This window comes from Mycobacterium sp. 141 (assembly GCF_000382405.1).
GTDB lineage: Bacteria > Actinomycetota > Actinomycetes > Mycobacteriales > Mycobacteriaceae > Mycobacterium.
Window position 1 is genome coordinate 1 of the sequence record NZ_KB908270.1, and the last position, 57,671, is coordinate 57,671.

43 protein-coding genes, 3 tRNA genes, 7 pseudogenes and 1 other annotated feature (1 of these 54 running past the window's edge) are annotated in these 57,671 nt (G+C 64.2%); of the genes and pseudogenes, 26 read left to right on the forward strand and 27 right to left on the reverse strand.

The features are described from left to right. From H276_RS0117820 to H276_RS0117860, 8 genes and pseudogenes are all read left to right on the forward strand, one after another. Nucleotides 1-488: pseudogene (locus H276_RS0117820) on the forward strand (6-phosphogluconate dehydrogenase); the annotation flags it as partial. A gap of 64 nt (nucleotides 489-552) precedes the next feature. Continuing rightward, nucleotides 553-1,707, forward strand: coding sequence for a DNA replication/repair protein RecF (gene recF / locus H276_RS0117825; RefSeq protein ID WP_019972654.1), 1,155 nt, complete (start codon nucleotides 553-555; stop codon nucleotides 1,705-1,707). After that, entirely contained in the window at nucleotides 1,704-2,276 is a 573-nt protein-coding gene (locus H276_RS0117830) for a DUF721 family protein (RefSeq protein WP_019972655.1), read from the forward strand. Before recF ends, H276_RS0117830 begins: the two co-directional genes overlap by 4 nt. A 220-nt stretch (nucleotides 2,277-2,496) precedes the next feature. Further along, entirely contained in the window at nucleotides 2,497-4,509 is a 2,013-nt protein-coding gene (gyrB, locus tag H276_RS0117835) for a DNA topoisomerase (ATP-hydrolyzing) subunit B (protein ID WP_019972656.1), read from the forward strand. Nucleotides 4,510-4,689: 180 nt separating this feature from the next. After that, the gene (gene gyrA / locus H276_RS0117840; RefSeq protein WP_019972657.1) at nucleotides 4,690-8,466 is read left to right on the forward strand and encodes an intein-containing DNA gyrase subunit A; all 3,777 of its coding nucleotides are present in this window, start codon (nucleotides 4,690-4,692) and stop codon (nucleotides 8,464-8,466) included. Nucleotides 8,467-8,517: 51 nt separating this feature from the next. After that, nucleotides 8,518-9,411: a DUF3566 domain-containing protein gene (locus tag H276_RS0117845; protein WP_026357144.1), complete on the forward strand. Its 894-nt coding sequence runs from the start codon at nucleotides 8,518-8,520 to the stop codon at nucleotides 9,409-9,411. Between the two features lie 59 nt (nucleotides 9,412-9,470). Further along, nucleotides 9,471-9,544: transfer RNA gene (locus H276_RS0117850), tRNA-Ile, on the forward strand. Between the two features lie 161 nt (nucleotides 9,545-9,705). After that, nucleotides 9,706-9,778, forward strand: a tRNA-Ala gene (locus H276_RS0117860). 122 nt (nucleotides 9,779-9,900) lie between these two features. Here H276_RS0117860 and H276_RS0117865 read toward each other — a convergent pair. Then, nucleotides 9,901-10,812 carry a universal stress protein gene (locus H276_RS0117865; RefSeq protein WP_019972659.1) on the reverse strand — a complete coding sequence of 304 codons (912 nt, stop codon included), beginning with the start codon at nucleotides 10,810-10,812 and terminating at the stop codon, nucleotides 9,901-9,903. Between the two features lie 290 nt (nucleotides 10,813-11,102). Between H276_RS0117865 and H276_RS0117870 the strand changes: the two genes are divergently transcribed. After that, nucleotides 11,103-11,834, forward strand: coding sequence for a peroxiredoxin (locus tag H276_RS0117870; protein WP_026357145.1), 732 nt, complete (start codon nucleotides 11,103-11,105; stop codon nucleotides 11,832-11,834). 488 nt (nucleotides 11,835-12,322) lie between these two features. Further along, nucleotides 12,323-12,691 (forward strand): annotated as a pseudogene (locus tag H276_RS25715) (CocE/NonD family hydrolase); the annotation flags it as partial. 148 nt (nucleotides 12,692-12,839) lie between these two features. Here H276_RS25715 and H276_RS25380 read toward each other — a convergent pair. Both H276_RS25380 and H276_RS23225 read right to left on the reverse strand, forming a co-directional pair. Continuing rightward, nucleotides 12,840-14,093, reverse strand: coding sequence for a hypothetical protein (locus tag H276_RS25380; protein ID WP_231376711.1), 1,254 nt, complete (start codon nucleotides 14,091-14,093; stop codon nucleotides 12,840-12,842). A gap of 175 nt (nucleotides 14,094-14,268) precedes the next feature. Beyond that, a pseudogene (locus H276_RS23225) lies at nucleotides 14,269-14,886 on the reverse strand (zinc-binding dehydrogenase); the annotation flags it as partial. On the opposite strand from H276_RS23225, the gene H276_RS24825 reads away from it, so the two are divergent. Then, on the forward strand, nucleotides 14,854-15,171 hold the full coding sequence (locus H276_RS24825; RefSeq protein WP_155943150.1) for a hypothetical protein: 318 nt from the start codon (nucleotides 14,854-14,856) through the stop codon (nucleotides 15,169-15,171). The pseudogene H276_RS23225 and the gene H276_RS24825 sit on opposite strands and share 33 nt — an antisense overlap. Before the next feature lie 226 nt (nucleotides 15,172-15,397). Here the strand turns inward: H276_RS24825 and H276_RS24830 are convergent, their stop codons facing one another. Together H276_RS24830 and H276_RS24840 are read right to left on the reverse strand one after the other, a co-directional pair. Further along, a complete protein-coding gene (locus tag H276_RS24830; protein ID WP_196807947.1) occupies nucleotides 15,398-15,796 on the reverse strand; it encodes a transposase in 399 nt (132 codons plus the stop codon). 247 nt (nucleotides 15,797-16,043) lie between these two features. Then, complete coding sequence (locus H276_RS24840; RefSeq protein WP_155943152.1) at nucleotides 16,044-16,472, reverse strand: helix-turn-helix domain-containing protein; 429 nt, start codon at nucleotides 16,470-16,472, stop codon at nucleotides 16,044-16,046. Between the two features lie 109 nt (nucleotides 16,473-16,581). Here H276_RS24840 and H276_RS0117905 point away from each other — a divergent pair, with 109 nt between their 5' ends. Then, nucleotides 16,582-16,923, forward strand: coding sequence for a hypothetical protein (locus H276_RS0117905; protein WP_019972665.1), 342 nt, complete (start codon nucleotides 16,582-16,584; stop codon nucleotides 16,921-16,923). A gap of 33 nt (nucleotides 16,924-16,956) precedes the next feature. Further along, nucleotides 16,957-17,817 (forward strand): annotated as a pseudogene (locus H276_RS0117910) (protein kinase); the annotation flags it as partial. 99 nt (nucleotides 17,818-17,916) lie between these two features. Here H276_RS0117910 and H276_RS25055 read toward each other — a convergent pair. Continuing rightward, a complete protein-coding gene (locus tag H276_RS25055) occupies nucleotides 17,917-18,171 on the reverse strand; it encodes a hypothetical protein (RefSeq protein WP_196807948.1) in 255 nt (84 codons plus the stop codon). Nucleotides 18,172-18,467: 296 nt separating this feature from the next. Then, the gene (gene cwsA, locus H276_RS0117925; protein WP_026357149.1) at nucleotides 18,468-18,875 is read right to left on the reverse strand and encodes a cell wall synthesis protein CwsA; all 408 of its coding nucleotides are present in this window, start codon (nucleotides 18,873-18,875) and stop codon (nucleotides 18,468-18,470) included. A gap of 103 nt (nucleotides 18,876-18,978) precedes the next feature. Here cwsA and H276_RS0117930 point away from each other — a divergent pair, with 103 nt between their 5' ends. Then, nucleotides 18,979-19,524, forward strand: a complete 546-nt coding sequence (locus H276_RS0117930) for a peptidylprolyl isomerase (protein WP_018602965.1) — start codon at nucleotides 18,979-18,981, stop codon at nucleotides 19,522-19,524. Between the two features lie 70 nt (nucleotides 19,525-19,594). Here H276_RS0117930 and H276_RS0117935 read toward each other — a convergent pair whose 3' ends face one another. Both H276_RS0117935 and crgA read right to left on the reverse strand, forming a co-directional pair. After that, entirely contained in the window at nucleotides 19,595-20,002 is a 408-nt protein-coding gene (locus H276_RS0117935; RefSeq protein WP_026357150.1) for a PH domain-containing protein, read from the reverse strand. Nucleotides 20,003-20,157: 155 nt separating this feature from the next. Beyond that, nucleotides 20,158-20,442 carry a cell division protein CrgA gene (gene crgA / locus H276_RS0117940; protein WP_018602963.1) on the reverse strand — a complete coding sequence of 95 codons (285 nt, stop codon included), beginning with the start codon at nucleotides 20,440-20,442 and terminating at the stop codon, nucleotides 20,158-20,160. 95 nt (nucleotides 20,443-20,537) lie between these two features. Between crgA and H276_RS0117945 the strand changes: the two genes are divergently transcribed. Together H276_RS0117945 and H276_RS0117950 are read left to right on the forward strand one after the other, a co-directional pair. Beyond that, nucleotides 20,538-21,287 (forward strand): DUF881 domain-containing protein, encoded by a 750-nt coding sequence (locus H276_RS0117945; protein WP_026357151.1) that lies wholly within the window; start codon nucleotides 20,538-20,540, stop codon nucleotides 21,285-21,287. 17 nt (nucleotides 21,288-21,304) lie between these two features. Continuing rightward, nucleotides 21,305-21,979, forward strand: a complete 675-nt coding sequence (locus tag H276_RS0117950) for an aminodeoxychorismate/anthranilate synthase component II (protein WP_019972673.1) — start codon at nucleotides 21,305-21,307, stop codon at nucleotides 21,977-21,979. Here H276_RS0117950 and pknB read toward each other — a convergent pair. The 7 genes from pknB to H276_RS0117985 form a co-directional block, all read right to left on the reverse strand. Beyond that, nucleotides 21,957-23,837: a Stk1 family PASTA domain-containing Ser/Thr kinase gene (gene pknB / locus H276_RS0117955; protein ID WP_019972674.1), complete on the reverse strand. Its 1,881-nt coding sequence runs from the start codon at nucleotides 23,835-23,837 to the stop codon at nucleotides 21,957-21,959. The two genes, H276_RS0117950 and pknB, sit on opposite strands and share 23 nt — an antisense overlap. After that, on the reverse strand, nucleotides 23,834-25,189 hold the full coding sequence (locus H276_RS0117960) for a protein kinase domain-containing protein (protein ID WP_019972675.1): 1,356 nt from the start codon (nucleotides 25,187-25,189) through the stop codon (nucleotides 23,834-23,836). The genes pknB and H276_RS0117960 overlap by 4 nt, the downstream gene beginning before the upstream one ends. Before the next feature lie 82 nt (nucleotides 25,190-25,271). Next, nucleotides 25,272-26,750 carry a D,D-transpeptidase PbpA gene (gene pbpA, locus H276_RS0117965; RefSeq protein WP_019972676.1) on the reverse strand — a complete coding sequence of 493 codons (1,479 nt, stop codon included), beginning with the start codon at nucleotides 26,748-26,750 and terminating at the stop codon, nucleotides 25,272-25,274. Next, the gene (locus H276_RS0117970; RefSeq protein ID WP_019972677.1) at nucleotides 26,747-28,162 is read right to left on the reverse strand and encodes an FtsW/RodA/SpoVE family cell cycle protein; all 1,416 of its coding nucleotides are present in this window, start codon (nucleotides 28,160-28,162) and stop codon (nucleotides 26,747-26,749) included. The genes pbpA and H276_RS0117970 overlap by 4 nt, the downstream gene beginning before the upstream one ends. Then, nucleotides 28,159-29,685: a PP2C family serine/threonine-protein phosphatase gene (locus H276_RS0117975; protein ID WP_019972678.1), complete on the reverse strand. Its 1,527-nt coding sequence runs from the start codon at nucleotides 29,683-29,685 to the stop codon at nucleotides 28,159-28,161. Before H276_RS0117975 ends, H276_RS0117970 begins: the two co-directional genes overlap by 4 nt. 74 nt (nucleotides 29,686-29,759) lie before the next feature. Next, a complete protein-coding gene (locus tag H276_RS0117980; RefSeq protein ID WP_018602954.1) occupies nucleotides 29,760-30,227 on the reverse strand; it encodes an FHA domain-containing protein in 468 nt (155 codons plus the stop codon). Between the two features lie 130 nt (nucleotides 30,228-30,357). Then, the gene (locus H276_RS0117985) at nucleotides 30,358-31,872 is read right to left on the reverse strand and encodes a DUF3662 and FHA domain-containing protein (RefSeq protein ID WP_019972679.1); all 1,515 of its coding nucleotides are present in this window, start codon (nucleotides 31,870-31,872) and stop codon (nucleotides 30,358-30,360) included. Between the two features lie 261 nt (nucleotides 31,873-32,133). On the opposite strand from H276_RS0117985, the gene H276_RS0117990 reads away from it, so the two are divergent. Further along, nucleotides 32,134-32,216: transfer RNA gene (locus H276_RS0117990), tRNA-Leu, on the forward strand. Nucleotides 32,217-32,649: 433 nt separating this feature from the next. Continuing rightward, nucleotides 32,650-33,267, forward strand: coding sequence for a hypothetical protein (locus H276_RS0117995; RefSeq protein WP_155943153.1), 618 nt, complete (start codon nucleotides 32,650-32,652; stop codon nucleotides 33,265-33,267). A gap of 17 nt (nucleotides 33,268-33,284) precedes the next feature. On the opposite strand, the gene H276_RS0118000 is transcribed toward H276_RS0117995, so the two are convergent. The 3 genes from H276_RS0118000 to H276_RS23680 are packed head-to-tail and all read right to left on the reverse strand — an operon-like array spanning nucleotide 33,285 to nucleotide 37,042. Beyond that, nucleotides 33,285-33,803, reverse strand: a complete 519-nt coding sequence (locus H276_RS0118000) for a hypothetical protein (RefSeq protein WP_019972681.1) — start codon at nucleotides 33,801-33,803, stop codon at nucleotides 33,285-33,287. A 35-nt stretch (nucleotides 33,804-33,838) separates the two neighbouring features. Then, nucleotides 33,839-36,265, reverse strand: a complete 2,427-nt coding sequence (locus H276_RS0118005; protein WP_155943154.1) for an ATP-binding protein — start codon at nucleotides 36,263-36,265, stop codon at nucleotides 33,839-33,841. Nucleotides 36,266-36,286: 21 nt separating this feature from the next. Next, on the reverse strand, nucleotides 36,287-37,042 hold the full coding sequence (locus H276_RS23680; protein ID WP_019972683.1) for a MazG nucleotide pyrophosphohydrolase domain-containing protein: 756 nt from the start codon (nucleotides 37,040-37,042) through the stop codon (nucleotides 36,287-36,289). Between the two features lie 84 nt (nucleotides 37,043-37,126). Between H276_RS23680 and H276_RS0118015 the strand changes: the two genes are divergently transcribed. Next, on the forward strand, nucleotides 37,127-37,672 hold the full coding sequence (locus H276_RS0118015; protein ID WP_019972684.1) for a hypothetical protein: 546 nt from the start codon (nucleotides 37,127-37,129) through the stop codon (nucleotides 37,670-37,672). Between the two features lie 8 nt (nucleotides 37,673-37,680). On the opposite strand, the gene H276_RS0118020 is transcribed toward H276_RS0118015, so the two are convergent. The 4 genes from H276_RS0118020 to H276_RS23240 form a co-directional block, all read right to left on the reverse strand. Further along, nucleotides 37,681-38,427, reverse strand: a complete 747-nt coding sequence (locus tag H276_RS0118020; RefSeq protein ID WP_019972685.1) for a hypothetical protein — start codon at nucleotides 38,425-38,427, stop codon at nucleotides 37,681-37,683. A gap of 582 nt (nucleotides 38,428-39,009) precedes the next feature. Further along, nucleotides 39,010-40,008, reverse strand: coding sequence for a DUF3644 domain-containing protein (locus tag H276_RS0118025; protein WP_019972686.1), 999 nt, complete (start codon nucleotides 40,006-40,008; stop codon nucleotides 39,010-39,012). A 196-nt stretch (nucleotides 40,009-40,204) separates the two neighbouring features. Continuing rightward, entirely contained in the window at nucleotides 40,205-41,053 is an 849-nt protein-coding gene (locus H276_RS0118030) for a hypothetical protein (RefSeq protein WP_155943155.1), read from the reverse strand. Then, nucleotides 41,040-42,086, reverse strand: a complete 1,047-nt coding sequence (locus H276_RS23240; protein ID WP_155943156.1) for a hypothetical protein — start codon at nucleotides 42,084-42,086, stop codon at nucleotides 41,040-41,042. Before H276_RS23240 ends, H276_RS0118030 begins: the two co-directional genes overlap by 14 nt. A 150-nt stretch (nucleotides 42,087-42,236) precedes the next feature. Between H276_RS23240 and H276_RS0118040 the strand changes: the two genes are divergently transcribed. From H276_RS0118040 to H276_RS24845, 7 genes and pseudogenes are all read left to right on the forward strand, one after another. Continuing rightward, nucleotides 42,237-43,469 (forward strand): hypothetical protein, encoded by a 1,233-nt coding sequence (locus tag H276_RS0118040; RefSeq protein ID WP_231376712.1) that lies wholly within the window; start codon nucleotides 42,237-42,239, stop codon nucleotides 43,467-43,469. Between the two features lie 470 nt (nucleotides 43,470-43,939). Then, nucleotides 43,940-44,892 (forward strand): annotated as a pseudogene (locus tag H276_RS0118050) (IS3 family transposase); the annotation flags it as partial. After that, nucleotides 44,170-44,298 (forward strand) — a sequence feature (AL1L pseudoknot). (Overlaps the previous pseudogene by 129 nt.) 212 nt (nucleotides 44,893-45,104) lie before the next feature. Further along, nucleotides 45,105-46,303 (forward strand): annotated as a pseudogene (locus H276_RS23245) (IS30 family transposase). Between the two features lie 4 nt (nucleotides 46,304-46,307). Continuing rightward, nucleotides 46,308-46,621 (forward strand): annotated as a pseudogene (locus tag H276_RS24235) (integrase core domain-containing protein); the annotation flags it as partial. Between the two features lie 89 nt (nucleotides 46,622-46,710). Beyond that, nucleotides 46,711-46,911: a hypothetical protein gene (locus tag H276_RS0118065; protein ID WP_019972692.1), complete on the forward strand. Its 201-nt coding sequence runs from the start codon at nucleotides 46,711-46,713 to the stop codon at nucleotides 46,909-46,911. Then, complete coding sequence (locus H276_RS0118070; RefSeq protein WP_019972693.1) at nucleotides 46,908-47,288, forward strand: type II toxin-antitoxin system death-on-curing family toxin; 381 nt, start codon at nucleotides 46,908-46,910, stop codon at nucleotides 47,286-47,288. The genes H276_RS0118065 and H276_RS0118070 overlap by 4 nt, the downstream gene beginning before the upstream one ends. A gap of 160 nt (nucleotides 47,289-47,448) precedes the next feature. Further along, nucleotides 47,449-48,402, forward strand: coding sequence for a hypothetical protein (locus H276_RS24845; protein WP_196807950.1), 954 nt, complete (start codon nucleotides 47,449-47,451; stop codon nucleotides 48,400-48,402). A gap of 114 nt (nucleotides 48,403-48,516) precedes the next feature. On the opposite strand, the gene H276_RS0118080 is transcribed toward H276_RS24845, so the two are convergent. The 4 genes from H276_RS0118080 to H276_RS0118100 form a co-directional block, all read right to left on the reverse strand. After that, a complete protein-coding gene (locus H276_RS0118080; RefSeq protein ID WP_019972695.1) occupies nucleotides 48,517-49,128 on the reverse strand; it encodes a hypothetical protein in 612 nt (203 codons plus the stop codon). A gap of 797 nt (nucleotides 49,129-49,925) precedes the next feature. Next, nucleotides 49,926-51,662, reverse strand: coding sequence for a sulfite reductase flavoprotein subunit alpha (locus H276_RS0118090; protein ID WP_019972697.1), 1,737 nt, complete (start codon nucleotides 51,660-51,662; stop codon nucleotides 49,926-49,928). Continuing rightward, a complete protein-coding gene (locus tag H276_RS23255; RefSeq protein WP_019972698.1) occupies nucleotides 51,659-57,154 on the reverse strand; it encodes a glutamate synthase-related protein in 5,496 nt (1,831 codons plus the stop codon). The genes H276_RS0118090 and H276_RS23255 overlap by 4 nt, the downstream gene beginning before the upstream one ends. A 153-nt stretch (nucleotides 57,155-57,307) precedes the next feature. Continuing rightward, a protein-coding gene (locus tag H276_RS0118100; protein ID WP_019972699.1) for an amidase crosses the window boundary here: on the reverse strand, nucleotides 57,308-57,671 show its final stretch. The gene runs 1,136 nt beyond the window's last position; the window shows 364 of its 1,500 coding nt (coding positions 1,137-1,500); its start codon lies off the right edge, out of view; it ends in the stop codon at nucleotides 57,308-57,310.

The window sequence follows — 57,671 nt, forward strand, 5'->3', positions numbered from 1 at the left end:
CGATGCCGATCTTCGACACGTTGCGGCCGGCCGGTGAGATCGCCGACGGGTTCGTGCACGCCGGTCCGGTGGGCGCCGGGCATTACGCCAAGATGGTGCACAACGGTATCGAGTACGGGCTGATGCACGCCTACGCCGAAGGCTACGAACTGCTGGCCGCTGAGAAGCTCATCAAGAATCCACAGGCCGTGATCCAGGCGTGGAGCAATGGCACGGTGGTGCGGTCGTGGTTGCAGGAGCTGCTGGCCAAGGCGCTCAAGGAAGATCCCGGTTTCGACGACATCACCGGGTACACCGAGGATTCCGGTGAAGGCCGGTGGACGGTCGAGGAGGCCGTCTACCACCGGGTGCCGATGCCGGTGATCGCCGCAGCGTTGTTCGCCCGGTTCGCCTCGAGGCAGGAGGACTCCCCTACCATGAAAGCGGTGGCGGCCCTGCGTAACCAGTTCGGTGGACACGCGGTCCAGAGGATCAGCGAGTCCGGGTGATCCGGCCCGACGGGGCGCACGTCGTGCGTATCGGTGTGGGCGGAATGACACGGGGGGCATAGCCGTGTACGCCCGTCGTCTGGCCCTGACCGATTTCCGGTCATGGGCTCACGCCGATGTGGAGCTTGAGCCGGGCCGTACCGTGTTCGTCGGGCCGAATGGTTTTGGTAAGACGAACTTGATTGAGGCGCTGTGGTATTCGGCGACGCTCGGATCGCACCGCGTGGCCACCGATGCACCGTTGATCAGGTCGACCGCTGAGCGCGCTATCGTCTCGACCATTGTCGTCAATGATGGGCGAGAACTGGCGGTCGATCTCGAGATCACCACCGGACGGGCGAACAAGGCCCGGCTCAACCGGTCCCCGGTGCGCAGTCCGCGCGAAATCCTCGGTGTGCTGCGTGCCGTGTTGTTCAGTCCGGAGGATCTGGCGCTGGTTCGGGGCGATCCGGGCGAGCGGCGACGTTACCTCGATGAGCTTGCGACCATCTGTCGTCCGGCCATTGCCGGGGTGCGGGCTGACTACGACAAGGTGGTCCGGCAACGCACCGCATTGCTGAAAACCGCTGCGGCAGCACGTTATCGCGGTGACAGCAGTGTGCTGAGCACGCTCGAGGTCTGGGACGGACATTTGGCCGCGTACGGTGCGGCACTCATCACGGCGCGGGTGAAGCTCGTCGAGCAGCTACATCCCGAGGTGCAGAAGGCGTACCAACTGCTGGCCCCGGCGTCGCGCCCGGCGACCATCCGATATCGCAGTGCCGTCGAAGCCATCGAAAATGCGCCCGGCCCCGAGACCGAACAGTTTTACCAGGCCGCGCTGCTCGATGCGCTGGCCCGGCGTCGCGACGCCGAACTGGAGCGCGGGGTGTGCCTGGTGGGCCCGCACCGCGACGATCTCGAGTTACGGCTCGGCGATCAGCCCGCGAAAGGCTTTGCCAGCCACGGTGAATCGTGGTCGATGGCGTTGTCGCTACGACTCGGGGCCTACGAATTGTTGCGTGCTGACGGCACGGAGCCGGTGCTGCTGCTGGATGATGTCTTCGCTGAGTTGGACGCCGCCCGGCGGCGTGCGCTCGCCGGCGTCGCCGCCACTGCCGAACAGGTGCTCATCACCGCCGCGGTGGAGGAAGACATCCCCGAGGACGAGGATGTCCGCCGCATCGAGATCCGAATGGTCGACGGTGAGGACGGCCGGATTTCGGTGGTGCAGCAATGAGCGACGATGATGCGCCTGAGGACGGCGCCGCTTCCCCCCCAGAACACCTGGCCGGGCTGCGCGGGATGGACCTGGTTCGACGCACGCTCGAGGAGGCCCGCGGCGCGGCGCGCAGCCAAGGCAAGGATGTCGGCCGGGGCCGCACCGCGCCGGTACGCCGCGTGGCCGGTGGCGCACGGTCGCGGCGGAGCTGGTCGGGTCCCGGTCCGGACCGCCGGGATCCGCAGCTACTCGGAGTGGCATCGCAGGACCTCGCCAGGTCCCGTGGCTGGGGGACACGAGTGTCCGAAGGCGCCGTATTCGGCCGGTGGCGCGCGGTGGTCGGTGACCAGATCGCCGATCATGCGAATCCGACCGGCCTCAACGACGGGGTGTTGACGGTGTCGGCGGAGTCGACCGCGTGGGCAACCCAGCTGCGGATGGTGCAGGCTCAGTTGCTGGCCAAGATCGCTGCCGCGGTGGGCGACGGTGTGGTGAAGTCGCTGAAAATCGTCGGTCCGGTGGGTCCGTCCTGGCGTAAGGGTCCGCGTAGTGTCCCCGGCCGCGGCCCGAGGGACACGTATGGCTGACAGCCCTGCGGGTGTTCCGCTCAGAGCCCCGAGACGGTGCCCGACGAGTTTCTGCGGCGTCCCCACGCACCTGGAGTCGTGAAATTCCGTGCACGGCGCATACAGATAGGTGAAAACGGCGCTGTGGGACCGGTGCTGCCCTCGGTTGACGGTAGACTGTCTCAGGATCTGAGGTGGTGTATCCACCGCCTCCCGAGAACCCCAAGGAGACGCGTCCGACGTGGCTGCCCAAGATCAGTACGGTGCCGATTCGATCAAGGTGCTCGAGGGCCTCGAAGCGGTGCGCAAACGTCCCGGTATGTACATCGGCTCCACCGGTGAACGCGGCCTGCATCACCTGGTATGGGAGGTCGTCGACAACGCTGTTGACGAGGCGATGGCCGGCTTCGCCACCAAGGTTGACGTGCGGATTCTCGGCGACGGTGGGGTCCAGGTCACCGACGACGGGCGTGGTATCCCGGTTGCGATGCACGCCACGGGTGTGCCCACGGTGGACGTCGTGATGACCGTCCTGCACGCAGGCGGAAAGTTCGAAGAAGGCGCCTACCAGGTGTCCGGCGGCCTGCACGGTGTCGGCGTCTCCGTCGTCAACGCACTGTCCACGCGGCTGGAAGCCGATATCCAGCGCGACGGTTACGAGTGGTTCCAGACCTACGAGAACTCGATTCCCGGCACCCTCAAACAGGGTGACAAGACCAACAAGACGGGCACCACCATCCGCTTCTGGGCGGATCCGAACGTCTTCGAGACCACCGACTACGACTTCGAGACCATCGCCCGGCGGCTGCAGGAGATGGCGTTTCTGAACAAGGGTCTGACCATCGAGTTGACCGATGAGCGGGTCACCTCGGAGGAGGTCGTCGACGAGGTCGTCTCCGACATGGCCGCCGCTCCGAAAACCGCGGACGAGAAGGCAGCCGAGGCGATCGCACCGAACAAGGTCAAGCACCGCACATTCCACTACCCCGGCGGCCTGGTCGACTTCGTCAAGCACATCAACCGGACCAAGACCGCGATCCAGCCCAGCGTCATCGATTTCGACGGCAAGGGCGAAGGACACGAGGTCGAGATCGCGATGCAGTGGAACGCGGGTTATTCCGAATCGGTGCACACCTTCGCCAACACGATCAACACCCACGAGGGCGGCACGCACGAGGAAGGCTTCCGCTCGGCGTTGACGAGCGTGGTGAACAAGTACGCCAAGGACAAGAAGCTCCTCAAGGACAAGGATCCGAACCTCACCGGGGATGACATCCGTGAGGGCTTGGCCGCGGTGATCTCGGTCAAGGTGGCCCAGCCACAGTTCGAAGGACAGACCAAGACCAAGCTGGGCAACACCGAGGTCAAGTCGTTCGTGCAGAAGATCTGCAACGAGCAGCTGACGCACTGGTTCGAAGCCAATCCTGCTGAGGCCAAAACGGTTGTGAACAAAGCGGTTTCTTCTGCGCAGGCGCGGATTGCCGCGCGCAAGGCACGAGAGCTGGTGCGGCGCAAGAGTGCCACCGACATCGGCGGGTTGCCGGGCAAGCTGGCAGACTGCCGTTCCACCGATCCCAGCAAATCGGAACTGTATGTGGTGGAGGGTGATTCGGCCGGTGGCTCGGCCAAGAGTGGCCGAGATTCGATGTTCCAGGCGATCTTGCCGCTGCGCGGCAAGATCATCAATGTCGAAAAGGCCCGGATCGACCGGGTTCTGAAGAACACCGAAGTCCAGGCCATCATCACCGCACTCGGCACCGGCATCCACGACGAGTTCGACATCGCCAAATTGCGTTACTACAAAATCGTTCTGATGGCTGACGCCGACGTGGACGGCCAGCACATCTCGACACTGCTGCTGACCTTGCTGTTCCGGTTCATGAAACCGCTGGTGGAGAACGGGCACATCTTCTTGGCCCAGCCCCCGCTGTACAAACTGAAGTGGCAGCGTCAGGAGCCGGAGTTCGCTTATTCCGACCGCGAACGTGACGGCCTGCTCGAGGCTGGTCTGGCCGCGGGAAAGAAGATCAACAAAGACGACGGCATCCAGCGCTACAAAGGCCTCGGCGAGATGGATGCCAAGGAGCTGTGGGAAACCACCATGGATCCCGCTGTGCGGGTGTTGCGTCAGGTGACACTTGACGACGCTGCGGCGGCCGACGAACTCTTCTCGATCCTGATGGGCGAGGATGTCGAGGCTCGGCGCAGCTTTATCACCCGTAATGCCAAGGACGTCCGCTTTCTCGATGTCTGATATGCGTCGAAAAGCGGGGCCGCGCGGCCATCGAACCACTGTCGAGGCCGGCGGCAGGCAGGCCTTCTGACGACATTGCCCCGACGCGTCTCGGGGCGCTGAGCTGCAGACCAACTAGACTTTAAGGGTTGCCCGAGGTTGCTTTTGTCGCCCGGGCGTGCCGTGACGAACGAGGATTAGATGACAGACACCACGTTGCCACCTGGCGACGGCGCCTCAGACCGCGTCGAACCGGTTGACATTCAACAGGAGATGCAGCGCAGCTACATCGACTACGCCATGAGCGTGATCGTCGGCCGCGCGCTGCCGGAGGTACGCGACGGTCTCAAGCCGGTGCACCGCCGGGTGCTCTACGCGATGTACGACTCCGGCTTCCGGCCGGACCGCAGCCATGCCAAGTCTGCGCGATCGGTTGCCGAGACGATGGGTAACTATCACCCGCACGGCGACGCGTCGATCTACGACACTCTCGTCCGGATGGCCCAGCCGTGGTCACTGCGCTACCCGCTGGTCGACGGCCAGGGGAACTTCGGCTCGCCGGGTAACGACCCGCCTGCCGCGATGCGTTACTGCGTCACCGGTGATGCGTTGGTCCGGCTGCCGATGGGTCACTCGGTGCGTATCGCTGATGTTGTTCCCGCGGCACGGCCGAACACCGAGCACGTGATCGACCTCAAGGTTGTCGATCGGCACGGTAATCCGGTATTGGCAGATCGGCTCTTCCATTCGGGTGAGCATCAGACATACAAGGTGAGGACGACCGAGGGATACACAGTCACGGGGACGAGCAACCACCCACTGCTGTGCCTCGTCGACGTCGCTGGAGTGCCGACGCTCCTGTGGAAACTGATCGAAGAGATCCGTCCGGGGGACCGGGTGGCCATTCAGCGCACACCGCCTGCTGAATTCGGTCCTGCAGACTGGCACGAAACCCTGGAAGCACTGCTGGTGGGCGCCTTTGTCAGTGAAGGTTTCGTATCCGAGAGTCGGGCGGGTTTCAACAATCTCGACCGGGATTTCTTCGAAGTCGTTGTTGCCGCCTATGACGCTGTCGTGGGCGGACCGAGATATGTGTCGTCGCGGACCATTGCGTCAGGGTCGACGCTGCACGAGCTCGACGTGCATAACCTGCAGGCGCTCAAGGCTTCCCGACTTGGCGACATGATTGGCCAGCGATCGGCAGACAAGGCCGTACCGGAGTGGATGTGGCACTCATCTGCAGCAGTCAAGCGCGTGTTCCTGCAAGCCCTCTTCGAAGGTGACGGATCGTGCTCGGCGTTGCCCCGCAACACGATCCAGGTCTCCTATTCGACGCGTAGCGACCAGCTCGCCAAGGACGTCCAGCAGATGCTGCTGGAGTTCGGTGTTGTGTCGAGCCGCTATCGACATGCCACCGGTGAGTACAAGGTCGCGATCACTAACCGCGCGCAGGCGGAGCTGTTTGCCACACAGGTCGGCTTCGGTGGTGTGAAGCAGACCAAGCTGCAGGAAATCCTGTCGGCGCTGCCTGCCGCAGCCAAGGGCCGCGACGGCGATCACGTGCCTGGTCTTGGCGAATTCATCCGCACCCATGGCGGAGGTCGCTGGGCTGACAAGGAGTGGCTGCGCAAGCACAACATCGATCGACTCGATCGGTGGCGGCGCAACGGAGCCGAAATCCTTTCGCACATCGCCGATCCCGACGTTCGTGCCATCTCCTCTGATTTGACAGACGGCCGGTTCTATTACGCTCAGGTCGAATCGGTAACCGACGCAGGTGTGCAGCCCGTGTACAGCCTGCGTGTCGATACCGAAGACCACGCGTTCATCACCAACGGGTTCGTCAGCCACAACACCGAAGCCCGGCTGACACCGTTGGCCATGGAGATGCTGCGTGAAATCGACGAGGAAACAGTCGATTTCATTCCGAACTACGACGGCCGGGTGCAGGAGCCGACGGTCCTGCCTAGCCGGTTCCCCAATCTGCTGGCCAATGGTTCGGGCGGTATCGCCGTCGGTATGGCCACCAACATCCCGCCGCACAACCTGCGCGAGCTGGCCGAGGCGGTGTACTGGTGCCTGGAGCACCACGAGGCCGATGAAGAAGCCACGCTGGCCGCGGTCTGCGAGCGGGTCAAGGGACCCGACTTCCCCACTGCCGGTTTGATTGTCGGCTCGCAGGGCATCGAGGACACTTATAAGACGGGCCGCGGTTCGGTCCGGATGCGTGGTGTGGTCGAGATCGAGGAAGACTCCCGTGGGCGCACTTCGATCGTCATCACCGAGTTGCCGTATCAGGTCAACCACGACAACTTCATCACCTCGATCGCCGAGCAGGTACGCGACGGCAAGCTGGCCGGCATCTCCAACATCGAGGATCAGGGCAGCGATCGCGTCGGCATCCGAATTGTGGTGGAGCTCAAGCGCGATGCCGTCGCCAAGGTCGTGCTGAACAACCTCTACAAGCACACTCAGCTACAGACCAGCTTCGGTGCCAACATGCTCTCGATCGTCGACGGCGTGCCGCGCACCCTGCGGCTGGACCAGCTGATCCGGCTGTACGTGGACCATCAGCTCGACGTCATCAACCGGCGCACCCGTTACCGGTTGCGCAAGGCCAATGAGCGGGCCCACATCCTGCGTGGTCTGGTCAAGGCGCTCGACGCGCTCGATGAGGTCATCGCCTTGATCCGGGCATCGGCCAACGCCGACGTCGCCCGCGCCGGCCTGATGGAGCTCCTGGATGTCGACGAGATCCAGGCCCAGGCCATCTTGGACATGCAGCTGCGCCGGTTGGCTGCTCTGGAACGTCAGCGCATCGTCGATGATCTTGCCAAGATCGAAGCCGAGATCGCGGACCTGGAAGACATCCTGGCCAAGCCCGAGCGGCAGCGCGCCATCGTCCGCGACGAGCTGGCCGAGATCGTCGAGAAGCACGGCGACGACCGTCGGACCCGGATCGTTCCGGCCGACGGCGAGGTCAGCGACGAGGATCTGATCGCCCGCGAGGACGTGGTCGTCACGATCACCGAGACCGGGTACGCCAAGCGCACCAAAACCGACCTGTACCGCAGCCAGAAGCGCGGCGGCAAGGGGGTGCAGGGTGCGGGCCTGAAGGCCGACGACATCGTCAACCACTTCTTCGTCTGCTCGACGCATGACTGGATCCTGTTCTTCACCACGCAGGGCCGGGTGTACCGGGCCAAGGCCTACGAACTGCCGGAGGCGTTGCGCACCGCGCGCGGCCAGCACGTCGCGAACCTGCTGGCCTTCCAGCCCGAGGAACGCATTGCTCAGGTCATCCAGATCAAGGGCTACGAGGACGCGCCGTATCTGGTGCTGGCGACCCGCAACGGGTTGGTGAAGAAGTCCAAGCTCACCGACTTCGATTCCAACCGGTCCGGTGGCATCGTCGCGGTGAATCTGCGCGACGGCGACGAGCTGGTCGGCGCCGTGCTGTGCTCGGCCGAGGATGACCTGCTGTTGGTCAGTGCCAACGGGCAGTCGATCCGGTTCTCGGCAACCGACGAGGCGTTGCGGCCGATGGGTCGGGCCACCTCCGGTGTGCAGGGCATGCGGTTCAACGAGGATGACCGCCTGCTGTCGCTCAACGTGGTCCAGCCCGATACGTATCTGCTGGTAGCGACGTCGGGCGGGTACGCCAAGCGCACCGCGATCGAGGAGTACACGGTCCAGGGCCGAGGCGGCAAGGGCATCCTGACGATCCAGTACGACCGTCGGCGTGGCAACCTTGTCGGAGCGCTTATCGTCGACGACGAGACAGAGCTGTATGCCATCACCTCAGGCGGGGGCGTCATCAGGACCGCGGCCCGCCAGGTTCGCAAAGCCGGGCGGCAAACCAAGGGGGTTCGCTTGATGAACCTGGGTGAGGGCGACACACTGATTGCGATTGCGCGCAATGCCGAGGAGGAACCGGATGCGGAAGAAGCCGAGTCCGCTGAGTCCTCTGAGACGTGACGCAGCCGCCGAGGCACACCTGGCCCTCGGCCTGAGCTTAGGAGCTGTTAGGTGACTTCACCGAGCGAGCCGGGGTACCCGCGTACGGGCGACCGGCCCGGCAGCAGTACCAACGGCTCAGGATCCGAGGGCGGGGCCGCCGGAAACCTACCCCGGCCCACTGGGCACATCACCGAGACCGGTGAGGTGCCGCCGTGGCAGCGGGGTAAAGCTGCCCCGGCCGCTCAGCAGCCTGCCGAACCGCGTCAGGACGGCGACCGCAGTCCGGCAAGTCACTCCCCCGGCGTCGAGGCCCGGCTGCAGCGGTTCGTCTCGGGCAGTGACACGGCCGAAGTCGAACCGCCCCGGTCCCGCCCGGAACCGTCTCGCCCCGAGCCGCCGCGCACTGAAGCGCCCCGTGTCGAAGCGTCTCGTTCCGAGTCGGTCCGCACCGAGGCGTATGCGAGCGAGCTACCGGACCTGTCCGGGCCGACACCGCGGCCCCCGCAACGCAAGGCCGCTGAGGCATCGGCGTCGTCCCATTCGTCGTCCTCGGGCGTGTCGGGCCGCATCCAGGTGGCCAGCCGCACGTCGACAAAGGGACCCATCCGGGCCAGCATGCAGATCCGCCGTGTTGACCCCTGGACGGTGCTCAAAGTGGCCCTGGTGCTGTCCTCGGCGCTGTTTTTTGTGTGGATGATCGCAGTGGCGTTGCTGTACGTCGTGCTCGGCGGCATGGGGGTGTGGAGCAAGCTCAACAGCAACGTCGGTGACCTGCTGACCAGCAGTGGCGGCAACGCCGGCGGCGAGCTGGTCTCCGCCGGCACAATCTTCGGCGGCGCGACACTGATCGGTTTGGTGAACATCGTCGTCATGACGGCGATGGCCACCATCGGCGCGTTCGTCTACAACCTCACCACCGACCTGGTCGGCGGCGTAGAGGTGACGTTGGCGGACCGGGATTGATCCGGTTTGGGAGACCGGGCATCGGTACGGTAATCTCGTCGCTCGGTCGTCCCCAATACGGGCCTATAGCTCAGGCGGTTAGAGCGCTTCGCTGATAACGAAGAGGTCGGAGGTTCGAGTCCTCCTAGGCCCACGAAACCGGCATTGCCGGTCGTGTCGGTACTGGCCAACCGGAGGTCCACCATGAAGCTGGTGTTGGCACTCGCGGTGGCGGCTGTGGCGGTGATCGTGTGGCGATCCCGGCATGGCGCGGAGGTGTGGCACCAGGCGGCACAGCCGTCCTGATCCAGGCACGGGGCCTTAGCTCAGTTGGTAGAGCGCTGCCTTTGCAAGGCAGATGTCAGGAGTTCGAATCTCCTAGGCTCCACTTTTAAATGCGTTGTTGTCGGCTTATGCCCTGGTCGGCGCACTGGTAGTGCGGAACATGCCCGTACCACAACTCATCAATGTTTCCCGCGTGTGTTTCTTTGTGCCGATCTGCCGTGCCCCTCAATGGTGGTGGGGCATGCGTGCGATGATCACCGGGATCTGCGCAGAGTTGACGACCGCGCTGCTGACCGAGCCCAGCAGCATGCCGGGAAACCCGCCGCGACCATGGCTGCCGACCACCACGAGCTGAGCCGTCTCGGCTTGTTCGAGCAACCGGAGTCCCGGTCGATCGCACACCACGATCTTGCGCACGACAACATCGGGATACCGGTCTTGCCATCCGCACAGCCGCTCCGCCAGGACTTCTTCCTCCTGGTCTTTGATGTTTCGCCATTCGATGGGCGCCCAGTTCATACTGCCGAACTCGAGCGGTCCCATGTCACTCCAGGCGTGCAGCGCCACGAGCTCAACACTGCGTCGCGCGGCTTCATCGAAGGCGATTTCGGTAGCCAACTCCGAAGTTGGTGAACCGTCAATGCCCACCACCACGGGCGCCTGCGGTGAGCGCACCGTGAGCGGATCCTCGTCGTGGATCACCGCGACCGGGCAGTGCGCGTGATGGGCCAGCCCGGAACTGACCGAGCCCAGCAGGCCGCGGGCGACCCCGCCCTGCCCGCGGCAGCCCACCACAACCAGGTCGGCTCGTGTGGACAGTTCCACCAGGGTGGGCACGATCGGGGCATGCAGGACTTCGCTGGTCACCTGCAATGTGCGACCCCGAGAGACGGCCTCAACGGCGACCTTGTGAGCCTGCTCGATGATCTGCTGTGCCTGGTCCTCCTGAAACTGCGCATAATCGGCCGAAAACGCCGACCATCCCTCGGTATTCACTACGGGTGCCACGACATGCACCACCTTGAGCGGCATGTTACGCATCTCGGCATCCCGCGCGGCCCACGCAACGGCCACTGTCGATGACGGTGAGCCGTCCACACCGACCACGATGCCCAACGGAGCTTGTTGACGTGACATCTTGAGTCTCCTTCCCGAGCACATTCCTGCAGCACCGTTGCGGTTGACGAGCCGCCTGGAGTCACAGTCGACATTAAGCAGCCTTCGGCTTGTGCGTAAGGAGGCATTGGTCCCTAACCGGTTGGGTACTACGGCCGATAGCGTCTCTCGCCACGTCGGTGCGGGCTTGGCCCGCTGACGAACTCCAACAACTCATCGGACGGGTTGCCGCCGCCACGGAGGATCTGGAATATACCCCATGGGGTATATGTTCTTGCTGGTGTCACGCTCTATCGGAAGGATTCACCACGATGACCATCGCAGAGACGTCAAGCCCCACAACAGCCATGCCCCGCATCGGAGACCATGCTCCGGCGTTCACCGCCGTCACCACGCAGGGTCAGATCAACTTTCCCGGCGACTACGCCGGCAAGTGGGTCATCCTGTTTTCCCATCCGGCGGACTTCACCCCGGTGTGCACCAGCGAGTTCATGACCTTCGCCGCCATGCAGCAGCAATTCGCGGACTACAACACCGAACTGGTGGGCTTGTCGGTGGACGGTCTCTACAGCCACATCGCCTGGTTGCGCACGATCAAGGACAAGATCGCGTTCCGCGACATGCGAGATGTCGAGGTCACGTTCCCCCTCATCGAGGACATCTCGATGGAGGTCGCGCGGAAATACGGGATGATCATGCCCGGAGAGGACTCCGCCAAGGCGGTGCGTGCAGTATTTGTCATCGACCCGAAGGGCATCGTCCGCGCGATCATCTACTACCCGCTCAGCCTCGGCCGTAACTTCGACGAGTTGCTGCGCGTGGTCAAGGCCCTGCAAACAGCCGACCACTTCGACGTCGCGATGCCGGCCGACTGGCGTCCCGGCGAGCCGGTGATCGTGCCCCCACCAGGTTCATGCGGGACCGCGCAAGAACGGATGGGTGGCCACACCGAGGGTGTCGAATGCGCGGACTGGTTCTTCTGCACCAAGCAGCTCTCCGCCGTGGAAGTCGAGTCCGCCATCCGCGCTGACGGTCACGCCTAGCGAGAGGAGAGATTCATGTGTTACTCGGTGCGGTGCGCAACATGCGGTAAGACCGGCTGGGCGGGCTGCGGTCAGCACGTCGACAGTGTCATGGCCGATGTTCCTGAGGGGCAACGATGCACCTGCTCAGAAGTCCCTGACGACGATCCATGCGACTTCGTGCGCAGCGATCGCGTCAAAGCGGGGTTCACGGGCTGAATCGTCGTGTCGAGCCGGGGCCGGGCGGTGTGTCCTACCAGCAGTACGCGAGACCACCGAACGACGCGTGAGGTGCTCTCATCCCTTATCAGGCGTTAAATTCTTTTCAGTCCCTATTTAGGTGTGTTTATCTGCGGCCCCGCGCGATGGCGGCGTTGAGTGCGCTCTGGAATCGGTCGCGCAGCTCACCCGGCAGCGGCTGAGTGCACATGGTCACCGTCACGGGCTGGCGTCGCGGTAGCGCTCTGTTGGGGCTGTGAAGTCGGCGCGGTATCGGCACCGGGAAACCGGTGCTGCAACCGCGCGATCAGAAACTGCGCCTGGCTGACATCGCGGCGCTTGCCGCCCGGGCGGACCTGTGCGCCCTACTCGGACCGGTGCTCGACTCCGACCTCGAGGTCATCGGGACGCCCGTGGTCGAGTTGACCCATACCGTGGACACGGCCTCGGCTGACGTCGCCGTACGACTCAGCGACGTCGATCCACATGGGCGCTCGCACAACGTGTCCGACGGGTATCTCCGCGTCGGCGGGCAGTCGACAGGGCCGCTACGCATCGCGTGCGACCCGGTCGCGCATCGGTTTCGGGCCGGCCATCGGATCCGGTTGACCGTCGCCGGGGGCTCCTTTCCCCGGTTCGCGCGCAAACCACGGCACCGGGGCAGCTGCCGCGACGGCCGGCGACGCCGTCCCGGCGACGCACGTCATCGACTGCGCTCACTTGCGACTGGTGCTACCCAGCCCATGACGCGAAGACGCCAGCGGCGCACGGCCGCTGGCGTCTTCGCTAGCTTTGAGGGCAGCGGGACTACTTGCCGCCCTTGCTCTTGCCGGCACCGGCTCCCTTGGAGCTGCTGTCGCCGCTCTTCGAGCCGTTCGAGTCGTCGGCGCGGTGCTTGCCGGTGTAGCCCGCGTCCTTCGCGGCCTTGTTCAGCGCCTTTACCGCGTTGGAGACCGGGTTGCCGCTCTTCTTGGTGGAATCGGCCGGCTTGGTCGGCGTGTTGCCGCCGTCCGTGCCGGCATCGGCGACCGAGTCCGCCTTCACCTTGGTCTTGCTCGTCGCCGTGGTGAGCGAGCTCAACGGGTTCTTGATCGACGGCAGCGACGGCGCGTCGAGGTCCGGCAGCGAGACGCGCTTGGCCGTCGGCGCCACGGTGTCGGCGACCTTCAGCGGCGAGGCGAGCGTGTTGGCGGCGGAGAGGCCCGAGAGTGCGGCCGTGTCGGTGGCGATGAGCCGAGACGGGAGGGTGGCCAGGTTCTGGAGCGCCGTCTGCTCGGTGCCGAGCGCGGTCTGGAAGGACGCCCCGAGCGTCTGCAGGTTGCTGGTCGCCGTCGGCTGCGTGATGGCCTGGTTGATGTAGTTCTGGAACGGCAGGCTGACGAGCGCCGAGAGCGGGTCGACCGTGGCAGCGGCCGGGGTGACCGCAGCGGCCTGGATGGTGGGGGTGGCCGCCAGGCTGTTGGCGGTCAGGCTGGTCCCGGTCACGGGGGTCAGCAGGGCGAGCAGTCGTGCGGGCAGCGTGCCGAGGTTGGTGATGGCGGTCTGCTCGGTGCCGAGCGCGGTCTGGAGGGCGGCGCCCAGCGTCTGCAGGTTGCTGGTGGCGGTGGGCTGGGTGATGGCCTGGTAGATGATCGCGGGCAGGCCCTGCAGGCTGCTCGATCCGAGACCGCCGAGTCCGTTGGCTCCGCCGAGCACGCCGGCGACGGCTTCCTGGACCAGGATGTAGCTCTGGAACGGCAGGCTGACGAGCGTCGAGAGTGGATCGACACTGGCCGTCAACTCGAAGGGACGCGCAACGACCGGCTTGGGTGCGCTCGTCGTGTCGGCCGCTGCGGCGACCGGCAGGGGAGTAACCGAACCCGATGCCGCTACGCACAGCGTGCAAACTGCGGCCACCAACGAGGCGGACTGGCGAACCTTCACGACGACTCCTGATTTCGAGGAAAGACAGTGATTTTGACAGCCAGACAGTACCGCGCCGAGACCGAATCTGTAGCTGCCATACGGCCATTCGCGCACGTGACCGGCCGCGATCGAAAGAATCGCGACGAATGTATCCAACTGTTCAACTTCGGATGATCTTGTGTTCGCTTGACGGCACGTCGTGTTCAAGCGCGCGCAGGAACCTCACGGCTCACGCGAAGTTGTCGCAGGCATGACCGTTCGGCAAATGCGACTCGACGAGTCTGCGCACCAAGCAGTTTCGCCGGCGTCGGTGTGGTGGGGACCGGTGCGCTCAGCGCACGCGGACGACGACCTTGCCTGCGGCGGTGCGGTCCTCGAGGGACTTGATGGCCTCGCCTGCGCGCTCGAGCGGGTAGACGACGGGCTCCGGCGCGGAGACGGCCCCGGAGGCGAGCAGGGGCTCGAGTTCGGCCCACTGCTCGAGCAGGTACCCCGGGTGGGTGGCAGCCCACGCCCCCCAGCCGACGCCGACGGCGTCAACGTTGTTGAGCAGCAATCGATTCACCTTGACGGTAGGAATCTCACCGCCGGTGAACCCGACCACCAGGAGGCGGCCGCCAGGTGCCAGCGACCGCAACGAGTCGGTGAAGCGGTCGCCGCCGACGGGGTCGACGTCCACGCCCCGGCCGTCCGTCAATGCCTTGACGGCGTCCTTGAATCCCTCGGCCAGTACGACGTCGGACGCGCCCGCGGCCCGGGCGACGTCGGCCTTGGCCTCCGAGCTCACGACGGCGATGACGCGTCCCGCCCCGAAGGCCTTCGCCAGGCGCAGCGTCGACGTGCCGACCCCGCCCGCGGCGCCGTGCACCAACACGCTCTCGCCGGCCGCGAGCCGCCCCCGCGTGCGCAGTGCGCAGTGCACGGTGAGGTCGTTGAACAACAGGCCCGCGCGGCCTATCAGGTGTATGACGTGCTGGCGCGGACGGACCGAGCGTTAAAGCTGGTGCTCAAGGACCGCGAGTCGGTGTTAGAGCGGCTACAGCACGAGTACCAAATCCTGCTTAACCTGCCAGCACATCCGCATGTCGTCACCGTAAGTCGAGCTATCGGTAGCCCCGACACTGCACCCCGGGAGAAGCGCCGCGAAGATGGAGAGGAGCCCGAGTTCTACCGGGATCTGCCCGAGCACTATCAGCTGACGCGGCAAATACACTGTCCGGAAACGGCTCGGTAAGCCCGGCACCTTCGGAGTTGCGCGACGCCGACTTTATCCCGGGAAGCGATATTCCCTACTTGGTGTTTGACTACGTCCCGGGGAATGCGGTGTCGCAGCTGTTGTCGGCCGATCAGCTACTTGGTGCTCTGGTCCGTAAGTTCGTCGGGGGTCATGCTGCTCGTGGTTGTGTGGGTTGACGGTCGATTCTGGTGAGTAGGTCGTCGAGGTCGGTGGTGGTGAAGTTCTATTTGAATGGCTTCGCGGTGAGGTTGTAGCGGATCCCGGATGCGGTCAGCCTCGCCGCGATGTCGTTGGTGTCGGTGAAGTCGTTGGGGGAAACCAGTTTCCGTTGCACGATGGAGAAGTAGATCTCGATCTGGTTGAGCCAGGATGCATGGATTGGGGTGTGCACCATGATCGCGTTGGGGTATTGGTCGGCGAGGCGGTCGATCGCAGCCTGGCCGCGGTGTGAGGAGCCGTTGTCGACGATCCAGAACACCCGGGCAGCCGATGCGTAGGGTTGTTGGGTCATGACCTGGGCGACGAGGGCGGTGAACGCTGCGATGCCGGTGCTGTCTTCGCAGCGGCCGAACACCTGCGCCCGGTGCAACGTCGTAGGCGGCGAGGTAGGCGATGGCGCCACGTCGCTTATAGGTGTGGTTGACGCGCATCGTGCGCGAGCGCCCTGGTGGGAGTGTCGGGTGGCAGCGACACCGCGCCTGGATGGAGGTCTTCTCATCGGCGGAGATCACGAAATCGTGGTCGGTCAGCGGTTTGCCGGCCCCTGTCCGGGCGTACAGGTCCAGCACGCGGCCGGCTTTGGCGGCGAAGTCGGGGTCGGCGATGGTGATCCACGACCGGTGCTGCCAGGGTTTGAGAGCGTCTTGGGATCACCAGCGGCGCACCGTGCTCGCGGCCACCGAGGGGGTGATCCCGTCGGCGACCGCGCGGCGGGCCAGCTCCGGACACGACCACCGCGATAGCGGCTCGTCGACGTCTTGCGGTGGCGTGCAGGCCAGCGCTTTGACCTGGGCGACCTGTTCCGGGGTGAATACCGGTGGCCGGCCGCAGCGGTGTGCATCGGCCAAGGCCGCGATCTCAGACGAGGTGGTCCATCGGTGGCGCCATTTGCGCACGGTGTCCACCGTGACGCCCAGCGCGGCCGCGATCGCGGCGTTCGACCATCGGTCAGCAGCACGCAGCACGATCGGGGCGCGTTGGACCAGCCGCTGTTCAGTGCGCCCGGCTCGCACGAGGCGATTCAGTTCCCGGCGTTGGTGACCGGTAACCCGGACCGGTTCGGCTTCGGTCAACGACATTCGCTTACCCCCAAACAGAAGTCACATCAGCCACGATGGTCACTTCAGTCTCGAGTGTCGGGAGCATAATCCTGGCCTGCGACACACCGGTCGGGCAGGATTTGCGCCCATGGCCTCACCGCCGCAATCCACGAAGACGTCCCTGCAGCAACGACTGTCGGCACGTGCCCGAGCGCGGTGGCCGCAGATCACGGCGGTACAGGTCCGCTTCCGCGCCCAGTTCGCCTATGTCGCTGCCGAACTCGACGACGAGCAAGTACTGCCCCTGATGCGACTGCGCTACGGCGGGTCTGCATCCCGTTGGGGTTTCGCGGTCTATCTCGCCAGCAAAGACGGCTACGAAGATTCCGTCCTGGCCAGCGGGTTCACCGCCGGCGCACCCGAAGACGCACTCGACACCGCCTGCGGCCTCTACTTCAACGACCCGACCGCCTGGACCGACCTCCCCTGACCCCCGACGAACTTACGGGCGAGACCACTTAGTCCCGCAGATGTGTTGCGGCTCAGCATCGATGCTGCGTCGGGGCTAACTCACCTGCATCAGCACGGCGTTTTCCATTGCGACATCAAGCCGAGCAATCTGCTGTGGACAAACAGCGGCTGCACGATCATCGATTTCAATGTGGCGGTGACAGCGGACTCGACGCTTCGTCACGGCGGCGGATCCGCGCGCTATTTGCCGCCCGATCTCTCCTTGCAAGCCCAGCCTTCCGCGGCAGACCTGGCTGACCGTGACACGTACGCGCTTGGCGTTAGCGTGTACGAAGCACTGACGGGTGGCTATCCGTGGACGAGTTCTTCCCCGCCGCCAGGACAGTATCCGATCGACCCCCGCTCCCTCACCGGGTTTCATGACCTCGCACCAGGGTTCGCTGAAGCGCTATGCACCGCGATCGCGCCACGCCGCAGCGAACGATTTTCCACGGCGCAAGAGTTCTTGCGGAGGTTGGAGCGCATCCGTGAAGTTCGCGTGCGTCCCGAGCCGCCTGCTCCCGCGCCGCGACTCAACGTGGGCGAGCAGCGCCACAACCCTTTCGTGGATTACCTGCAAACGCTGTACAGCCAGAGTTCGCACAGCAACCGCGGCACGCGTGGGCAAGATCCAGCGGCGATGAACCTCTACGTAGCAACGGCGTTGGACGAGCACCTTCTGCCGGATGTGTTGACCGGCAATCACCGCCTGGTGGTAATCACATCCGGATCCAACCCCTCGTCAGCCAGCGCCTGCCGGTCCTCGGCATTCACAACCGGTAGACACCCCACCGCGGCAACCGGTTCCGGCCCGCGATCGACAACCCGGCCAACCCCAAGCGGGAACACCGGCGATTCGAACCGTTCCCGCTAAGGCTCCCTCTCACCACATCACCTAAGCGGGAACAGCAATACACATCCGAAACCAACCCCAGATAACCGAGCAACTGGCGGGCATGTTGCTAGTGTCGGTTCACATGAGCCTCAGGCAGAGAATCATCACAACCCTGGCCGCGCTTGCGGTATGCAGCGCGGCCGCGTGTGGGAGCCAGACCACCGAACAGGCGCCGACGAGTACCGGCCCGGCAACGTCGTCGTCCACCGCGAAGCCCACCGCACCCGCCCAACGCACCGCGCCGGCGGTCCCGAGCGGTTCCCCTTCCTCGACGGTCCCGATGATGCCCAATCCCAACGGTGACGGCTCGATGGTGCCTTGTGAGGGGACCATCTGCACGAATCCGAATCACGGCGCGGGTGATAATCCGGCGGACAACGGTGGTGCGGTGATGCCGAATCCGAACGGGGACGGGTCGGACGTTCCGTGTGAGGGGACGATCTGCACGAATCCGGATCACGGCGCGGGTGATAATCCGGCGGACAACGGTGGTGCGGTGATGCCGAATCCGAACGGGGACGGGTCGGACGTTCCGTGTGAGGGGACGATCTGCACCAACCCCAACCACGGCGCGGGTGATGACGGCAACGGGTAATCTGGCCGTCGAATTGGGTGTTCGACCCCCGCGGTCAGGGCTTGGGAGCGACTTCCACGCTCGGCGGTAGCGTCGCCGGCGGCTCGGGCCGCTTGGTGCGGCGCACGACGGAGAAGGCCACCGCTCCCCCGGCCAGCACCGCAGCGGCCGCCCCGGCGATGAGCCATGGCCGCCGCCGGCACTTGGACTTCCGGTTGGCTGGGACGGCGTCGGCGAGAACGTCGGGCAGCGCCTCTTCCAGCTTTTCCGCCACCGCCGCCAGCTGACGGCGCAGCTGACCGTCCTGGTAGCGCCTGCGCGCACTTGCTCCTGCTGCCACGGCCGTCTGCAGGCACAACCCCACAACACCCCGGGAGACGTCGACGGAGCCCATCGCGGAGTACTTCAGGCCACGTGCCAGTCGTTGATTGGGAGCCAGCCGGTCATCGGTTGTAGCGGTCATCTCGTACCTTTCTGCCGCCGTGGGGAAAGCTGCACACCAGCCTGCCATCTCGACGGCGTTCAGGTGGGTAACTGACGGGTGCTGGTTGGGGCTGCAGACCCTAGTGGCAGACTCAACACTCGTGACGAGTCCCATTCAGACCGCGACGGCGACCCTGCACACCAACCGCGGTGACATCAAGATCGCACTGTTCGGAAACCACGCTCCCAAGACCGTGGCCAATTTCGTTGGGTTGGCGCAAGGCACCAAGGACTACAGCACCGAGAACGCCTCCGGCGGCACGTCCGGTCCCTTCTACGATGGGGCCGTCTTCCACCGTGTCATCGACGGTTTCATGATCCAGGGCGGCGACCCGACGGGTACGGGCCGTGGCGGGCCGGGATACCAGTTCGCCGACGAGTTCCACCCGGAACTGCAGTTCGACAAGCCCTACCTGCTGGCCATGGCCAACGCCGGGCCGGGCACCAACGGCTCCCAGTTCTTCATCACGGTGGGTAAGACGCCGCACCTGAACCGCAGGCACACCATCTTCGGCGAGGTTGTCGACCCCGAGTCGCAGAAAGTGGTCGATGCCATCGCCACCACGGCGACCGATCGTGGAGACCGTCCGACCGAGCCGGTCGTGATCGAATCGGTCACCGTGTCCTGATCTTCTAGAGTTCGCTAAACGACGCGACGCCCTCCTGCGCGGGGGCGTCGCGTCGTCTGCGCGGACAGGTCTAGTAGCCGGCCGCTTTCAGGGCGTCGAGAACGTGCAACGGATCGGTCCCGAGGTCCCATCGGGTGAAGACGGTCAGCCGGTCGTCGACGGTGTCGACCTCCAGTAGTCGCACTTTCCGCCCGATCCGCCGGAACTCGGTGATGCGGATCGACCGGATGTCATTGCGGCGAAGTGTTCGGGTGCGCCACCACCCGCCGATGGCCAAGCCCTCGCCGGTGATTGCCAGCTTCGGCCGCGCGCGCCACGAGAAGCTTGCAAAGGTGATCAATCCCACCCCCGCAACGCCAGCCAGAACGCGTCCCGGAGAATCTGTGATCAGAGTCACAGCCCCCGTAGCCATGACGAGTCCGGTTATGCCGCAAGCGAGGATTCCCAACGTCGACGGACTCCACTGGGTTTGCTGCACAGGTCTGTCACACCCTCTTACCGTGGCTAATGAAGTTATCCACAGGTGCTATCCACAGTGGGGATGAATAACAACGATGTGATTGGACCGGCGTGACGTTGCTGAATCCTCGATGCCTGGAACATGCGATGAAATCACCATTGCGTCGCCGCAGCTCAGTGCCAGCGCATCGTGAGCAACAGTCCGGTGATCATGAAGGCAAACGCGATCGCGTAGTTCCACGGACCCAACTCGGCCATCCATTGCAGGAACGACGGAGTGTCGATCGGGTTGGTGGCAGCGAGCTGGAACACCAGCAGCCAAATCAGGCCGAACAGCATCAGCCCGATGAACAGCGCCACGAACCAGATACTGGACGGTCCGGCCTTGACCTTGACCGGTGTCCGGCTCACCGGCTTGATGGTGAAGTCGTTCTTCTTACGGACTTTGGACTTGGGCATGGGTACCTTCACGGACAGTCGGCGTCACACGGTGCGACGATGGAAGCAGGATGCTTCACGACACTAACGTAGCTGCACGTCCAGGGGAGAAATCGATGGACCGACCGCACCGATCCCGGTGGCGGTTTGGCGTGCCGGTGGTGTGCCTGCTTGCGGGTTTGCTGCTGGCCGCGACCCACGGGGTCTCCGGCGGGGGCGAGATCCGCCGCAGCGACGCGCCACGTCTCGTCGACCTGGTGCGCGAGGCTCAACAGTCGGTTGAGCGGCTGACCGCCCAACGGGACGCGTTTGCCAGCCAGGTCGACAGCCACCACGGTGGCACTCCGAGTTCACACGCCGCGCTGAAAGCCATTACCGCACGCGCCGACGCGTTGGCTGCCGATGCAGACATCACCCCCATGCGTGGACCGGGTCTGGTGGTGACCCTCAACGACGCTCAGCGCGACGCCCAGGGCCGATTCCCGGGGGACGCCGCGCCGGACGACCTGGTGGTGCACCAGCAAGACATCCAGGCCGTGCTCAACGCGCTGTGGAGTGCGGGCGCAGAGGGCATCCAGATGCAGGATCAGCGCGTAATGGCCGGCTCTGCGCCGCGTTGCGTCGGCAACACTCTTCTGCTCAACGGTCGCACCTACAGCCCGCCGTATGTCATCACCGCGATCGGTGATGCCGGTGCCATGCAGACCGCGCTGGCTGCAGCTCCCCTCGTCACGCTCTACAAGCGGTACGTGGTGCGGTTCGGGCTCGGTTACGTCGAAGAACCCCGCGCCCAGGTGGACCTTGTCGGGCACACCGGGCCTGTCCGGATGCGCTACGCCCAGCCGGCGGGTCCCATCGGGTATTGAGTCGGTAACCTGGGCCGATGCAGGTTCTGGTGGTCGACAACTACGACAGCTTTGTGTTCAACCTGGTCCAGTATCTGGGCCAGCTCGGGGTACACGCGCAGGTGTGGCGTAACGACGACGCGCGACTGGCCACCGAAGCCGACATCGCGAAGGCAGCCCAAGACTTCGACGGGGTGCTGCTGAGCCCCGGTCCGGGCACGCCGGAACGTGCGGGCGCGTCGATCTCGCTGGTCCGGGCCTGCGCCGAGGCGGGCACTCCCCTGCTCGGCGTGTGCCTGGGACACCAGGCCATCGGCGTCGCGTTCGGCGGCACCGTGGACCGGGCCCCGGAGCTGCTGCACGGCAAGACCAGCGTGGTGCACCACGCGGATGCCGGTGTGCTGCGAGGACTTCCGGATCCGTTCACCGCCACTCGGTACCACTCGCTGTCGATCCTGCCCGAAACCGTGCCGGCCGAGCTCGAGGTGACCGGGCAGACCGACAGCGGCGTCATCATGGCCGTGCGTCACCGCGAGTTGCCCATCCACGGTGTGCAGTTCCACCCCGAATCGATCCTCACCGAGGGCGGGCACCGGATGCTGGCCAACTGGTTGGTGCTCTGCGGCTGCCCGCCGGACGAGAACCTTGTGCGTCAGCTCGAGGACGAGGTCGGTCGCGCGGTCGCCGCCGCTACGAAGCGAACGCCAGCGTAATCGGATCCCCGAAGTTCACCGGGGTGCCCGGTGACGGGCTCTGGGTCACCACGGCGTTGGTCCGCTGACCGCTGTTCGGTACGTCGGGGGCACGGTTGAGGTTCCCCGTCCAGCCGTACGCATTACGCAGGTTGGCCTCGACGTCGGTCCAGAATCCGCCGCGTACATCCGGCATGACGAACTGGTTGCCGCGGGACACCCGGATCTGGATCAGGGTATCGACCGGGACGTTCTGTTCGGCGGCGGGTTCGGTGCCGAGCACCTGCCCCTTCGGCTGCGGGCTGTCAACATCGACACTGACGGTGTTGGGGAACCCCGCAGCGTTGAAGATCTGCTTACACACATCGGGGCTCTGCCCGGCGCAATCGGGCACGATCTTGCTGCCCGGCCCTGAGCCCACGACGATGGTGATCTCGTTGGTGATCGCCGACGTCTGATTCGCCGGCGGGATCGTCGCGATCACCTTGTCCTTCTGCTCCGGCGTCGAGGCGCTGGGCGATTCCTTGTATTTCTCGAAGCCGGCAGCCTTGAGCTTGTCCCTGGCCTGCGCCGGGCTCAGTCCCGTGACGTCAGGCACGAGTGCCTGGTTCGGCCCGGTCGAGACCGTGATGGCGACGTCGTCCCCGGCGCTGGCCTGCGAGTTGGCGGCCGGATCAGTGCTGATGACCTTCTCGGGTGGGACCGTGTTGTCCGGCTGACGGTCTATGTGAGTTCGGAAGCCCCGGTTCTGCAGCGCAGCGACCGCGTCATCGGCGGTCTGGCCCGTCACGTCTGGGACCTGCACATCGCGCGGGCGATCACCGATCATGTTGATCGCCACCGTCACCACCACGGTGAGCACCGCCAGCACCGCCACCGCGATCAGCCAGCGGCCGATCGAGGCGTTGCGGTCCCGGCCGGCGGCGATGGGTTGAACGGGGGCGGGCATGTGCTCGGTCGGCGCGCCGAACGACATCGGGCCGGACTGCGTCATCAGCGACGTGCGTTCGGCGTCGGTGAGCACCTTGGGCGCGTCCGGAGCCTCGCCGCTGTGCACCCGCACCAGATCCGCGCGCATCTCCGCCGCCGACTGATACCGGTTGTCGGGATTCTTGGCGAGCGCTTTGAGCACCACCGCGTCGAGTTCAGGCGGGATGCCCGGATGCCGCGTCGACGGCGGGACCGGATCCTCGCGGACGTGCTGATAGGCCACGGCAACCGGTGAATCGCCGATGAAGGGTGGCTCCCCCGTAAGAATTTCGTAGAGCACGCAGCCAAGCGAGTAGACATCCGAGCGGGCGTCGACGGGCTCGCCGCGCGCCTGTTCAGGCGACAGGTATTGAGCGGTGCCGATCACCGCGGCGGTCTGGGTGACGCTGTTGACGTCCGCCAACGCTCGGGCGATGCCGAAGTCCATCACCTTCACAGCATTGTTCTTGCTGATCATGATGTTGGCCGGCTTGACGTCGCGATGGATAATGCCGTGCTGGTGGCTGAAGTTCAGCGCCTGGCAGGCGTCGGCGATGATCTCGATCGCCCGCCGCGGCGGGACAGGCCCGTCGTTGTGGATGATGTCACGCAGTGTGACGCCGTCGACGTACTCCATCACGATGTAGGGCAGCGGCCCGTTCGGCGTTTCGGCCTCGCCGGTGTCGTAAACCGCGACGATCGCGGGGTGGTTCAACGCCGCGGCGTTCTGCGCTTCGCGGCGGAAACGCAGGTAGAAGCTGGGGTCGCGGGCAAGGTCCGCGCGCAGCACCTTGACCGCGACATCACGGTGCAGGCGCTGGTCACGCGCCAGATGGACTTCGGACATGCCGCCGAAGCCGAGGATCTCACCGAGTTCGTATCGGTCGGAAAGGTGCTGAGGGGTCGTCATCGCAATATCTGCTCCGGGGCAGCAAATTGCTGCGGCACGATCATGGTGAATCCCGCCGCGTCCGCTGGATCTATTTCGCTCCTCGCGTCCGCTGGATCTATTTCGCTCCTCGCGTCCGCTGGGTCGATTTTGCTCCTCGCGTCCGCTGGGTCGATTTCGCTCCTCGCGTCCGCGGCCGGCGACTGGAAGGGCGTCGTCTGCGTCACCGTATCGGTGACCGTGGTTGGCGGCGACTGCTGGTGGTCCTTGCGGTCCTGCGCGTTGAGCACGATCAGGATCGCGATCACGATGGCCAGGGCGCCGAGCACCCCTGCGGCCCACAGCAGGGCGCGCTGGCCGGACGAGAAGGTGCGCCGCGGCGCGGCCGGCCGGTGAGTGGCGGTGCTGGTGCGGGGCCGCGCAGCGGTCGCCGGAGCGCGCCCGGTCAGGTCGGCCGCCGCTCGGGCCTGTGCGGCCGACGGCACGGCAGCGGGTGCGGCCCGGCCCAGCGTCGGAGCCTGGTTGGGCCGTGGCGGGCGCCGGCCGGCACGCACGGCGGCGACGGCGTCGGCGAACGGGCCGCCGGACTTGTAGCGCATGCCTGGGTTCTTCACCAGCGTGATCTCGATCAGCTCACGCACGTTGGGCGGCAGATCCGCCGGCAGCGGTGGCGGGGTCTCCTTGATGTGCTTCATCGCCACCGTCAAGGCGCCGTCGCCGGTGAACGGGCGTTTGCCCGACACCGATTCATAGCCGACGACACCCAGTGAGTACACATCGCTGGCGGCGGTGGCGTCATGTCCGAGCGCCTGCTCAGGCGCGATGTACTGGGCGGTGCCCATCACCATGCCGGTCTGCGTAACCGGAGCGGCGTCGACAGCCTTGGCGATGCCGAAGTCGGTGAGCTTGACCTGCCCGGTCGGAGTGATCAGGATGTTGCCCGGTTTGACATCGCGGTGTACCAGGCCTGCGGTATGTGCGACCTGCAGGGCGCGTCCGGTTTGCTCGAGCATGTCAAGGGCGTGCCGCAACGACAGCCGTCCTGTGCGTTTGAGCACCGAGTTCAGCGGCTCGCCGTTGACGAGCTCCATCACCAGATACGCGGTACGGCCCTCGCCGTCCAGCTCCGTCTCGCCATAGTCGTACACGCTGGCGATGCCGGGGTGGTTGAGCATGGCTACGGTGCGGGCCTCGGCGCGGAACCGTTCGACGAACTCCGCGTCGGTCGAGAACTCGGCCTTGAGTACCTTGACGGCGACGCGGCGGCCCAGCCGGGAGTCGACAGCTTCCCACACCTGGCCCATGCCGCCGGTGGCGATGAGTCGCTGCAGCCGGTACCGGCCAGACAGCGTGACCCCGACCCGGGGGCTCATATGTCCACCTCCCAGACTCGCTTGACGCATGCCGAACCGACAGTCCGCTCGCGCGAACTCACGATCCGCCCGCAAGCGTCACTCATGATCCCTCCCGCAGCGCCGCCGCGATGGTGGCGCGTCCGATGGGGGCGGCCAGTGCGCCGCCGGTGGCCGACAACCGGTCCCCGCCATCCTCGACCAGTACCGCGACCGCAACCTTCGGGTCCGTGGCCGGTGCAAAGGCGATGTACCAGGCGTGCGGCGGAGTGTTGCGGGGGTCTGTCCCGTGCTCCGCCGTACCGGTTTTCGAAGCGATCTGCACGCCGGCGATGGCTCCCTTCTGCTGCGTCACCTGCTCGGCGCCGACCATCAAGTTCGTAAGTGTAGCGGCGACCTGCGGTGACACCGCCCGGCGCTCTTGGACGGGGGCAGTGGTGCTGATGGTGGCCAGGTCGGGCCCTTTCAGGCTATCGACCAGGTAGGGCCGCATGGCGACACCGCCGTTGGCGACGGTCGCGGCCACCACGGCGTTCTGCAGCGGGGTCATCGCCACGTCACGCTGCCCGATGCTCGACATTCCCAGCGCCGCACCGTCGTCGATAGGTCCGGTGGTGGATTCGGCGACCTGTAGCGGGATGGCCGGGGGCGTGGTGTCCAGACCGAACGCCTGCGCGGTGCTCTTGAGCTTGTCGGTGCCGGTGTCGAGGCCCAACTGCACGAATGCCGTGTTGCAGGACTTGGCGAAAGCCTCCCGCAGTGACACCGTCGGGCCAGGACCGCACTGAGCGCCACCGAAGTTCTCCAGCGTCGCCGTGCTGTCCGGCAAGTTGGTCCGCGCCGCCGACGTCAGCTGAGTGTCTGGGGTGGCACCGGCCTGCAGTGCCGCGGCGGTCGTGATGACCTTGAACGTGGAGCCCGGCGGGTAAGTCTCCGAAATCGCCCGGTTGAGCAGCGGCGACGCCTGGTCATCGCGGAGCTTCTGCCAGGCGGCGGCCTGCGCGCTCAGGTCGTGGGTGGCCAGCAGGTTGGGGTCGTACGACGGCGACGACACCATGGCCAGGATCTTGCCGGTCGAGGGTTCCAGCGCGACCACAGAACCCTTGCACGGGCTGTTGTCGCAGCCGTTCTGCATGGCATCCCAGGCGGCTTGCTGCACCTGCGGCTTGATCGTCGTGTCGACATTTCCGCCGCGCGGATTGCGACCGGTGAAGAAGTCGGCCAACCGGCGGCCGAACAGCCGCTCGTCGGAGCCGTTGAGGATGGTGTCCTCGGCCCGTTCCAGCCCGGTGCTGGAGTAAGCGAGCGAGTAGAACCCGGTGACCGGGGCGTATACCAGCGGATTGGGGTACACCCGCAGGAAGCGGAACCGGTTGTCGGTCGACACCGAGTAGGCCAGCAGCTGGCCGCCCGCGGTGATCTGGCCGCGCTGGCGGGAGTACTCGTCGAGCAGCACACGCTGATTGCGCGGGTCGGCCCGGAGCCCGTCGGCCGTGAAGACCTGGGTCAGGGTGGCGTTGGCCAGCAACAACACGATCAGCACCATGATCGTGACGGCAACCCGGCGCAGCGAGGTATTCATACCTTCTCGATCACCTCGGTCTTCGCCGCGGCGATCGGGGTGACGTTGGGCTGCCGGGTGGTGGTGATCGGCCTGCGTGCACCGTGCGAGATCCGGACCAGGATGGCCAGCAGCACATAGTTCGCCAACAGTGACGAGCCGCCGTAGGACATCCACGGCGTGGTGAGACCGCTCTCCGGGATGAGCTTGGTGACGCCACCGACGACGATGAACAGCTGAATCGCCAGCGTCGAGGACAACCCGCCGGCGAGCAGCTTGCCGAAGCTGTCCCGCACGGCGATGGCGGTGCGCATGCCGCGGATGATCAGGATCGTGTAGAGCATCAGCACGCCGGCGAGACCGACCAATCCGAGCTCTTCACCGATGGCGGAGATGATGAAGTCGGTGGAAGCCTCCGGCACCGTGCCGGGCTGACCGTTGCCGAGGCCGGTGCCGAAGATGCCACCGGTGGCAAAGCTGAACAGTGACTGCACCATCTGGTAGCCGGCGCCGTCAGGATCGGCGAACGGATTCAACCAGTTCTGCACCCGCACCTGCACGTGGGCGAAAATGTGATACGCCACAACGCTTCCCGCGGCGAACAGGGCCAGGCCGATGACTACCCAGCTGAGCCGTTCGGTGGCGATGTAGAGCAGCGTGAGGAACGATGCGTAGAGCAGAAGTGAAGCGCCCAAGTCTTTTTCGAAGACCATGACGCCGACCGACGCGATCCACGCCAACAACAGCGGCGCCAGGTCGCGGGGCCGCGGCAGGTCAATGCCGAAGACGTGTTTGCCGGCACTGGTGAACAGCTCACGCTTGGCCACCAGTACGGCTGCGAAGAAGATGAGCAGCAGGATTTTGGAGAGCTCGGCTGGTTGAATTGAGAAGCCCTTGAACTGAATCCAGATCTTGGCGCCGTATTGCTCGGAGTACTTCGTCGGCAGCAGGGCGGGAATCACCAGCAGCACAAGGCCGGTCAGCCCACAGACGTAACCGTAGCGGGCCAGCATACGGTGATCGTGCAGGAAGATGACCACCACGGAGAACGCCACGACCCCCAGCAGCGTCCACAGCATCTGTTGGTTGGCGGTGCCGCCGAGACCGTCGGAGTTCGAGGTACCTTTTGCCAGGTCCAGGCGATGGATCATCACCAGACCGAGCCCGTTGAGCAGCGCGACCACAGGTAGCAGCAGCGGGTCGGCGTAGGGGGCGAAGCGGCGTACCGCCAGATGGGCGGTGCCGAAGAGGGCGAGATACCCGACGGTGTACTGCAGCAGATCCCAGGTGATGCCCTGCTCCTGGTTGGCCTCGACGATCAATAACGCGACAGTGGTGATCAGTGCCGCGAACCCCAGCAGAAGCAGTTCCGCGTTGCGCCGGTTGGGTAGCGGCGGCGTCACGGTAACCGGCGACTGGGGTGCGGTGGTCATGACACCGCCCGGCAGTCCGTCCCCGGTACCTGCGACGGGGGAGGTAGCGCTGTGGCGGTGGGTGTTGACGACGGGGCAGGCTCCGTGGGCACCGATTCGCCCGGCGGGTGCGCAGTGGTCTCTGGAGACGGTTCGGGGGAGAGCGTGGCGGTTGTCGTCGTCGCCGGCGCGGAAGGCGGTGCCGACATCGGTGCCCGACTGGCTGTGGTGGTTTGCCGTGGCGGGGGAGGACTCGTGGTGGTCGGCGGGGTACGCGGGGCACACACCGGTAGCACCGAACTACGCGCGAGCTCCTGGATCTGGGCGATGGCCTCATCCTGCGTGCCACCCGGCAAACCCGCGGTCACCTGGGCCCGCTCGGAGGGACGCATGTCGCTGACCGCCATCAATCGGCAGCCGAGGTTTTCGTGGTTGTCGCCGGCACCGATCAGCGAGAGTTCATTGCGGGTGTTCAGACATCCCAGGCCGTAGGGCTCCTGCAGGGAGATCCCGAGAAACGAGCCCTGAACACCGCGCATGATCGCCACGACGCCGTCGTGCTCGCCGACGTAGTAATTGCTACGGACGATCTGTCGGCCGATCGCCAGGCCCGCGAGCACGATCAGTGCCAACACGATCGCGGCGATCAGGTAACGCCGTCGGGACCGTGGTTTACGCGCCGGTTCGGCGGGTTGGGGGACCACCCTTTTGGGTTCGTTGCGCCGCGGGTTGAAGGCCGAAGCGCGACCCGCCGCAGTATTCGGCGGGATCGTGTCGTCGTCCACGCCGGACACCGCACCGGCCAGGATCGGCTGAGTCTGGCCGTAGTCGTAGTCGACGACGTCGGCGACCACCACTGTGACGTTGTCCGGACCGCCGCCGCGCAAGGCCAATTCGATCAGCCGGTCGGCGCATTCGGTCACGTCCTCGATCTGCAGCGCCTCGTGGATGGTCTCCTGGCTGACCGGATCAGAGAGCCCGTCGGAGCACAGCAGGTAACGGTCACCCGCCTTGGCCTCGCGCATCGTCAGCGTCGGCTCGACCTCATGGCCTGTGAGCGCCCGCATGATCAGCGAGCGTTGCGGGTGGCTGTGCGCCTCCTCGGCGGTGATGCGACCCTCGTCGACCAAGGTCTGGACGAAGGTGTCGTCCTTGGTGATCTGGGTCAATTCGCCGTCGCGCATCAGGTAGCCGCGCGAATCGCCGATGTGCGCCAGGCCCAACCGGCCGCCGGCGAACAGGATCGCCGTCAGCGTCGTCCCCATGCCCTCGAGCTCGGGATCGGCCTCGACATGCGCGGCGATCGCCGAGTTGCCTTCGGCCACCGCCGAATTGAGCTTGCCGAGCAGGTCGCCACCGGGTTCGTCATCATCGAGATGGGCCAACGCGGCGATGACCAGCTGTGAGGCCACCTCACCGGCGGCGTGTCCGCCCATACCGTCGGCCAGGGCGAGCAACCGCGCGCCCGCATAGACGGAGTCCTCGTTGTTGGCGCGGACCAGGCCGCGGTCACTGCGCGCGGCATATCGAAGCACGAGGGTCATTTCGCTCCTCGCGTGCGCGCGTTCATTGTGCTCCTCGCGTGCGCGGCGTCATTTCGCTCCTCGCATACGCGGGGTCACGGCCGAAGCTCTATTACCGTCTTGCCGATTCGCACCGGCGTGCCAATGGGAACCCTTACCGCTGTTGTCACCTTCGCCCTGTCAAGGTATGTGCCGTTGGTCGATCCTAGGTCCTCCACGTACCACTCCGAACCGCGTGGCGACAGTCGGGCGTGGCGCGTCGAGGCGTAATCATCTGTGAGCACCAGCGTCGAGTCGTCGGCCCGGCCGATCAGCACCGGCTGGGAGCTCAGCGTGATGCGGGTGCCGGCAAGCGCGCCTTCGGTGACAACCATCTGCCTGGCGATATGCCTGCGTTGACGGCTGGGCAGCAGCGAACCGCGCAACGCCAACCCACGACGGACCATGACCGCGCCGGTCGGTGCGTAGATATCGGTGCGCAGGATCCGCAGCACCGACCAGATGAATAACCACAGCAGCAACAGAAACCCGACGCGCGTCAGCTGCAGCACTAACCCCTGCATCTGACGTCCTCTCCGTACCCGTGCCAACGGTGTCGTTCCGTGCCCTGCGGCATCGTCACGATACTTGGACGGCGACTGGGATGAGGGTGAAGCGGGTTGCTAGCCACCCCGGTGTGTCCGGTCCGATACCTCAGTGCACGCGCACGATGATCTCGGAATGGCCCAGCCGGATGACGTCACCGTCGGCCAGCTGCCATTCCTGCACCGGGGCGTTGTTCACAGTGGTGCCGTTGGTGGAGTTCAAGTCCGAGAGCAGGGCGACCTGGCCGTCCCACCGGATCTCGAGGTGCCGACGCGACACCCCGGTGTCCGGCAGCCGGAATTGGGCGTCCTGGCCGCGGCCGATCACGTTGGCGCCTTCACGCAGCTGGTAGGTCCGGCCGCTGCCGTCATCGAGTTGCAGGGTGACTATCGCACCGCCGGCCTGGTAATCGGCGCCGGCATAGCCGCCGTACCCGCCCTGACCACCGTCCTGGCCGTAGTCGTAATCACGCCCCTGGTCGCCGTAGCCGCCCTGGTCGCCGTAGCCCTGATCCGGATAGCCGTGGCCGTAATCCTGTGGACCGTAATCCTGCTGTGGCTGGCCGTAGCCGCCGCGCTGGTCATAGGGCTGCCCACCGTAGCCGCCTTGGTCGGGGTAGCCGCCCGGACGGCCTTCGTGCCGGCCGTAGTCGTCCGGGCGCCCGCCCGGCTGACGGCCATAGTCATAGTCGGAACTGGGGCCGGGGACGGGCGGACCGCCGTACCCGCCACCTTGGGGCGGGCCGTACCCGCCGGGCTGCTGACCGTAGCCGCTGGGCTGGCCGTAGCCGCCACCGCCGCGCTGGTCGTAGCCGCCGCGCTGCTCCGGGTAACCACCCTGGTCGGGGTAGCCGCCGCGATCCGGGTAACCACCCTGATCGGGGTAGCCGCCCTGGTCGCTATAGCCTCCGCCGCGAGGCGGGTAGCCGCCCGGCTGCTCCTGCGGAGGGTAGCCGCCGCGCTGGTCATGGTCGTCCTGCGCGGGATATCCGGCACGTTGATCGTCCTGTGGGGGATACCCGCCGCGCTGGTCGTCCTGTGGGGGATACCCGCCGCGCTGGTCGTCCTGTGGGGGATACCCGCCGCGCTGGTCATCCTGCTGGCGTCCGTGCCGTTCATCGAAGTAGTCGTCGCCAGGCCGACCTTGTCCCTGGCCGCCGCGGTAGCTCGGATTGTCGGTCATAGATGGTTCTCCTGATTCTGCGGTGAACGCCTGGTCGCGATGCACTCGTGCGGACTCGCCGACGGCGGAATCGGGGTTGACCGCGCCGTGTGCGCGGAACTGTCCGGTGTGCAAGTTCGGTGATTGCTCGAATCTGACGACCACATCACCATACGTTTGCCACCCCTGATCATGGATAAATCCCCCCAGATGTTTGGCGAAAGCGGACGCGGTCAGGTCAGTATCGGCGCTTACCTTCTGATAGTCAGTGTCACTGAGAGTAATTACGTAGGCGTTCGGCGCCAAAACTTGGCCGCTGCCTACGGTGCGGGCGCCGGCCTGCGCCTCGCGGCGCAGCATCGACTCCACTTCCTGTGGGACGATCGAGCCGCCGAAGACCCGCGCGAATGCATCACCCACCGTGGACTCGAGCTTGCGTTCGATGCGGTCGACAAGACCCATATCACCGCCCGCCTTCGCTCATCGTCGTTCGTGGTGCGCACCCGGCAACCGAAGCCACCGCGTGTCGCTCTGGCCACACTGCTCACATGAATGGTATCGGCCCTGCGCGACCGTGCGGGACCAACAGAACTCTGAGAATCAGATCGCTGCAGGTCAGTGACCTGATCTTGATGACGTGAACCATCCTTTGTGCTATGAGTGGCCTCGAACGTCGCGGTTTGGGAACCGTACGACCGCAGTGATAGGCTGCCCCGGTTGCTCGGGCGAGTGGCGGAATGGCAGACGCGCTGGCTTCAGGTGCCAGTGTCCTTCGGGACGTGGGGGTTCAAGTCCCCCTTCGCCCACTATGAGGAGTTCTACGAACTCCAGGCGCTTAGGTCACGATCCAGAAATGGGTCGTGACCTTTGTGTTTGTGCCTCCGAGTTGCGCTGCAGTGGTGAACGCGGACTGTGGGGACTTTGTCGCATGGATCCCAGATCAACTCGGAGCGCCTAGGCCAGCTAGATCGCGGCGAAGCTTCACAGTGATGTCGTTGGCGGCGATCCGCTCGCCGCCGAGTGACGTGCCCGTCGGTCGGACCATCGAGTTTGATTCCAGCCTGTGGTCTTCAGTCGGCGCCGAACTCACAGCCAGACTCCTCGAGTCGATGTGGACGCGGGCTGGGCGGCACGAGCCGCCGAGGCTCGTTAGTCTCGAAGGAGTCGGTCGGCTTGGAGCTGCCGAGCACACCTTCGGTGTGGTGGCACGAGCGCAGGTTCGTACGGGGTGAGGTTCATATGAGATTGGTGCGTGGGGACGGACGTCGCCCGCGGGTGACCGTCTCGGGCAGCTTTCGTCGCAGCCTCGCCGAAATCGAGGAGGCGGTCGCTCTTCTCGGCGAGGCGGGGGCAGAGGTCCTATCGCCGGAAGATCCCCGTGCGGTCGGCGAGCTGGACGGTTTCGTCTTTGTCGCTAGCGATCGCAGTCGCGTCATCAGGCTATTGCAGCAACGCCATTTCGCCGCCATCAGCGCGTCCGATTACTTGTGGGTGGTCGCGCCGGAGGGCCGCGTAGGGCTGTCAGTGTGCCTCGAGATCGGGCATGCGCTCGCTTGCAGTGTTCCCGTCTACTGCAGCGAGGTACCGAAAGACCTGACGGTTCGTTCGTTGGTGGGTGTGGCGTCGACGGCAGCCGCACCGTTGATCGCATACGCCGAGAAGGTTTCCGAGAGCCGCGGAACCCTGTTGCTCGACCCCGATCATGCGATCGACGAAGGGCACCGACTGCTGTCTGACATCGGCGACCGGGTGTCGGGTCGACTCGCCTGCCGGGAACCGGTAGTCAGTGATCCCGCGCTGCATCAAGCCGCGTCGGGTCTAACCGTCATGTTGAGCAGCTTTCTTGCGGAGGCTTGACAGCGTGGTCGATCCCTCTAGTCGGTTAGCGCATCGCCGACGATGTCGGCGACCTCGCGAATGGTGAGGTCGTCAGTGTCGATGACGAGTCGCGCGAGACTGCGCAGTTCAACGACGCGTTGCTCCGTCGGGTGGTTCATCGCCTCGTCGAACGGCACGGAACGCTTCACGGGGTCGGTCGCGCTCGCGATCCCGTACCGCCGCCGTCTTGTGACCAAGTGCGCGGCGAGGTAGAACAGGCGGGCGTTGGCCACATTCAGCAAGACGGGTTCCGTCTGCAAAACGGTCCGGAGGCTGTCGACGACGAGGGGTGCCACTCCCCGATCCGTGCGTTCGATCAGATAATCGACGAGCCAGGCACCCCGTGTCCGGCGATCTAGGTCGGCACCCTCGCGTTGCAGTGTGTCGCGGCTGGCGGTCGTGCTCAGTCCGAGAACTTCGACCAGGGCGCGACGTACCGACACGACCTCGGCGCCGAGATCCGCCGCTAGCTGTTGTGCGACTGCGGTTTTGCCGACCGCGATGGGTCCGGCCATGAGTATTACCGTCGGAGCAACCAGGCCGGGTGCCATTACGGACTGCCGCCGGCTGCGTCTTCGGGGTCCGGGCCCGGCTGCCCAGCGGCTGGCTTGAGAACGCCCGTTGCCGTCAACTCCATACCCCGCTGGACCGCCCATTGCTGCGGATCGCCGGTCATATCGTTGATCACCGCCCACCGCGTACCACCAACGGTGGCAACCTCGACCCCTTCGGGTTCGAATGTGTCGGCATCGATGCGGGCGCTATGCCATAGGCGTGCATCCTGTCGCTCGAACACGTGCAGCGACTCGACATCTGGCAGTTTTTCGCCGTTGACGAGGTTCGCCTCCCAGTCCAGCTGAGCAAGTTCCGAGACGATCGGAGTCATGGCTTCGATGAGGACGGTCTCGTTGACGGAGTTCCGTCCCCTGAGCTGAGCGACCAGAGCGCCCATCTGGTCGTAGCGGATTGCCGCAAACCAGCCTATGCGCTTTTCAGCGTTCGATCCGAACGCCCTATCCAGAAGCGCGTTGTTGATCTTGTCGTTCTCGACGTTCAACGTGATGCCGGCCTTCGCGAGCATCCGCTTCTTTTTTGGGTAGTCCGGCGGCAGTACGAACACCAGTCGATCAAACCTTTGACTGCGGGCAATGGCGGTGTCGACCTTGGCGATGTTGTTCGTGTTGACGAAGAACAGCACTCGCCGCGAGCTCCACATCTTAGCCAGGCGAGGCAACATCGTCGTGGTAAAGAACCGCTCGATACTCTCGGTCTCACCGCTGCGATTCCGAATGAGCTCGTCGATCTCGTCGAACAACACGACACAGCGATCCAGCTCCATGATCTGACGGAAGATGGCGTCGGCGCGTGCACTAACGTGGTCGACCCCCTGGTCGAGGAACTGCGCGGGAGTCACCTCGATGAAGTCCCATCCGATGGCGCTGGCGACGAACTCAGCCAATGCGGTTTTCCCGGTGCCCGGGGGGCCGAAGAGCATCGCCGATCGTGCCTGGGTTTCGTCGAGCAATTGCCGATCGGGATCGTGATGAAAGCGGGTTCTGGCCTCCATCCGCTGTTGCGAGAGACACGTCGGATGGACGTATGTAGTCGCGAGGATGACTCCGGCCGTGCCCTTCCCAAGGTTCCATGTCTCGCCGCGGTCTCCAAGATCAGCCAGCCCCCCACTCGGTCGCCGAGCATCAAGCGCAGCTTTGGCCGCTGCGGAGCTCCACATCCCGAACAGGCGTCGCAGGGCCTGTCCGAACCGATACACTGATGCGGTCGCCCAGCACTCGGGGCTGTCCCGGTGCGGGTGGTGGCCAGAACTCCATCCTCGGCTGTCGTCGCCGAGATATTGGGACGTCTCTTCTGCGTATTCCAGCGCCAGGAGCATTTCCTGACTGTGCTCACGTAACGCGGCCGCCAGGGCTTCGGCGGCGTTTTTGGCGAGGTCCCTGCTCGTAGCGAGTGATATGAGTTCGGCTAGGGTTTCGTAGATGTAGGAGTACGCGTTGCCAGCTGTGCGGAAGTGAAACAGCGGCGCACCGATCGACCAGGTCTTGTTGCGTTGCTGCTGGAAGAACGCCCGCAGGCCGGCGACGAGGAGTTGCCGATCAGCCGATACGGAGTTGCCGAGGACACCGTCGGGGCCGAAACGCACGAGTCCACACAGCGACCACGCGAGTTGTTGGGGATCGGCATGAGTGGATCCGATGTAGTGCATCGCGATCTGGAAGCCGAGGTTGGCTCGCAACCAATCGTATGCGGCGAATTTTTCTTCGTCGGAAACGACGGGCCCCGCTTCGTGCTCGGAGAACGCGTCTGCGGCGAGCAACCCCCAATAAGTTAGGAACGCGTTGGGCGGGTAGTAGCCCTCCTCGGTCGGCGCGGATTCGGAATCGGGGGCACTTGTGCGCTCCCTCAAACCGAATGCGCCTCCGGTGTCGTCCCGCGAGTCCCAGGCCTCGCGTAGGAACTGCCGGGCAGTAGCTTGTTGCTCGGCGTTGAAAACGGTTATGCCACCGTTGATTAGGCGCAACGCGCCACCGAGCGTGCGCACCCGGCAGTACACCCACGCGGCCTCGTCGCTTTCCCATTGGGACATAGGTGTCAACGCCAGGCGCATGAAGTCCACAAGCGCATGGTGTGCCCAGGCCGGACTGAAATCTTTATCGGAATCTTCCGAGCTGTCCGGCGCCTCCAGTAGAGATTCGAGGCAAGTTACCGTGCTCGTCAAGCGTTTCGGCTTCGGACGCGGAGGGGGTCCGTCGTCGACCGGTGGTTGGGTGTTTTCAGGTGGTTGGGTGTTGTCAGTAGCGGCCGCCGACGGATCGCTAGCAACTACGTCTGAGTCGACGCGCTCCTTCTCATTGCGGAAGAATCGACTATGACGAGGGTCCCAGAACCGGCTCACACCCGCCGTCTGGCCACGCGTGAACTCCTGCGCGTTCTTGCGTGCGGTCGCGAAATCCTCCAACACTGGCACGCATTGGATTCTGACTCAGGCGACAGTAACTTGTCCCGCGGCACGCTCAGCGTTGACCAATTCCTTGTTCGTAACGGCGTCGGCGAGTTCGACGCCGGAAATGTTAGCCAGGTGTACCAGGTACAGCTGGACGTCGGCCAGTTCCTCGGCGACATCTTGGCCCTCCCAACCCTGATCCCGCTGTATGCCAGCCGATTTCCGCAGCGCTCGGGCGAGTTCCCCGATCTCCTCGGTCAGCAGCAGCATTGTGTCCTGCACTGATTCCGATGCCCATCCACGTCTGAGTGCCGCCCGCTCGTAGTAGCGCTGCAAACCTCGAAGCCCGTTGCCCGGCGCGTGGTGTTCCTGGCGCAGACAGATATCGTCGGGTGTAGCCACGGTCGTCACGTGCGGCTGAAAGGCTCCCTCCTGCAGCGGTTCGCGCGCGAAGATTGGTAATCCGAGGGCACGAGCGTAGCCGAGTTCGAACATGGCGCTGGCGCCGGTGTATCCGTCTGGTGCGTGCAACCAAACGAAGTCAGCCTCGGCGAGCGCCGCGATATGACGCTGCTCGATCTGTGACATCGCCTCGTTGACCTCCGAGGGGAGCCGAACGAACGTACTATCGCGGTCGATGAAATCCAGACTGACGGGTGAAAGGATCTCGTACCGAGACCCGAGGGTCCCATAGTCCTCGCGCAGGGTTTCAAAGCCCTTACGGTACGTTCCGCAGATCACGACCCGCAGTGCCGGAATGTCCCGTTCGAAGCGGCCGATAGCTTCCGCGCTCATGTAAGTAAGAGTATAGGGTTTGGCCCGCCCGCACGAAGCGACGCGACGGTGGCGTTTCTCGATTTACTTACATACCCTGGATTAATGGCTGCCTCAACGTCCGAGCCTGCGTTGACGCTGGCTGAGGCTGCCGACCGGCTCGAGATCAGCACCCAGCGCGTCAACCAGTTACTCGATGACGGCTTACTGGCCGGCCCGGAGTACCTCGGACGGGCGCCCAAAGGTGCGCCGAGGGTATGGGCGCGTTCGCTGCTCGACTACGAGAGGGATCACGAACGCGGCAGCGTCCTATCCCGTAGCAAACTCGCCCGTGCACTCGCCGAGCGTGACGCCATCATTGCCGATCTGCGCTCGCGACTAGCCGCTGCTGAAAGCACGACCGTCGAGGCGCTGCGGCTTGAACTGGCCGCGGCACGGGCCGCAGCACTCGAGTTGAGCGTCGGATCCGATGTCCTGTTAGAGGGTGCCAAACAGTCGCACTGCGAGTTGGAGGAGTTGAAGACGACACTCGCCGCACGGGAGGCAGAATTGGCGGCCCTGCGGTCACGGTACGAACTCAGCAACGTCGCCCTTAAGAGCAAATCGGCCGCCCTGACGCAATTACTGATGCCGCACACTCCGCCGGGATGAGCGGCGCGTCAAGCTGGTTCGTGGCGGTCTGCGAGGTTGCGCAACGCCAAACGTCGAACTCGCGGAAAAGTCGTCGGATGTCGTTCAGCCCAACGAGCACAGGACTCGTACACGAACTCCGGCCGTGTCCTGCCGGCGTCGTTGAGCCAGTTTCCGACCGAGGTCGTCACGTAACGCGACGTATCCGACACCAGTTCGTCGAGTAAGCCGAAGGCGATCTCGGGCTCTTCCTTCAGGAGCGGAATATGCGCCGACCAGACGCCGCGCGGACGGGTCACTTCGCTGGCGAAACGCCTCCCACGTTCGGAAGCGCCTCGCGCACTGTTTGTGAGCACAGCGACGGCCGCACGGGGATCCGCGGCAACAGTTGGCCTGACGCCCAGCCATGCCCACTCACGGACCGCGAAATGCGCGTCTTCGGCGAATACGCCCGCTAGGGTGAGTTGCTCTCGTATCGGTCGGCCCGACAGCGGTACCGCGAACGCCGCCCACCCCCGGCACGTGTCACTCGCCCACTGCGGGGCGATATCGAAGAGCCGTTCGCCATAGACGTCCCACGCCACTCGCCCGCCGGCTCGCATGCGCTGAATGAAACCCCCTTCCTTCAACGAGGGGTGTGCTGCCGAATCCTCCGGCAACACGCACCGCGCGAGCAGCCCGAAATCGATCGCCATCTGCTCGATATGGGTGCGGCTCTCACCTCCGGCCTCCAGATGTCTTCGAAGTCGGGTATCGACGTCGCGCAAACGCGTCACGCCACGTGCCGGGGTAATCGTTGGATGGACTGAAGCCACGCTCCCGGCCCGTCGGTTCGGCATCGTCGTCTCTCCGCTCAAGGGCGTTCTCGTAGGTCGGAGGTCATTATGCGCAGCCCACCAACGCGTTCGGTTCGGTCCGGCAGTGCTCCTGCGCAGGATAGACCAGCGGTGCAGAAAGTCGGTGCGCCATTGCCATTACTCGGTTCCCCGAATCGTTCACCAGCTACAAGAAGCGTCGATGGGAACTTCAATGCGATTTAACCGACGGATCTATACAAACCGAACCGAGTAGCGGCGCTACCATGCCGGCGACCCAGTCGAAGACTCCTGTTCACCTTCTCTGCGCGGAATCGCGCAAAGAAGTACGACGTCCTGGCCAAACTGAGCCTCTACGACACTCAGTGGTACTCGACGCGCACCTCCTGGCAGGTCTCGATCACGCTTGCAGCCCAGTCTCAGTGGGATGTTCGGTGACTTTGCCGCGTGACCGATGCCCTTGGATGGAACGTCTAACCCGTGCAAGCGACAACAACGTGCTCGCGCCGGTTCGGGATCTGGAATCCCGGTGACGGCCCGCGCTCACTTCTTTGCCTGTTGGGCGGCCTTGTATTCGGCGCGCACGCGGTCGTAGTCCTCGTCGGTCAGCGAGACGAGGTAGGTCACAGCGGCCGGCGACCACGCGTAGGAGACGCCCTTACTGTGTTTCCAGGCATACGTCTCTTTACTGCGCAGGTCTTCCTTCCATGAAATCGCTTGGTGGTCATAGGTGGTGAGGGAGCGGCCCTTTCGTTTGCCATTCACGCGGTCTAGCAACTCCTTCAGGCTGAAGGGGTGCGTGACGTTCGGGTCGGACTTTTTCACCACGACTTGTCCGGTTGCGTCCGGGGACACCGCTACGACGAGGTCAGCGCTGCTCATCTTCTTCACCGACCGTAGGTTGATGTCGTAGATAGTGGCGATCCGGGCCACGTCCCCACCGCCAGTCTCCACCGCATCCATCATCGAGCGCAGCTCGCCGATGAACTCCTGAACCTCGGTGACCATCGCCGAACTCGTATCCACACGCATAAAGGACACAGCATCTGCGGGTGCGACGGCACCCAACGGGAGCAGCTGCCAGGTCATCGAGTCGGCAAGATCTTTGTTGAACGTCTCCAGCATGAAGTCTCGATAGTTCAACACGTTCTGCTGCAGAAACGGGTGAATGACTGCACCCAACCCCCGGGCGTTGTAGAGGTGGATAGCACGGTTCCGGTACTCGGACAGGGCTTTGACGTTGGCCGTAACCCCCATGCCATCAATGCCCTGGGGCCACAAACCGTAGTGCCCCACGCGATTCAAGGCATCGTCGAGGCCGATCGTGCGGTACTTCTCGCCCGGCCTCTTGGGGTAGTAGATGGAGGACCGGTTGCGCCGCAGCGCCGCCTTCAACGCCAACTCCCACGCATTGACGACTAGCATGACGGCCAGTTCATCCCGGTAGGTGATCTGCGGCTTGTTGTACAGCTCGACCGCGGCGAGCATTGCGGCCATCGAGTTGTCCGCCAGCCGCCGGATCGACACATACGGCGCCCCCATTTGGGCTCCCTCCCAGTGATTGTAGTCGGCGAGACCGCGTGATGCGCCGGCACCGGCGTGCCGACGCATTGACCGTGCAAGCTCTTGAAGTTACTCGCGGTGGTGACCGTACTGAGCAAGGTAACGGCACTACCGATGAGGACACCGTCGCAACGCCCAGATTGGCCTGGCTGAGGGACTTTGAGTTGTTCGATCACTATCGATCGCTGACGGTGTGAAGGGTGATGTTCGAGGTACCGCAGGACTCGAATGTAGCCAGTTGAACGAGGTCGTCGACGGCTGGCTTCCGATCCGCGAAGTCGGCCACCGACCCAGGTGCTTTGTTCGGCAGCTCAATACAGGCGTGGGCGACGACCTGTAGGCGAACCTGTGGGCCGCTGCGGAGGTTGGTCGTCATCATGTCGAGCTTCAGTTCCGGCATGGCCTCTGTCGCTGGACTTATCCATGGTCGCGTTGCGGTGGTTCCGATCGCATACGACGCGTCTGAGGTGTCAGCTCGCGCGTACTCAGCTCGGTAACCGCCGACGACTGGGAGAATGTACGGAGTCAACAATGTGCCGTCGGGCTGCTTTTCGCCCGGATGTTCCACGCCTTCGATCGTCGCCCACTGCGGTGCGCAGAACCTGCCGTCGTCGGTGAGGTAGTAAAGCTCGTCGATGGCGATGGTGGCTTTGACGAATGACGGCTCCTGCGGGCTGATGATGTGCGCACCGACGCACATCCAGGAGGAATGCCAGAACTCCTCACTCACGGCGCCGCCGAAACCGACCGTGTGACTGCCCCGCTGAGCGTCCCAGATGGAAATCTGTTGTCCGGTAGCAGTTTCTCCGTAGATGGTCCCCGGCCGCACGTCGCCCACGAAGTTAGTAGCTACCCATCCGCCGGTAGGATTACGGCGGAGCTCGGGTCCCGGCGAGAACCCACCGATCAGCTCCAGGGTCGCACCGTCATCGGGCTCCCAAGTCAGCACTCCCGGCATACGCCTACTGGGATCCTCGGGAAGGTGAAACCAGCCGGTGATCCGTTGCGGCTCAGACTGTCTCATGGCCAGCCTCCGCTTGCTGTCGAGTGAGCATCGGAATGGATTCCCCCATTGCTGGTGCGGGTAGGCCGTATCGGTCTGCCCACAGCGACACCGTCGGGTCCAGATGGTCGGGGTAGTTCTTGCGGCGCACTCGGGCTCGGGCGGGGTGCGTCGCCTGGGCCTCGTATAGCGCCACCGCGCACTCGGTCATGATGACCGCCGCGGCAAGACTCTCAGCGAGTTGGGTGAGAACGTTCTCTTCGGTGCCGAGATAGGCGGTCATCCATTTGTATCCGTGTACGAAGCTCGATCCGACGGTGTAGAAGCGCTCGGCCCCGATCGACATCCCGTGCGGCAATTCGTCGGCATCAGTGATGTGCGGCGGCGGATTCTGGTCGATCCATTCCCCGGCCCAGCGGACAAAGAACTCATAGTCTGAGGGCGGCCGCTGTCGGGCCGCCTTCGGTAGCGACGTCAGGAAGTTCAACCGCTCTCGAAACTGCTGCTCCGTCTCGGCGAAACTCTGGCGCGCGGCGTCGCGGCGCTCGTCAGTGCGCACCTCGAGAAAGCGCGTCTCGACGGCGATGTACTTCTTCTGGTAGCCGATCTCACGCTCGGTGTAGCCCAGCGAGCGAGCGCGCCGGACGGCGCGGTTGGGATCGGCGAGAAGCCAGATGGTCTTGGCGGCGCTCTCGATGGCGCTGCGGCACAGGATCCCGGTCGACAGTGTGCTCGTGCGCTTCTGCTCCAACGATGCCCCGAACGCCTGGGATGCCCCAACAAGACACTCGGCTGCGTTCATCGCAGGAAACCGCGCCGTCGAGCTGACGAAATTCGCGCCAAGCTCGGGTAAGAAGTGTCTGTCATCGAGGTCGAGGCTGCTTCCCCTGTCCGGAACAAAATGGGACGGATCCAGGGGCTTGCTGCTGCCGTCGGCGCGGACCTGGTGCAGCAGCGCCCACTCGCCCATCCGCCACGCCCTAGCGGCTCGGTCGGCATTACTCCACATCAAGACCGCCATCCGCAGAAGGCGCTCCCTCGGGTCGGTCGTCACAGTTAGCCAGGGTATTCCCCGGCTGTAACACGCCTCGCCCACTGCGGTGAGCGGGTATGTCAAGAGGTCGGTTCGGGTAGCGCACATCGCGGGACCCGGTCCTCGAGCCCTGCAAGCCGCAGTGGTTGCTGACATGCAATCATCTCGCCCATGACAGCAGGACTCGCCATCCCTTCGGTTCACGCGATACGAGCCGCTTTGGAGGGCGTAGACGGAGCGATTCGCGACAACCCCTTGCCGGAGGATGCGCACGACGGGACCGATCCTGCCGTCGAAATCTGGGTGTCCGAGCCCGACGTCGGTAGAGAGTTCGCTGCCTTGGACAACCCCGATCCGACGATCGATGACGACGTCATCGCATCAGATGGGCCGGCCGTCATCTTCGAAATTCCGCCCGAAGTGACCGACGCCGATATCGAACACGTTCTTGGACAAGACACGCTCACCGAGATGAGTCGCCTGCACGAAATCCGGGGCATCGACGCATACGGCTGGTACGTCACCTTCCACCAGCGCACGGCGCAGCACGGCGTTCACATTCCCCTCGAAGGTGCGCTGCTCATGGCCGCCCGGGTATTTCATCATCCGCCCATAGCGGACGAACGGAAGGTCAATCTCGCCTTCCACGCCATCCTGCGCCACGAACTGTTCCATTTTGCCGCGGACTGCATGGCGGCCAACTGGGAACTCGCGACGGACACGGCGATGTACTGGAAGGCAAAGGAAAAGCACCGCAACGCACAGGGATACGTCGAGCACGAAGAAGCTATGGCAAACGCCTACATGCTCCGCGGTTTCCAGCACCCACGCCGCTTGCTTGCCAACTCTGGCGGCGCATCACCTGCGTTGAAGGGCTACACCAGGCAGCAACCCGCGGGATACAAAGAGGCCTACCGGTACGCCGGGTCGCGAGCGGCCTACATGAAGGGCTGTCGTGACCTGTCCACACAGGTTCAGCACGCCTCCGGTCTGCCGCCGGTGCCCGCGGCGATGGATACGCTTCTGCTCTACGCAGATCCGTTCCGCATTGACTGGACTCGATGCCCGATCATGATCAGCGATCGGTTGGATCTTCGGCGCTTACTCGGGATCAACATCGATTTCTTTACCTGTATCCCGGCGGTCACCGAAACGCCGAAGTTCGAGAAATCCCTCAAAAAGCTCGGCCCAACGGTGCAGGAGAAGTGGCTGGAGCAAAAAAGCAAACTGGCACAAAGCACGTCCCTAAACAGCCTGGGTTTCCAGAAATGGACAAAAGGTGGGACTGACTGTTACTCGGTGAACGTGGGAAGTCACCGAGCGCACCTGCGCCTCGATCGCGGTCAATCGACATGGTCGGCCCTCGATATCGGTACCCACCTCGGCATGGGCCATGGCAGCTAGTTCCATAATGAAAAGTGTTGCAGCAGTGGTTGTCCCGGAAGATCTTTGGACGCGCGGGGTCGTCCAGGCGTGGGCGCCACCCAGGCAGCGGCGAGGCGGGAGGGCCGGATGGTCCCTCCTCTCTTCATCGGCGCTGTGTGCACTGGTCAAGGTCTACCTCGCGATGCGGCGGCGCCCAGGTGCGCAACCCTTTGGCACGGCGAGATAATTCTGGCGCCGCACCACTCAGCGCGCAGTCGCGCCCTCCGGCGAGCAAGGCACTTGGCCGACCCGGCGTCGGTGGAGGGCCGTACGCTCGGCGTCAGCCACGCCCCGTGTCGGGGACTCGCAGTAACTCCGGGGGAAGCAGCCTAGTGACAATTCGCAAGGTGAATCGCCCCGGTGAGTCCGGAGGCTTCATCTCTTGTGAAGGATGGAGTCATGGCAGGTTCGAGAAGTATCCGGCTGAGCTGCGTGAGCGTGCGGTGCGGATGGTTGCGGAGGTTCGGGATCAGTACGGGTCGGAGTGGGCGGCGATCGAGTCGGTGGCGGCCAAGCTGGGTATCGGCACCCCGCAGACACTGTTGAGCTGGGTGCGTCGGGATCAGATCGATGCCGGCAACCGCCCGGGCGTGACCAGTAATATGGCCGAAGAACTCCGCAAGTTGCGCGCTGAGAATCGAGAACTCAAGCGGGCCAACGATATTCTGAAATCTGCGTCGACTTTCTTCGCGGCGGAGCTCGACCGCCGCCATCGGTGATCGTCGACTACATCGACACCCACAAACAGGTTCACGGCGTCGAGCCGATCTGCCGTGCGCTGTCCGCGCATGGTTGCAAGATCGCGCCGTCCACCTACTACGACGCCTGCGTTCGGCGCCAGAATCCGTCCAAGCGCCAGGTGCGCGATGAGGAACTCAAAGCCGAGATCACCCGTGTGCACCGACAGAACTACTCGGTTTACGGCGCGCGCAAGGTGTGGCTGCAATGCCGACGCGAGGGCATCGAGGTGGCCCGTTGCACCGTGGAGCGACTGATGGGTGAACTCGGACTGTGCGGGGCGCGCCGCGGAAAGGTCAAGCGCACCACGGTGGCCGATCCACAGGCCGATCGGCCCGACGATCTGGTCGGCCGCCATTTCCGTCCAAATGCACCGAATATGTTGTGGGTAGCGGACTTTACGTATGTGTCGACCTGGTCAGGATGGGTGTGTGTGGCGTTCGTGATCGATGCCTACGCCCGGCGGATCGTGGGGTGGCGCAGTGCAACCACGATGACATCACAACTGGTGCTCGATGCCATCGAGCATGCGATCTGGACCCGCCAACGCGACGGCATCACCGATTTGACCGGCCTGATCCATCACAACGATCGAGGCAGTCAAGGCGGATTCAACTGGTTGTCGCAACGCCTTGATGATGGAGGTGTGGTGTGGCCAAGCGTAGTGAAGCGAAATCGGTTGGTGGGCGGCGGCAGTGGGCGGCTGATCGGGCGTTGCAGCCGGCGATGCGATCACCGGGGCGGCCGGAGCCTTCGCGTGCGGTGCAGCGCCAGTTTTGGCGGTTGATCGCCAGGGGCGTCTCGACTGATGAGGCCGCTGCGGAGGTCGGCGTGTCGAGGCCGGTGGCGAGCAGGTGGTTCCGTCACGCTGGCGGCATGTCGTTGATCAGTCTGGATGAGCCCACGGGCCGCTGTCTGTCGTTCGCCGAGCGGGAGGAGATCGCGCTGCTGCGCGCGAAGGGTGCCGGGGTGCGTGAGATCGCCCGCGAGATCACGCGTGACCCGTCGACGGTCTCTCGGGAGCTGCGGCGCAACGCGGCCACCCGCGGCGGCACCCAGGTTTATCGCGCAGGGGTGGCGCAGTGGAAGGCCCAGCAAGCAGCAAAGCGCCCGAAACCCGCGATACTCGCGGTCAACTCTGCGCTGCGTGAGTATGTGCAGCAGCGACTCGATGGCAGCGTCCGCCGGCCCGGCGGCACCATCGTCGTCGGTCCGGCGACCCGAGCGTGGAAGGGACGCAACAAACCGCACCGCCAGGACCGGCGGTGGTCCACGGCATGGAGCCCGGAACAGATTGCCCACCGCTTGCCGATGGATTTCCCCGATGATGAGTCCATGCGCATCAGTCATGAGGCGATCTATCAGTCCTTGTTCATCGAAGGGCGTGGGGCGCTCAAACGGGAGTTGGTGGCGCGGTTGCGGACCGGCCGGGTACTGCGGGTTCCGCGGGCCAGGACACAGAACAAACCGCAGGGACATGTGACCTCGGATGTGGTGATCAGCAAACGCCCTGCCGAAGCCGCCGATCGTGCCGTTCCCGGGCACTGGGAGGGTGATCTGATCATCGGCACCGGCCGCTCGGCGATCGGCACGGTCGTGGAGCGCAAGAGCCGCTCGGTGATGTTGGTGCATCTTCCCCGCCTCGATGGGTGGGGTCTGGCGCCGCCGCGCAAGAACGGGCCGGCGCTCAGCGGCTACGGCACCGAGGCGATGAATGTCGCCTTGCTCGCCTCGCTGGCGCAGTTGCCGGCGCAGTTGCGTCAGACGTTGACGTGGGATCGGGGCAAGGAGTTGGCCGCGCACGCCCAGTTCACCTTCGAGACCGGGACGAAGGTGTTTTCGCTGACCCGCACTCTCCGTGGCAGCGGCCGACGAACGAGAATACCAATGGTGTTCTGCGTCAGTACTTTCCGAAAGGCACCGACCTGTCCCGATGGTCTGCCCAGGACCTCGAAGCAGTCGCGCTGACGCTCAACAACAGACCACGCAAGGTCCTCGACTGGAAGACTCCCGCCGAAGTCTTTGCCCGACAGCTACACTCACTACAACAACCCGGTGTTGCATCGACCGATTGAACATACCCAATACACGTCGATCGCATTCACCGACCGATTGATCGAAGCCGGCATCGACGCCTCGATCGGGGCCACTGGCAACTCCTTGACAACGCCCTGGCCGAGACGATCAACGGTCTCTACAAGACCGAACTGATCAAGCCTTTCGGGCCGTGGCGCACTGTCGACCAGGTCGAAGTGGCCACCCTGGAATGGGTCGACTGGTTCAACCACCGCCGACTCTACGAGTACTGCGGCGACATGCCACCAGCCGAATGCGAGGCGTTGTACTACCGTCACCACCGAACTCAGCAGATCGCCGAGTTCTCAAACCAGTAGGTCTCCGGACACGCCGGGGCGATTCACGATCAATTTATGGGCCTGAGCAGAACAGGTACCAAATGATACCAAGTGGTATCATTTGACACATGGCGATGACATTGCGACTGTCCGATGAGCAGACCGCTCGGCTGCGTGAAACAGCCGAGCGTGAAGGCGCGTCCATGCAAGCTACGGCTATCCGGGCCATTGAGCTGTACGTGGACCGCCGCACCGCCCGACGCGACGAGCTGCTTGCCCAGATCGTTAAGCGCGACGCGGGTCTGCTGAAGCGCCTAGCTGATTCGTGATCGACTACCTCGACCTCGATGACTTGCTCGTCACGGCGCGCGCCTACCTCGGTCACGAAGCCGAGGTAGGAGACTACGGATTGCTCGAATCGGCGCTGGCTCGGCCAAAAGCGTCCGTGTTCGGTGAGGACGCCTATCCCACGGTCCACGAGAAGGCCGCTTCTCTGCTGGAATCGCTGGTCAAGAACCATGCACTTGTGGACGGCAATAAGCGCCTGGGCTGGGTCGCCACCAGCCTGTTCTATGGACTCAATGGCTACGATCCATCAGCCACAGAAGACGAGCAATACGACTTCGTCATGTCCGTAGCAACCGGCGAACTATCCACGGTCGCGAAGATTGCAAGCCGTCTGGCCGAACTGTTTGTCCCGGCGTAGCTCCACCTGACATCACTCTCCACGCAGAGCGCAAGGGTCAGCAGTACCAGCTTTCGGGAGACCCGGTCCAGGCCTCAACAAGGTAAAGCCGGGGTGACGCAGCCGGGTGACCGGTCCCTATGACGAGGCAAGTCTGGCCACCGGCCCTTATCTTCGATATGTGACTAGCAACGAAGGAACGCCGCAGAATCCTGCCGAGATGTCGGGTATCAATGACCAGGATGTTCGTAATCTTGTATTGAACCTAGCTACATTTATCAACGATCTTGTACAGATTCCTCCGTACGAGCCGAACGTAGATATGGCCGAGATCGACGCATCATATTCCTCAACGCTATACCAGGCGCCATTGACATACACGCATCAATTGATGCGGTATCTACTGGAGGGCGTAAGAGATTCTTTGCTGGGTATTTCAAATACATTTTCGTGCAATTCAATATCGTACATACCGGCTGCGGCTTTGGTACGACAGATCGCCGAGTACAGCGCTGCCGTAAGCTATATATCCGATCCGGCAGATTCAGCTCAGATGCGCATCTCAAAAATGCTCGATATGACTCTATCTTCACTCGTTCAAAATGAAAATGGCGGACATCACCATCCTAAAGTCAGGCAGTTTTATGCGAGATCTAGAGACAGGATCGCAGGATGGAAGGGCGGTACCGATCTACCTAGAGTTAAGAAGCGATTCGTAAACAAGTCGCATGCGGTCGCCGAGCTGTTTAAAGATTTGCCGGACGAGTATCTAGGCAAAGGATATTACGATCGGTTGAGTGGCCTCGCTCATCCTTCTGTTGTCGATCTCACACATGCTATGGAGCTGATGTGGCGAGAAAATCCTGCAATGCAGGCAACGCATTACGGTGAAGCGTGTGCGGATATTTTAGTGGGTGCAAGATGCGCATTTTTCGCGGTCGTACGTTCGACTCAGTTTCACGTGCCCCGGACAGAGTTGGAGCGTGACTTGGTGCAGGTCAGGATCGAACAGCTCCGCTGGTTCATTACGGAATTACTGGCGAGACTGAGCGCATTTCGCAAAACAGCCTCGGAACGTGCGGACGAAGCGTTCCGATTTGCCGGAATGGAAAGACCAGACGACTTTTTCGAGTAGTAATCGTCGACCTAGCATCGTCGGCCTATTCACCGGTACACCGTTACCATCGTCATCGCAAGCATCTGTCGACGACATCCCCGTCGGAACAACGACATTCGCGGCGCTCCGAAGCTATGCGAATGCCTGGTCTGACCGCATGCGGTACATCTTCAGGCCGAGCAGCCGCCACGTGATCGGAACTATTCCGATACCCGTTCCGACGAGCAAAGCCACCGCACCAGAACCGACGATCGCTCGCCAGTCCCAACAGGAGTGCTCGCCGGGCCCAATGACCAGTGCTCCCGCCGCGACCGGAACAGCCAAGAAGGCGTACACCAAACCGGTCCGTAGCCAGGCCGCCCACATGAAGATCTTGTCCAACTCCTGTTTCGTGGCGGTCTTGAGCGCGGTGTAGGCCGCCTCCGCTTTCTCAGCCTCACCCGCGGCCGCCTGCTGGGCCTCGGGTTTCATCGTGATATCCGCTGCCGCTTTAATCGCCTCGGCCCTAGCGGTTTTCGCTGCTTCCGACAGCCCTTGTACCTGCTCAGATGAGGATGTGAGTTCCTCTCTGATGTACGGGCCAACCAACGCGGCGCCAGGTAACAGAAAGGCCAGGATCGCTGCAGCCGACGGGAACGCCACTGCTGAGAAGTCGATGTGGTTCCGGTTCGCGAAGAAGGCGAGCAGAAGCCATCCGATCAACGGAGCAGCTCCGAGCGCGAGCGCCGTCATAGTTTTTGACATCTAGCCATACCTGTTCTCGCCGGCGATGCACCTGCGCACACAGTCTGAATCTCCTCGGCAGCGTTGAATGCACTGATTGATCGCGACTGTGCCCCGCATCGCTACCGCTCGTGCGTGCGCATTCAGCAGTGAGTCGAGCACGGTTGCGGTCTCCAACAGCCGGTCGTAGTCGTCTTTGTAGCCCGACTCTTCTACGTAGGAGTCGAATCTTCCGGCACCGAACAACTGCCGGTACCTCCCTGGACCGACGGTGCCAGACCCTGCGCTGCCATCATCGAACCGACTGCCCTCGATGTCCACCGCGTAACCAAACACCAGTGCATGGGTGATCCAGAAGACTCGCCGTCCTGACAGCATCGACAGCACCGCTGTCTCGAATGGGTCGCGAATCTGTGAGAGGGCTCGAAAGTCACTGTCGCCAGGATCAAAGACCGTACTGAGAACAGGGAAGGCACTGATCACATCGCTGGCCAAAGTCATTGCCCTAGCCTAGGATCGCGCCCGGCTCCGGTACGTCAAAACCACTGATTCCCAAAAGTAGGACAGGGCCTGACGCGGGGATCGATCTGACGGGCACCGGTGAAGGGCAACACCTACAGCGCTCCGGGATGAGAGCATCGAGGTGGGTCACCTGATCGGTATCGCTCCAGATGACTGTTGACCAGTCAACTGGCTCAACAGTTTCGGCCTTTCGGCAGGGGTCAGCTCGAGTCCGACAGCGGGCGTTTAGTATTCCCCCGTGTGACTGAGCCGCTGCCCCGGCCGAAAGCCGTTTGACCGTGCAGCTTTCGCGACCGTCAGTACACGTCGCGCACGTACCGCTTCTCTCGTTTGAGGGTGTTGACGTACTCGGTCGCTTCGTCGATATCGAGCCCGCCGTGTTTCCTGACAATGTCGTGCAGCGCCTTGTCGACATCCTTGGCCATGCGGGAGGCGTCGCCGCAGACGTAGAAGTGGCCGCCGTCCTGCAGCCATGCGAAGAGATCTTTGCCGTTCTCCCGCATGCGCGTCTGGACGTACACCTTGCTGGACTGGTCACGGGAAAAGGCGAGGTCGAGCTGGGTGAGTAGCCCGGAATCCCGCCAGCCGCCGAGTTCTTCGGAATAGATGAAATCGTGTTCACGGTGCTGGTCACCGAAGAACAACCAGTTGCGGCCTTGCGCCCCGCGGTGCTCACGTTCCTGCAGGAAGGCGCGGAACGGCGCGATGCCGGTGCCGGGACCGACCATGATCATCGGTGCATCGTCGGCCGGGACCCGGAACGACTTGTTCGGCTGCAAGAAGATTCGGGCGCGTCCGCCGCGGTCGGCGAGGAAGGTCGAACACACGCCGCCGCGTTCACGGCCCGTGCTCTGATAGCGAACGCTCGCAACCGTCAGATGGACGTGGTCCGGATGAGCCAGGGAGCTCGACGAGATCGAATACGCCCGGTGCTGCAAGGGCTTCAGCAGCCCCACGAACTCCTCGAGGCTCAATGTGTCGCCGCCGATGCGGAGGATGTCGAGCACATCTTTGCCGTACAGCCAACGGTCGAGGACCTCTTTCACACCGCCCCGCAGGGCATGTGAGAACTCCTCGTTTTCGGCGCGACTCTCCACCTCACTCAGCAGATCCTTTGACGGCGTGCTGATCTCGTAGCGCTGGCCGAGCAGCTCGCCCAACGGGTCACCGTCGACCAGGGTGTCGACCGAAACGCGGAAATACGATGCGATGGCCTCGACGAGTGCGGGATCGTTCTCCGGAACGACGGCAAGGGCATCGCCCGCCTCGTAGGTGATCCCGCTGTCGGCGAGTGCGAACTCGTAGTGCCGGATCTCCTTGTCCGAACCGGCGCCGGACAGCAAACGGTTGACCGAAACATCTGCGAGATAAGGGTTTTTGCGAGTCCAACCGGAGCGGGCAATGATGCTCGGTGGGGTCGTGCCGGGGCTTCCGCTGGCGCCGGCGAGGGTGACCAGAGAACCGACGGCGCCCTGAACCCACTCGGCGGCCTGCGCCTCGTAGTCGACGTCGCAATCCGCGCGGCCCACGATACGGCTCGCGCCGAGTTGTTCGAGCCGGGTATCGATCAGCTTGCCGGCCTGGCAGAAGCCGTCATAGCTGGTATCGCCGAGTGCCAGAACACCGTATGACACGGCTTCCAGCCGCGGTGCCTGTGTCGATGACAAGGCTTCCCAGAACAATTCGGCGTTGTCGGGCATCTCACCTTCGCCGTAGGTCGACGTGACGATGAGCAGGTAGCGAAATCCCGCGATCTCGTCGACGGTGATCTCGTCGAGTCCGTTCACCGTGACGTCGAATCCTTGCGCCTTGGCGGCCGCGGCAGTATCAGCCGCAACCGCTTCGGCGTTGCCGGTCTGGGTGCCGTAGAGGATCCATAGTGCCGGCCGCGGCGCCGCGGTGTCGGTGGTCGCCGGGGGCGGCGCCGACAGGTTCATCGCGAGGCGCGAGTGCAGCCCGGCCAGGAAGCCCGAGATCCAGGCCCGTTGATCTTCGTTGAACGGGGCGTCTTCGGGTATGTAGGCGATTTTCATGTGTTCTTCACCTGGTCGACGAGGAGGGTTCCGGCCGCGAACGACGCCGTCACGACAGGGATCACTTGGTGGGCGAACAGCTCCTCGAAGGAGGGCAGACGACCGATCTTGTCGAGGTTCTTGGCGTTCTGGTAGAGAATCCAGCCGCAGGTGCCGAGGCTGTCCGTCGACAACACGTTGCGCTGGGTCAGCGCTTCCTTGTAGTCGGTGATCCGCTTGTCGGCGATGAGGACCGCGAGTTGCTCGTCGTCGAACACCTCGATGGCTTCGCGGGCATGCTTCTGCAGCTTTTGGATGAGGAAGAAGTCCTCGGTCAACACCAGGTTCCGTACGGCTTTGCCGATCTGCGGGTCGGTGATGTCAGTGACGCCGGGTGTCCGCGAAAGTGCCATCTGCTGAGCGATGTTCAGCACGGTGTAGGTGTTGAGCAACGCGAACATCTCTTCGGTGTCGGTATCCCCGTAGCCGGGTACCGACCCGTTCAGCACCATCTGCTGGTCGCGGTAGGACCGCTTGAACTTGTGGACCTGGAATCCCGCGAGTGAGGCGGACAGTTCGTCGAGCAGTTCCTTGCGGGTCTTGGTCGCGAGGATTGCGTCGGAATCCTGATACTGCAGCAGTGCCCGGGGCATCACGTACCGGATCTGGTTTCGGACGTGGTCCCAGTCAGCCAGCAACGCCTGGGCTTTCACCGATCCAGTGGCGTCACGATGCCACTCCAGCATCGTGCGTGCGGCAACCTCGTGAAACGGCGCCTCGATGATCGGTGCCACGAGCGCGGCATCGGCGCTGACCTTCGAACTCAGCTGGCCCGAGGGATCGTATTGATAGAGGAACCCGCCGCTCATGCCGTTGGCGACGCCCTTGCCGAACCCTCCGATGTTGAACACCGCACCGTTGGTCATGTACTCGCACAGGAAGTCACCGACGCCTTCGACCACAGCCGTCGCTCCTGAATTGCGAACCGCGAAGCGATCGCCGGCCGCGCCCGCCACGAACAGCCGGCCGCCGGATGCGCCGAACAGCGCGAAGTTGCCGACGAGCACATTGCCGCCCGGTGCATCCGAACCGCCACCGGGGGAGCGAACGGCGATGGTGCCGCCGCAGGCGCTCTTGCCGACGCCGTCGTTGCAGGTTCCGGTGTGCGTCAAGGTCATACCGTCGTTGCAGAACAGGCCGTAACTCTGGCCTGCCGACCCGGTGGTGGTGATCACGACACTGTCGGGAAGTAGGTAACGCCGGCCGCGGCCATCGGCTGCCACCGATGCGCCGGAAGCGCCCTCGTGGTTGAGCATGCGTTCGATGTCGATCGCCAACTGCCCGCCCACGCTCTTGTTCCGATTGGTCAGCCGCAGCGGCGTCATGGCCACACCGTCGAGATCGAGTTGGTTCAGGAACCCGTCGTCGACGGTGTAGTCCTTCTCCATGTAGATCGGCTCGTCGACGACGAATTCGTCGACGACCGCGAGCATGGCCCGCAAGTCGAGCCGGCCGATGCTCGACGGGTGATCGAGCAGGTGCAGAAGGTCGCTGCGCCCCCGAGCCGCGCGCAGGGACGGCAGGCCGAGCGTCGCCAGGAGCTCACGCACCTCATGCGAGACGTTCAACAGATACTGGGCCAAGGCCCGCGGATCACCTTCGAACGCCTCGGCGTTGGTGGTCAACCCGGCCGGGCACTTGATGTTGCAGTTCTTGGCCATGACGCACTTGAGCATCATGAGTGCGGTGGTGCCGAACTCGAAGCTGTCGGCGCCCAACAGCGCCGATTTCAGCACATCGCTGGCGGTCTGGTGAGCGCCGGAACAGCGCAGCACGACTTTCTGGCGGATACCGTTGGCGCACAGTGCCTGATGAACCTCGGCCACACCGATTTCAGCCGAGCGACCGGCGTACTTGAGGCTCGTGACGGCTGCGGCGCCGGTACCGCCGGTGTTGCCGGCGACGTTGATGACGTCCGCGCCCGCTTTGGCGACGCCGACCGCGATGGTGCCGATGCCTTCCGACGACACCAGCTTCACGATCACCCGCACCCGGGCGGCCTTGCAGTCGTGGATCAGCTGGGCGAGGTCCTCGATCGAGTACGTGTCGTGGTGCGGTGGCGGCGAAACGAGTTCGACACCGGGCGTGCCGCCGCGTGCGGCCGCGATCTGAACCGTCACCTTCGGGGCCGGGAGTTGGCCGCCCTCACCGGGTTTGGCGCCCTGACCGATCTTGATCTCCAATTCGCGCAGCATCGGGTCGGCGAGATAGCCCGCCCACACCCCGAAGCGGCCCGATGCGAACTGTTTGATCCGGGATCCGCGGATGGTGCCGTAGCGCGTGTAATGTTCGCCGCCCTCGCCGCAGTTCGACAGTCCGCCAACCATGTTGGTGCCGTGCGCGACGGCTTCGTGTGCCGGGGCGACCAGGGCGCCGTGGCTCATCGCTCCCGATGCCAGGGTGGCGCTGATCTCGCTGGCCGGCTGCACGGAAGTCAGCGGAATCGATGCCGGTGCCGTCCGGATATGCGCGAGATAGGTCAGCGCTTCGCCGGTGGCACGTAGCCGCAGACAGTCTCCGATGACCTCGGAGTCGACGATCTCACCGCCGAACCGCGCCTGCAGCGACTCCGCGAGCGCGGTCAGACGTTCGGGACTGTGATGGAGCCGTAGCGTGAACTCGTCATCTACCTGCTCGCACGTCAGGCCCCGCACCTGGAAGTCGTTGTTGCCGAACCGCGCGAATTGCCCCATCTCGGTGCGGAACTCGTCGGTGCTGGATACAAAATTCACATCAGCGGGAAAAGCCAGCACGTCCCGCAGCGCCGCCGGCCGGCGCGTCCGCTCGGCGTTCATCGCGAACACGAAGCTGCGGTATCCGGGGGTGATGTCGAAGCTGTTGATCGCGCGCGGCGTCAATTCGTCGAAACTGGTGTTGCGGTAGGCCTCGTCGGTGAGGCCGAATGCGCCTTCGAGCTGATGCAGCGGCAGCTCCCGCAGAAACCCGGGATCGGCCATGTCGGGATTCTCCGGCCGGGCCTCGTCGTCGAACGAGATGGATTCCTCGGTCATGTCGACAAACCCGCGTACCGCCGTTGTCCCGTACGAATGCCCAGCGCCCTCTGCACGTTCCTTGAACAGGCCCAGCAGTGGCACGTCTTTCTCACCGGTCACTGCGAGTGCCCTGGCATGCCAGTCGGCGGCGGTGTCGGCCAGCGTCATGAACCCGACACCGGCGACGGGGGAGACGACATTGGGAAAATACCGCCGCAGCACGGGATCTGCGGTGTCGAGATAGCTGGGCTCGAAAAACTCTCCGCCGATGTAACTTTCGACGGTACAGAGCCCGACCCGGCCCATGGTCTTCATGAGCGACTTCTCGGCCGCCTTGGCGAAATGCCGGAAGGCCGCGGCTGTGTCGTTCTCAGAGCCGCCGAACTTCTCCTCAGCGCGCATCTGCACCGCGAGCGGATACACCGCAGACGCACCGAACCCGAGCACCGTCGCGATGTGATGGGACGAGCACAATTGCCCACTCTCGGCAATCACCGAGACCCGCAACCGCAGCCCTTCCTCGATCAGCCGCTGGTTGATCGCGGAGATCACAATGATGGCCGGCATCGCCGCCATGCTGCTCTCGACGTGCCGGTCGGAGATGACGGCGATGCCACCGGTTGCGCGCGCGAAGGCCTCCACCTCGTCACACAACTCGTCGATGGCGCCGACGAGTGCGCGGGCGTTGGCCTCGGAATCGGTCAGATCCACCGGGTAGCGCATCCCGAACCGCTGCACCGGGGTGTGCGGTTGATCGCGGATCTTGAGCATGTCGAGGTGGGTGAGTATCGGTGATCCGACGACGATCTGCGGGGCCGGTTGTGCGTCGCTGTTGGGCTTGGCGCCGAGCGCCACACGCAGGGTCATACCGTCCGCTTCGCGGATGCTGTCCAGCGGCGGGTTCGTAACCTGTGCGAACCGCTGGGAAAAGTACCGTGCGATTCCGCCTTCATGGTTGGACAGCGCGTTTATCGCCGCGCCGTATCCCATCGCCGAGATCTTCTCCTGCCCGGTGGCCAGCATCGGGTCCATCAGGAACTTGAAGCTCTCTTGATTCAGTGAGTATGCGACGTAGCGTTGATGGCGGTTGAGGTCGCCGTTGTAACGCGCGGGGGAGAGCTGGTTGTCTACCGCGGCGTCCGGCAGGTCGGCGAGGTCCACCCGGGCTTCGTCCAGCATGGCCTGGTAATCAGCCCGTGCGGCAAGCATTTCCAGGGCTTCGGTGGTGGTGTAGGACCTGCCTTCGGCGTGGTCGTAGTAGAGCATGCCGCCGGCTTCGATGCGCCCGCGTTTGATCACCTGATCGGCCGGGAAGTCGACCTGGCCGGCCTCCGACATCACCCCGAGGTATTCGTCGGTTTCCACGGTGCGCAGCGGTCGCAGCCCCAGCCGGTCGAGGCGGGCCCCGATGATCGTGCCGTCGCCGAAGATCACCGCGGCAGGCCCGTCGTTCTTTTCCTCGTAGAGGCTGAAGTACTCGAGCATCGCCCGCACCTGCGGGGTCAACGTCTGATCGTTCTCCCACGCCGGGGGCATCATCGCGACCACGGCGGTCACCAGGTCCAGGCCGTCCTCGAGCACCCGGTTCTGCAGGGTCTGGTCCAGCCGGCAGCTGTCGGATTGGCCCTCCGGGCGGATGATCGCGCGGTTGCGGGACCTGGCGATCGCGTTGTCGGAGAGCCGGTTCTTCTTGTCGGTATTGAGCTCGCCGTTGTGGGCCATGAACCGAAACGGTTGGGCCATGGTCGCGTTGGGTGCAGTGTTGGTCGAGAACCGGGTGTGGAAGAACATCGAGTGCACTTCCATCCGCGGGTCGGACAGGTCGGTGAAGTAGGGCACCACTTCGTTGGAGTTCAGCCGGCCTTTGAGAACCTGGGTCCGGGCACTGAGCGACAGGGGGTACAGCCCGCGCAGCTCGTCGCGGGTGTAGGCCAGGGCTTCGATGGCCATGAGCGCGTCGTGGATCTTGCGGTCGGAGACTGTCTCGGAACCCGCCCAGAACACCCACTGCCGGATGGGTAGCTGATACTTGACCGCGGCGGGCCGGATCGCCGAATTATCCACGGGAACATCGCGTTTGATCAAGATCTCGAATCCCTGTGCCAGCAGGGCGGTCTCGATGACGGCGTCGGCTTCGGCGTGCGAGGCCGGGTCGTTGGGGACGAAGAAGTTGCCCACGCCGAAACGGCCGGGTTGCAGATCGTCGCGTCCGGTGAGGTCGGCGAAGAAGCGTAGGGAGAGGTCGAGGTTTACCCCCGCGCCGTCACCGACGCCCTCCGATGACATGCCACCACGGTGGGGTACCGCGCACAGTGCTTCGTGGAGTTTGCGAATGACCTCGTGGCTCTGAATGCCGTCTTTGCGGGTCAGGAATCCGACACCACAACTGCTCTTCTCATGCTCCGGGTCGTACAGGCCGTTCAGACGTGTTCTCCTCAACCCGCGCCGCGCACGGCGCACCCAACTTGGGACTTTAGGATTTCTCGTCGTTGAGCGAACCCCGCTCGCCTCGACGTGTTACCAGACGGTCGTGAGCGGCGTGCGAGCATCTTAGCTTAACGCAAGTGTTGACGACAGTGCGATCGCGTTCCGGCGGGAACGCCCGCAACTGCGTTAAGAGAATCGCGAGGGGACCGCGGACCACGAGACCGGCGCGACGCGATCAGCCCAGGGCACTGCCTCTTCGAGCTGAGCTGCCAGCTTGAGCAGCAGCGATTCGCCGCCCAGCGGTGCTACGAACTGGACGCCGAGGGGCAGCCCTGCGGCGGTCCAGTGCAGCGGCAGCGAGATTGCCGGCCTGCCCGTGATGTTCGCGAGTTGGGTATACGGAACCCACCCGAGGTTCTTGTCCACCATGTCGTCGATGATCTTGGTGTGGCGCAACAGGCTTGCCGTCCGCGTCCTGATCAGCACATCTGCGACACGCTGCAGTGCCGTCGGCAATTCGAACTCGCCGATCGTCGGTGGCAGCGTCGCC

Excerpts from the sequence above, each read along its gene's own strand:
- H276_RS0117830 (WP_019972655.1), top strand. The coding sequence starts at position 1,704 with ATGAGCGACGATGATGCGCCTGAGGACGGCGCCGCTTCCCCCCCAGAA.
- gyrA (WP_019972657.1), top strand. The coding sequence starts at position 4,690 with ATGACAGACACCACGTTGCCACCTGGCGACGGCGCCTCAGACCGCGTC.
- H276_RS0117865 (WP_019972659.1), bottom strand. The coding sequence starts at position 10,812 with ATGTCACGTCAACAAGCTCCGTTGGGCATCGTGGTCGGTGTGGACGGC.
- H276_RS0117870 (WP_026357145.1), top strand. The coding sequence starts at position 11,103 with ATGACCATCGCAGAGACGTCAAGCCCCACAACAGCCATGCCCCGCATC.
- H276_RS24840 (WP_155943152.1), bottom strand. The coding sequence starts at position 16,472 with ATGTCGTTGACCGAAGCCGAACCGGTCCGGGTTACCGGTCACCAACGC.
- H276_RS0117905 (WP_019972665.1), top strand. The coding sequence starts at position 16,582 with ATGGCCTCACCGCCGCAATCCACGAAGACGTCCCTGCAGCAACGACTG.
- H276_RS25055 (WP_196807948.1), bottom strand. The coding sequence starts at position 18,171 with ATGGTCCCCTCACAAGGCACCATCGAGCCGTCACCGTTGGGATTGGGC.
- cwsA (WP_026357149.1), bottom strand. The coding sequence starts at position 18,875 with ATGACCGCTACAACCGATGACCGGCTGGCTCCCAATCAACGACTGGCA.
- crgA (WP_018602963.1), bottom strand. The coding sequence starts at position 20,442 with ATGCCCAAGTCCAAAGTCCGTAAGAAGAACGACTTCACCATCAAGCCG.
- H276_RS0117945 (WP_026357151.1), top strand. The coding sequence starts at position 20,538 with ATGGACCGACCGCACCGATCCCGGTGGCGGTTTGGCGTGCCGGTGGTG.
- H276_RS0117950 (WP_019972673.1), top strand. The coding sequence starts at position 21,305 with ATGCAGGTTCTGGTGGTCGACAACTACGACAGCTTTGTGTTCAACCTG.
- pknB (WP_019972674.1), bottom strand. The coding sequence starts at position 23,837 with ATGACGACCCCTCAGCACCTTTCCGACCGATACGAACTCGGTGAGATC.
- H276_RS0117960 (WP_019972675.1), bottom strand. The coding sequence starts at position 25,189 with ATGAGCCCCCGGGTCGGGGTCACGCTGTCTGGCCGGTACCGGCTGCAG.
- pbpA (WP_019972676.1), bottom strand. The coding sequence starts at position 26,750 with ATGAATACCTCGCTGCGCCGGGTTGCCGTCACGATCATGGTGCTGATC.
- H276_RS0117970 (WP_019972677.1), bottom strand. The coding sequence starts at position 28,162 with ATGACCACCGCACCCCAGTCGCCGGTTACCGTGACGCCGCCGCTACCC.
- H276_RS0117975 (WP_019972678.1), bottom strand. The coding sequence starts at position 29,685 with ATGACCCTCGTGCTTCGATATGCCGCGCGCAGTGACCGCGGCCTGGTC.
- H276_RS0117980 (WP_018602954.1), bottom strand. The coding sequence starts at position 30,227 with ATGCAGGGGTTAGTGCTGCAGCTGACGCGCGTCGGGTTTCTGTTGCTG.
- H276_RS0117985 (WP_019972679.1), bottom strand. The coding sequence starts at position 31,872 with ATGGGTCTTGTCGACCGCATCGAACGCAAGCTCGAGTCCACGGTGGGT.
- H276_RS0117995 (WP_155943153.1), top strand. The coding sequence starts at position 32,650 with ATGAGATTGGTGCGTGGGGACGGACGTCGCCCGCGGGTGACCGTCTCG.
- H276_RS0118000 (WP_019972681.1), bottom strand. The coding sequence starts at position 33,803 with ATGGCCGGACCCATCGCGGTCGGCAAAACCGCAGTCGCACAACAGCTA.
- H276_RS23680 (WP_019972683.1), bottom strand. The coding sequence starts at position 37,042 with ATGAGCGCGGAAGCTATCGGCCGCTTCGAACGGGACATTCCGGCACTG.
- H276_RS0118015 (WP_019972684.1), top strand. The coding sequence starts at position 37,127 with ATGGCTGCCTCAACGTCCGAGCCTGCGTTGACGCTGGCTGAGGCTGCC.
- H276_RS0118025 (WP_019972686.1), bottom strand. The coding sequence starts at position 40,008 with ATGGGGGCGCCGTATGTGTCGATCCGGCGGCTGGCGGACAACTCGATG.
- H276_RS0118030 (WP_155943155.1), bottom strand. The coding sequence starts at position 41,053 with ATGAGACAGTCTGAGCCGCAACGGATCACCGGCTGGTTTCACCTTCCC.
- H276_RS0118040 (WP_231376712.1), top strand. The coding sequence starts at position 42,237 with ATGACAGCAGGACTCGCCATCCCTTCGGTTCACGCGATACGAGCCGCT.
- H276_RS0118065 (WP_019972692.1), top strand. The coding sequence starts at position 46,711 with ATGGCGATGACATTGCGACTGTCCGATGAGCAGACCGCTCGGCTGCGT.
- H276_RS0118080 (WP_019972695.1), bottom strand. The coding sequence starts at position 49,128 with ATGTCAAAAACTATGACGGCGCTCGCGCTCGGAGCTGCTCCGTTGATC.
- H276_RS0118090 (WP_019972697.1), bottom strand. The coding sequence starts at position 51,662 with ATGAAAATCGCCTACATACCCGAAGACGCCCCGTTCAACGAAGATCAA.